Below are 48,590 nucleotides of genomic sequence, written 5' to 3' on the forward strand. Positions count from 1 at the left end.
TTGCGGCGTTGGAGATGAAGGTGGTAAGCAAAACGGCTGATGAGTACTTGCTGCATGTGCCTGCTTACCGTGTAGATGTACAGCGCGATGTAGATGTTATTGAAGATATCCTGCGGATATACGGATATAATAATGTGGAGATAGGTGACGAGCTGAAATCGACTTTGAGCTATGTTTCCAAGCCGGATTCGTCCGCTTTGCAAAAATTAATATCGGAACAACTTACCGCGCAGGGATTTAATGAGATAATGAACAACTCTCTGACCAAAAGCGCTTATTATACAAACCTAAGTTCTTATCCTGAAACAAACTGTGTAAGGTTGATGAATCCGTTAAGCTCCGACCTGAATGTTATGCGTCAGACATTATTGTTTGGAGGGCTTGAGAGCGTTGTACGGAATATAAACCGTAAAAGAAGCGACCTGAAGTTTTATGAGTTTGGCAATGTATATTCATACCATAACGAAAACCGCTCGGATGCCGATGCGCTGTCGGCATATGCTGAGGGATATCATTTGGCACTTTGGCTTACAGGCAATAAGCAGGCGCAATCGTGGGCGGTAGCTGCTGCGAAAACGAGTGTTTTTGAGATGAAAGCATACGTTGAAAACGTACTTCGCCGCTTGGGTATTAATTTACGGAAAGCAGTATATGGAGATTATTCCGACGAATTGCTTAGCGAGGCTATGACTATCTATAGCCGTTCGGGCAAAAAACTGGCTGTTTTCGGGGTAGTTCATCCTAAGTTGTGTAAATATATGGACATTGATACGGAAGTATACTATGCCGATTTTGTGTGGGCTAATTTACTGTCTGAAATAAAAGGGCATAAGGTGCTGTTCAAAGAAATGTCGAAATATCCGGAAGTAAAGCGCGATTTGGCTCTGCTGCTTGATAAAAACGTACAGTTTGCACAAATTGAAAAAATAGCGTACGAAAGTGAACGTAACCTTCTGAAAGACGTTTATTTATTCGATGTATACGAAGGTAAAAATCTGGAAGCGGGTAAGAAATCGTATGCGGTGAGCTTTGTCATGCAGGACGAAAGCAAAACGCTTACCGACAAACAGATTGATATGATAATGAAGAAAATTCAGACTAATCTGGAGAATAAACTTGGTGCTAAATTAAGATAAAGAGATTTATTGTTGTCCGATAAAACTGAAACATGGTATAAAAAAGCATTTGGTTGTTTTTGTCTCTTATCTTTTTGTCAAAAATAAAAAAGCAAGCCCCTTTATTGAGAAAACAGAGTTAAAGTATGGTCTTTTTCTCTGTTTTTTTGTATTGCAAAACCATGTTTTTTTTAATACATCCAAAACTCAGTACCAATATTGTTTTGTTGTTATCTTGATGTATGTGTTTATTGTTTTGCTGTCTAAAATGAATGATGTGGGTAGCTGTTTTTACAAGTATATTTATCTGTTATTCATTTTCTTCCAGCCGGAATATGTCATCTACGCTCTTATTAAAAAATCTTCCGATTTTGAGTGCCAGTAGTGTCGAAGGGGTGTATTTCCCCGATTCTATTGCGTGAATGGTTTGCCGGCTGACGCCTACGGCTTCAGCTAATTGCTGTTGCGTCACTTTTTTTATAGCACGTTCTACTGTAAGGTTATTCTTCATGAGCTCCTGATTTTCTGAAAGAATAAAGTGCAATATTAAACTTGATTATGTACAGAATCAATATCGAGAATAAATTGATGTTCAGTACATACAAAAATGGTATGCCGTAAATAAAGATGATTTCGAGAATCAATATGGTATAGTTTACCAGTAGTGCCCACACCAAAGAGTTGGCTCTGATTTGGTTGATGTATTCGTCCTCGTCTTTCTCTTTGGAGAAAGCTATGAATATCAACGATACAATAAGGCCGATGTATGCAATTTCATCAATAATGTTGTTTCGTAATACATTCAGGCTTTCTGCTCCTCCAAATAGTTTGTCGCTCAATAATGCAAATACGGGAATTTCCAACGTTATTTTATTTTGAAATACCGCCAAAACCAGAAACGGAATAAAAAGTATCCGGCCCGCTTTCTTAAAGTTTACCGGAAAAAGATAGTTTTTCATCATATTCGTTTGAGTTTTAAAATTATCCTCAAATGTAAAGCAAACTTTACTTAAAGTAAAATAAACATTACTTAATTAGCGATTTTTAACTATTTGTTCCTATATAGGTTTTGTTGTTTTATGTATACCTTTTGTCATTTCGGTAAAAATCATTAATTCAAAATTCATTAAAAAAGAAAATGTCTATTTTTGCAGTAGACAAAAACATCAAAAAATATATCGTGTATGAAACGCCATTTTCTTTTTTTTATTTTTTTAGTAATCTCCCAAACTGTATTTTGCAATTTGTTATATGATATTACCGATGGTAGGTTCAGTGCGCGGGGAATCCCGGCTTTGCACTCGATGAGCGATGGCGAGCATTACACTGTACTGATAAATAACGAAGCTATTGTGAAGTACAACTATAAGAGCGGGGAAGTTGTAGATACTGTTTTCAACGTATCAAAGTTGGAAAATGCACCTGTGAAGAAAATATCGGGATACGAGTTTAGCCCGAACGAGGAGTTGATAATGGTGTATAATAATGTGCAATACCGTTATCGCCGTACATTCACAGCCGACTATTATATATATAATATAAAGAAGAACGAACTGAAGCAATTATCGGAATATGGACGGCAGGAGGCTCCGCTCTTTTCGCCCGATAGCCGTTATGTAGCTTTTGCAAGGGATAATAACCTGTTTTTGCGTAAGTTGGATTTTAATACAGAGATTACTGTTACGAAAGATGGTGAGTTTGGAAAGATAATTAATGGTATTCCCGATTGGGTTTATGAAGAAGAATTTGGAGTACGGCGTTATTTTGAATGGAGTCCTGACAGTAAGCTTCTGGCTTTTCTTAAATTTGACGAAACAGAAGTGCCCGAATTTTCTTTCCAACTGTATAATAAAGCACCCGATGCTGATGGAATAACATTATATCCCGATTATCTGAATTTTAAATACCCGAAAGCGGGTGAGAGCAACTCGAAGGTAAAGGTGTTTGTGTACGATGATTATAATAAAACTACCCGTGAAATTAGTGTGGGAGGGGAAGATGAAGATTTTTACGTTCCCCGCATATGCTGGACTAACTCGCCTGAGCAGTTGGCGGTGTTTAAACTTAACCGGAACCAAAATAAGCTGGATATGTACCTGGCAAACCCGAAATCGACAGTAGCAAAATTAGTATTGAGCGAAGAGGATAAGTATTATGTAGATTACGAGCTTGTAGATGATATTTATTTCTTCAAAGACAATAAATCGTTTCTGTATGTTAGCGAGAAAGACGGATATTGCCACGTGTATAAATACCGTATGAACGGTATTTTGGATAAGCAACTTACTTCGGGCGAATGGGATGTTACGCATGTGTATGGATACGATGAAAAGAGCAATGTGTTGTATTATCAATCGGCAGAAACCTCGCCTATGCAACGGAATATATATGCGCTGGACGCTAAGGGGCGTAAAACTATGCTGACTGATGGTAAAGGAACTCATAATGCTACCTTCAATGCTACTTACAGCTATTTTGTGGATAATGCGTCGTCGCTTGAAATGCCTAACAAAATAACCTTGAGAACTAATAAGGGTGCGGAGGTTCGGGTAATGAAAGAAAACTCTGCGGTAGAAAATGATTTCAAATCGCTGAATATGGCTGAAAAAGAGTTTTTTAAATTCAAAACGTCTGAGAGTGTAGAGCTGAATGGCTGGATTCTGAAGCCGAAAAACTTAGAGGCTTCAAAAGAATATCCGCTCTTGATGGTGCAATATAGTGGTCCCGGTTCGCAACAGGTAGTAGACAGGTGGGGCATAGGCTGGGAGTATTATCTGGCAGAAATGGGCTATGTGGTAGCATGTGTTGATGGCAGAGGTACAGGAGCAAGAGGGGCGGAGTTCCGCAAGTGTACTTACCAGCAGTTGGGTGTCTTGGAGACAAAAGACCAGATAGAAGCAGCTAAGTATTTGGGGGCGAAAGAATATATCGATGCGTCGCGCATTGGTATCTGGGGATGGAGCTTTGGTGGCTTTATGACGCTATCGACAATGAGTGCGGATGAGAGCGTATTTAAAGTAGGTATTTCCGTTGCTCCCGTTACCGACTGGCGACTATATAATACGGCTTATACTGAGAGGTTTATGCGCCGCCCTCAGGAAAACTTCAAGGGTTATGATGAAACTTCGCCATTGGTGAAGGCCGACAAGCTGAATGGTAAGCTGCTGATTATTCACGGCACGGCCGATGATAATGTGCATGTGCAAAATACAATGCTTTATATTCAACGCTTGGTAGAAGCCGATAAACAGTTCGAAATGCAGCTTTATACCGATAAAAACCATAGCATATTAGGAAAACAAACCCGCAGGCATCTTTATAAGCGGAAATGTGATTTTTTATTCAAAAACCTGTAGTGAAGGAGCAAAATAGAGTAAAAGAACAAGGTGGAACAAATCGGACTTTAATCTTAGTTCTTATTTATCAATTTATTTTTGTCATGTATTCAGAAGAATAACTATAAAAAATTATACAATAATGAAATTTAGTAATGTAAGATTATTAGTCAAGGATTTTGCTAAATGTTTTAAGTTTTACTCTGAGCAGCTTGGATTAGAACCTGCTTGGGGTGATGAAAACAGTGGATATGCCAGTTTTAAAGTGGCAGAGGGGATAGAAGGATTCGCACTTTTTGTATCCGACTGGATGGCTCCCTCGGTAGGTAATGCAGATAAAGAATTACCCGTGGGATTTCGGGAGAAGTCGCTTGTGTCATTCAGCGTAGATAATGTTGACCAGGCTTATGAAAATTTGAAAAAAAAGGGTGTGACATTCGTTAATGAGCCTACTGATATGCCCGGTTGGGGAATGCGCACAGTACATCTGCGCGATCCGGAAGATAATTTGATAGAGCTTTTTTCGCCATTGGCTTTGGAGCAATGTAGTGAAGAGCTAATAGAAGAAGGTAAGAAATACGAGTAATTCGTGTTCAGAAAAAATGTTTTTTTATTACGAAGGATTTACGCGATATCGAGGGTCAATTCAATGCAAAATAAGATTCGTTATGTCCAAAAAATGTTAATCTAAGGCAGGTTTACTTTGTTTTGTTTTGAACGTAAATAAAAAAGCATTATATTTGTATTAACGAACCACATTGTTCTGAGATTGGAAAACTCAACGCTAGATTTCTACCGAGGAAAGTCTGGTTTTCAATGGCGGGCTGCGCCTTCGGGTTGTCTTTACCGACACGGCAGATTACAAAGAAGATCAACACCTCAAATCCTGTTTACAGGAGTTTTCTCAACAACAGCAGTGTGGTTTTGTTTTTTTATAGAACATTCGGCGGCCTGTAATCGAATATAGTTTCTGTTTTTTTGCATTCTCCTTTCTCCTTTTTACTTTCCCCTCATATTTGTTTGGATATTAAAAAGAAATACCATATCTTTGCAGTCCGTTTATTATCCCTATATTAGGATCTGATTATTTACATTGTAATGGATTGGTTTTGTTCCGATTAGCCTCAATCAAAATCAATAGTGTGCATGTAATGAAAGGATGAATTTTAATCAAAAAAAATAATAACAAGTGGATACATTAAGTTATAAAACTATTTCTGCCAACAAGGCAACAGCACAAAAAGAATGGGTGTTGGTAGATGCAACCGATTTGGTTTTGGGACGTATGGCTTCAGAAGTAGCTAAAATTCTGCGTGGAAAGTACAAAGCAAATTTCACTCCCCATGTGGATTGTGGAGATAATGTGATTATTATCAATGCAGAGAAAGTGAAACTGACCGGAAAAAAATGGACAGACCGAGTTTATCTTCGCCACACAGGTTATCCCGGTGGTCAACGCGAGATGACTCCGGAGCAAATGATGAAGAAAAGCCCTGAAAGATTTATCAAGAAAGTGGTAAAAGGCATGTTGCCTAAAAACCGCCTGTCGGATAAAGTAATAGGCAATCTTTATGTTTTTGCAGGTGCAGAACATAATATGCAAGCTCAACAACCAAAACAAATCGAATTAACAAACTTAAATAAATAATATGGAAGTAATAAATGCTTTAGGAAGAAGAAAAGCGGCTGTTGCTCGTGTTTATGTTACCGAAGGAAGCGGAAAAATTACTATTAATAAACGTGATTTGACTAATTATTTTCCATCGCCAATATTGCAATACGTTGTTAAGCAACCATTAAACACACTTGGTGTTGTTGAAAAATATGACATTAAAGTGAACCTGAATGGTGGTGGTTTCAAAGGACAATCGGAAGCATTACGTTTAGCAGTTGCACGTGCTTTGGTAAAAATAAATCCGGAAGACAAATCGGCATTGAAAGCTGAAGGATTCATGACCCGCGATCCTCGCGAAGTGGAACGTAAAAAACCGGGACAACCAAAAGCCCGCAAAAGATTCCAATTCTCAAAACGCTAATACGATTGACCATTTTTTTATTTACCATTTACTATTTAATGTTGCTTAAACTTAATGGTAAATGGTAAATGATGAAATAGTAAATAAAATAGGGTTTAGTATCTAAATTTCCAAGATCCGGTATGGCTACTTGGAGATTGATTTAAAAAGAATGTAAACAATTTTAAAAACAAAAAATGTCAAGAACTAATTTTGAACAACTATTAGAAGCAGGTAGCCACTTTGGTCACTTGAAACGCAAATGGAATCCCGCTATGGCTCCTTATATCTTTATGGAGCGTAACGATATCCATATTATCGACTTACACAAAACAGTAGTAAAAGTAGACGAAGCTGCTGCTGCATTGAAACAGATTGCAAAATCAGGCCGTAAAATTTTGTTTGTAGCTACTAAGAAACAAGCAAAAGATGTGGTAGCAGACAAAGCACAGTCGGTTGGAATGCCATATATTACTGAGCGTTGGGCCGGTGGTATGTTGACCAACTTCCCTACTATCCGTAAGGCGGTGAAAAAGATGACTACTATCGACAAGATGAATTCTGATGGTACGTTCGATAATATATCAAAACGCGAAAAACTTCAAATCACCCGTCAACGCGAAAAACTGGAAAAGAACTTAGGAAGTATTGTTGACTTAACCCGCCTTCCTTCGGCTATCTTTGTTGTCGACGTGATGAAAGAACATATCGCAGTTCGCGAAGCACAACGTTTAGGAATCCCTGTATTTGCTATTGTAGATACAAACTCAAATCCTAATGGAATTGACTTTGTAATTCCTGCAAACGATGACGCGACAAAATCAATCGAAGTTATCTTGAATGCTGTATGCGGAGCAATCCAAGAAGGATTGGACGAGCGTAAAGTAGAAAAAGCAGATGCAGAAGCAGCAGAAGCTCCGGCATCAAAAGAAAGAAAGTCAAGAGTAACTAAAAAAGTAAAAACTAATAAAGACGAAGAAGCTGCCCCTGCTGAAACAGAGGAAGAGGGAGCTGAAGACGCAGAATAATGTCTTTCGACTGAGTTCAAGATTTATTGTAAAATAAAAACTACGAGTTGCGAGTTATTGGACATTGGTCTTGAAATAGCTGGTAACTCGTTTTTTTAATAATGAAATATTAACAACAAATATACTACAACTATGGCAGTACAAATAACAATGGCTGAAATTTCGAAATTGCGTGCAATGACAGGCGCAGGTATGATGGATTGCAAAAATGCTTTGACAGAAGCAGAAGGCGATTTCGATAAAGCAATTGAAATCATACGTAAAAAAGGACAGGCTGTAGCTGCAAAACGTAGCGACCGTGAAGCATCAGAAGGTTGTGTTCTTGCAGCAGCCAATGGAGCTTATGCAGCAGTTTTGGCATTGAAGTGCGAAACAGACTTCGTTGCAAAAAATGCAGACTTTATAGCACTTACCCAATCTATTTTAGATAAAGCAATGGCCGAAAAACCGGCTAATCTGGATGCGTTGAAAGCATTGGTTGTTGACGGACGTTCTATCGCTGAATTGGTGGTTGACCGCTCGGGTGTTACAGGTGAGAAAATGGAACTTGACTACTTCGAGTTTGTTGAAGGAGGTTCTACAGTAGCATATATTCATCCGGGAAACAAATTGGCAACTATCGTTGCTTTTGCCGAAGCAGGCGTTGATAACCAAGTAATGCGTGATGTAGCTATGCAGGTAGCTGCAATGAATCCGGTTTCGTTGGACCGTACTTCAGTTCCTGAAAAAGTTATCAATACAGAGCTTGAAATTGGCCGTGAAAAAGCGCGCGAAGAAGGAAAACCGGAAAACATGCTTGACAAAATTGCTCAAGGCCGTTTAAATAAATTTTTCCAAGAATCTACATTGTTGGAACAAGCATTTATCAAAGATGGTAAAATGAGTGTGGCTGATTATCTGAAAGCTAATAAAGCTACAGCTACTTCATTCAAACGTGTTACTCTGAATCAAGAATAATATCTGAATTAAATATCTGAAGAAAGCCGCTTCTGCAACGAAGTGGCTTTCTTTTTTTGTAGAGTTATGGTTTTTCTTCTGATACGGCGATTTGTAGGGGCAACCTTACAGAAAAAATGATTATTTTTGCAAGCATCAAGTAATAACAGATTAAAAAAAGAAATATATTCAATGGAAAAAATAAGAGTCCGCTTTGCTCCAAGTCCTACAGGGGCACTTCATATTGGTGGGGTGAGAACTGCTTTGTATAACTACCTGTTTGCAAAACAGCATGGAGGCGATATGCTGTTGCGTATAGAGGATACAGACTCTAACCGTTTTGTGCCCGGTGCCGAGGATTATATTATTGAGTCGCTGAACTGGCTGGGTATAAAGATAGACGAGGGAGTAGGAGTAGGGGGCGACTGTGCACCTTACCGCCAAAGCGAACGTAAACACATATATCGTCAGTATGTCGACCAGCTATTGGATGCGGGGTTGGCTTATATTGCATTTGACACTCCGGAAGAACTGGAGCAGAAAAGAACGGAAATACAGAATTTTCAGTACGACGCTAAAACCCGGATGCAGATGACCAACTCGCTCACTTTGTCGGCCGAGGAGGTAAATATGCGTATCGAAAGAGGTGATGTGTATGTAGTCCGCATCAAGATAGAACCCGATGAAGATGTAACGGTGGATGACTTGATTCGTGGTGAGGTGATTATTAACTCGTCTGTGTTAGATGATAAAGTGCTATATAAATCGGCTGACAGCTTGCCTACCTACCACTTGGCAAACGTGGTGGACGATTATTTAATGAAAATATCGCATGTAATCCGTGGCGAGGAATGGTTGCCTTCTGCGCCTTTGCATGTGCTGCTATATCGTAGTCTGGGCTGGGAAAAGGAAATGCCTCGTTTTGCCCATTTACCACTGTTGCTGAAGCCCGATGGCAACGGGAAGTTAAGCAAGCGTGATGGCGACAGGCTCGGTTTCCCTATTTTTCCTCTGAATTGGAAAGACCCTAAGAGTGGCGAAACTTCGTCGGGTTATCGTGAGGCAGGTTATTTCCCTGAGGCTGTTGTAAACTTTTTAGCTCTGCTGGGTTGGAATCCGGGTACTGAACAGGAAATTTTCTCCATGCAGGAGTTGATTGATGCTTTTTCACTCGACAGGGTTAGCAAGAGTGGCGCCAAGTTTGATTACGAAAAGGGCAAATGGTTTAACCATAAATACCTGCAGATGAAACCAAATGAGGAAATAGCATCACTTTTTGCCGAGACTTTGAAAGAAAAAGGCTTGGATGCTGATATGCCAACTTTGATAAAAATCGTTTCTCTTGTTAAGGAACGTGTGAACTTTGTAAATGAACTGTGGGAGCAAAGTTATTTCTTTTTCGAAGCACCTGCATCGTACGACGAAAAAACCGTTCAGAAACGTTGGAAAGAAAATACTCCTGCTCAGATGGATGAACTAATTGGCGTATTGGAGGGTATTGATGATTTCTCGGCTGAGAATACCGAAAATGTGGTAAAAGCATGGATTGAGTCTAAGCAGTATAACCTTGGGGGTATAATGAATGCTTTCCGCTTATCGGTGGTTGGTGCTCCTAAAGGGCCGCATATGTTTGATATTACAGCCATTCTGGGCAAAGCGGAAACAATCAGCAGACTTAAAAAAGCAATAGCAACGATAAAGCAATAAACTGTAGAAACATGAAAAAGCTATTTATCATTAACACATTATTTATATTAGCATTTGTAATTATGTCGGAATCGTGTAGTACAAAAAAAGAAGTATTGGAGCCTAAGGTCCGTTTAGAAACGTCTTATGGCGATATTGTAATAAAACTGTATCCGGAAACCCCGTTGCATCGTGATAATTTTATGAAACTGGTGGACGATGGTTTCTACGATGGGGTATTGTTTCACCGTGTGATTGCTGAGTTTATGATTCAGACAGGCGACCCGGATTCGAAAAAGGCAAAGCCCGGACAATCACTCGGCACAGGCGATGTAGGTTATACTATTCCGGCCGAATTTGTTTATCCTAAGTACTACCATAAAAAAGGTGCTTTGGCAGCAGCCCGTCAGGGCGACCAGGTTAATCCGAAAAAGGCTTCGTCAGGATGTCAGTTTTATATTGTAGAAGGCAGGAAGTTTTCAGATGCAGAGCTCGATATGATGGAAAAGAACATGATGCGCCGTGCGGAATCAAACTTATTCAACCAGAAAGTACAGGAAAAACAGGAAGAAGTAAAACGCTACCGTATAGAAAAAAGCCAGGAAAAACTGGATGCCCTGCGCGATTCTATTTTAGTTGAAGTGCATAAAGAGATGGCTGATAGTACGGCTTATAAGTACACGGAACAGCAACGGGCTGATTATACTACTATTGGAGGTACTCCTCATCTGGATGGTGAATATACCGTTTTTGGTGAGGTTATTGAAGGGTTGGATATAGTGGATAAAATATCGAAGGTTAAAACCGGAAGCATGGACAGGCCTGCGGAGGATATAAAGATATTAAAAGCTAAACGGGTAAAATAAATATCTGTGTAAGCATAATAAAAAACAAGCCGGCTTTATCATTGTGGTAAAGCCGGCTTGTTTGTTTTGTCTGTAGGCGAAGTTCAGATTATTTTTTCAAGTTCTTCAATGTTCTTGCAGATTTCCTCTTCGGGAAGTTCGTAATTTTGCAAATCTCCCGCAAGATATTGGTCGTAAGCAGCCATGTCAATCAAACCGTGTCCTGACAGGTTGAAAAGAATAGTTTTTTGTTTTCCTTCTTCTTTTGCTTTCAGTGCTTCGTTGATGGCAGCCGCAATTGCGTGCGACGATTCCGGAGCTGGTACAATGCCTTCTGTTTGAGCAAACAATACGCCTGCTTTGAACGATTCCAGTTGCTTAATATCCACCGCTTCCATATATCCGTCTTTCATAAGCTGGCTCACAATAGTACCGGCACCGTGGTAACGCAATCCGCCTGCGTGAATATGGGCAGGAGCAAAGTTATGACCCAGTGTGTACATAGGTAGCAGAGGAGTATAACCCGCCTCGTCGCCAAAGTCGTATTGGAAAACACCGCGTGTCAGTTTAGGACACGATGCCGGCTCTGCTGCAATAAAGCGTGTTTTCTTTCCATTCAGAATGTTGTGGCGCATAAATGGGAATGATATTCCGCCGAAGTTTGAGCCTCCGCCAAAGCAGCCGATAACAACATCAGGATACTCGCCGGCCATTTCCATTTGTTTTTCAGCTTCTAACCCGATAATTGACTGGTGCAAAGCCACATGGTTCAACACGCTTCCAAGTGTGTATTTGCAATTTGGAACAGTTTGCGCAAGCTCGATGGCTTCAGAAATAGCCGTTCCAAGGCTTCCCTGATAATTAGGATTTTCGGTCAATATCTTCCGTCCGGCTTTTGTCGACATACTTGGCGAAGCTATTACCTGTGCTCCCCATGTTCGCATCAGCGAGCGGCGATAGGGTTTTTGCTCGTAGCTTACTTTTACCATATACACAGCCAGTTCCAACCCGAAAGCCTTTGCTGCAAACGATAATGCAGTTCCCCATTGTCCTGCTCCTGTTTCGGTTGTGATATTGGTTAAGCCCTCTTTTTTGCAATAATAAGCCTGTGCCAAAGCCGAATTTAATTTGTGCGAACCTACCGGGCTTACGCTCTCATTCTTGAAATATATATGTGCCGGAGTATCCAATGCTTTTTCCAGTTCGTAAGCGCGTACAAGGGGTGTAGAACGGTAAATTTTATACATTTCCCTCACTTCTTCGGGTATGTCAATCCATGCATCGGTCATGTTCAGCTCTTGTTTCGACACTTCTTCTGCAAAAATCGGATACAGGTCTTCCGGCTTTAGCGGTTGTTTAGTTCCGGGGTGGAGGATAGGCATCGGTTTGTTTACCATATCGGCCATGATGTTATACCATTGTCTTGGTATTTCATTCTCGCTCAGAAAAAATCTTTTTGTTCTTTCCATAATCTTTCTTGAGATTTTTATATGTTTTATTACTTTATTTTATTCGTTGTTTACCGAAAAAGAAGCGACCTGTCGTTTTCGGTAAACAACAGGTCGCTTTTATATTCTTGTTTATATAATACACATAGCGGACTAAACCTCATTGCTTACCACAACCAGATTTTGCCAACGCCAAGAAAATGTATTATTCAAAAGATTCATTGTTTTTCTTCGTTATATTTTTCCGGTACAAATGTAGAAACATTTTTTGAAAAACGAATTATTTTTTCAATTTTTTTACAGGAATGTAAGTAAACTGCTGAATACGAGCTTTGTTAAACTGTTGTCTTATCTATCAGTGTATTGCTTATCGTAATAATGCTGGTACTCTCCATTAATTATATTATCAAGCCATTCCTGATTTTCGAGATACCAGTCGACGGTTTTTTCCAGTCCTTCTTCAAATTGTAAAGACGGTTTCCAGCCCAGTTCTTCCTGCAATTTGGTGGAATCGATAGCATAGCGCAAATCGTGTCCGGCGCGGTCTTTTACAAATGTGATAAGTTTAGCGGATTCTCCCGCCTCGCGTCCTAATTTCCTGTCCATAATCTCACATAGCTTATGTATCAAGTCAATATTAGTCCATTCGTTGTTTCCGCCTATATTGTAAGTCTCACCCACAACCCCGTTGTGAAAAATAGTATCAATAGCCCGCGCATGGTCGTTTACCCACAGCCAGTCGCGTACATTTTCACCTTTTCCATAAATTGGAATGGGCTTTTTGTTCTTTATATTGTTGATTGATAACGGAATGAGTTTTTCAGGAAAATGGTTTGCCCCATAATTGTTCGAGCAGTTCGACACTACCACAGGTAGTCCGTAAGTATGGTAATAAGCACGGACGAAATGGTCGGAACTGGCTTTTGCGGCGGAATAAGGGCTTCTGGGGTCGTACGGTGTTTCCTCAGTAAAGAATCCTTCTTTTCCAAGCGAGCCATATACCTCGTCGGTCGAAATATGATAAAAACGCTTTCCTTCCATATTCCCTTTCCATGCTTCCTTAGCTGCATTAAGCAGGTTGGCCGTACCAAATACATTGGTGCGTATGAAGGCAAATGGGTCGGTGATTGAACGGTCGACATGCGACTCGGCAGCCAGATGCACTACACCATAGAAATTATATTTTGAGAACAGCTCAGGAATGAATTTTTCGTCGGTAATGTCACCCTTTACAAAAGTGTAATTAGGAGAATCTGCAACGTCTTTCAGATTTTCCAGATTTCCGGCATAGGTTAAAGCGTCTAAGTTGACGATTTGATAGTCAGGATATTTGGTAACAAACAGACGTACTACGTGCGACCCTATAAATCCGGCTCCTCCGGTTATTAAAATAGTTTTTTTCATATTTCGTTTTGTGTAGATAAATTCAATTATATACTAATCAAAGTTAGTGTTTACAAATATAATAGCTTCTGGTGAAAGTAATGGTATTTTTTCGGTTTAAAATTAGCTTTTTTGAATATAACAGGCTACAATTTGTAATGTATGCTTAAATTCAGTCCTAAAGAAAAGAGCCGTGCTTCTATATCAAAGTTATTTAGCGGAGCAAGAGCGTGTTTGTATTCCAATTGTGCCTCTAAAGCCAATCGTTCATCAATATTATAGCTTGCACCTAAACTGATTGTACCTGAAAAATTCAATTTGTTGTATTGTAAGTTTTCGTTGGGGGCAAGAATAATACTTATAGAATTATCATGTATTGTGCCTGGAGTTGGTGGAGATGGAGTCTGGATTTCTCGTATTGTATAATCAATATATTGCGTTGTAATGTCCTTATTATTTAAATAGATTTTCCGGAATAAATATGGGTTAAAAATAACCCCTCCGGATGCGAAAAAACGGATTTTGGATAATCCTAAAAAATAATATTTTATTTTCAGAGGAATATCGAGATAATAATAATTAAAACTATAGTTTTGTTTGTTTGAATATTGAGAACCTTCCCTTGACGTAAAATTTTTATTATACCCCTTGTTCGATAACAATACTCCTGTTTCCAGCGAGAGGTAATTGGTAAAATTGTACTCAGCATTAAATCCTGCAGTAGCTCCAAATTTGGGCTTTTCATTCCCGCTAAGTATGTTTAATACTTCGTCGTTGAGCAAATCGGATTTAACTGTCCGGTACGAAAATTCCGGTGCAAAGGAGAATCCAATAGATAGATTTCTTAGCTTTGCCGGTGACAAATCGTATTGAGCAAAGCATAATATAGGGAAAATAAGGAGAGAGACTAATAATATCTTTTTCATTTTGTTAGTTTATTTAAAACCTGTAATATACACACATATCCAGTCCGAGTGAGTAAAGATGCCTTTTCAGCGCAAGGTCGTTGAGTGGCAAAATAGCGTGTTTATAACCCGCACTTGCTTCCAGCATTATATTCTGGATGATGTTGTAACTTAAACCAAGATTAACCATTCCGGATAAATTTACCTTGTTGAATTTTACGCTTCCATCGGGGTAGTATGTGTTTGTCATATCTTCTCCCGCCACAGTTAGTTTTTTTAATAAAAAGAAGTTTATTGATAAGCCTCCTGATACAAAACAACGGAATTGAGGAAGCTCCCAAAAATAGAATTTGGCTTTCAAAGGGACATCCAGATAATAAAGATTAAAATTTATGTCGCTTTGTTCACCTACTTCATTGGCATTATTTCTCAGCAGGATAGCATCTTTATAGCCTTTGTTGGAAAACAACAGTCCTGTTTCAAATGCGAGGTATTTATTAAAATCATGATTGATACTTAATCCTGTAGTAAATCCGAATTTAGCTTTTTCGCTTTTGCTTAGCTCTTTTTGTACGTCCCCTGCTATGCTTTCGGACTTTACGGTACGGAATGTACGCTCAGGCGAAAATAAAAATCCGATTGAAGTGCTCCCTGTTTTAATAGATAATGAATCGCTTTGGGCAAAACAAAACACAGGAACGGTAATCAGGATAAATAATATGATTTTTTTCATTTTCAAAATTAGTTTATATCTTTTTGCCACATAGCTTCAGTTAGTTTACACATAGGAGCACATGGCTTTTTGTATTTAGCGTTTAGCATTCTGTACTGCGGCTTGAAAGTCAGCTTTACGAGTTTATTCTTTGGTTTCCTTTCTTATTGGGCGAAAAATCTTTCGCACCTACGGCTAGCTATTAACTACTAACTCCTAGCTTATTCAAACTCCACTACCGTTATTCCTGCACCCCCGAACTGTACATGCTCGTCGTGGAAATGCCGTACTCCATATACCGTACTTAGGTATTGCCTTATCATCTGTCGCAATGCCCCTGTTCCTGTGCCATGTAATATCCGTACACTGGCTATGCCTACCATGATAGCGTCGTCGATAAAATAAGTTACCGCTTGCAGGGCTTCGTCTCCACGCATTCCCCGCACATCAATTTCCGATTTGAATGTCAGTTTGCGTTTGCGTACATCCTCACTTACAGGCTGGCTTACCGATTCGTATTTACGCGTTTCTTTTTTAAGCTGGTTGTTGCTTACCTTTTCCAGCTTGTTCAGGCTAACCGTCGATTTTAACTGCCCGAAGGCAACTATCGCCTGTTTGCCTTGCAACTCCATGATAGTGCCCGTTGCTGTCTGTCCTTTCAGGCGTACATTGTCGCCCTCTTTCAACTCTTGCTTATCGTGGGCTTGCGGCTGACTTTTTGGGGCTTTCTGTTTTTTGTTTTTAAGTAATTTTTTCGGTATTACATTTGTTTCATCTTCTTGCAATACCTGTTCTTTGAATTGTTCCAATGTTTTTCTCGCGTTGCGGGTGCGTTCTTTTTCGGCATCGGCTTCTTTTATTTCGCGTATGGTGTTTTCTATTTTCGCGTTAGCTTCTGATAGCAGCGTATGTGCTTCCGATTTCGCTTTGGAGAGTATCTCTTTACGTTGCTTATTAACGTCGTTCAACTCGCTTTCGTATTTATCCAGAGTCTCTTGCAGGCGTTTTTCCTTCACCCGTATTTGTTGCCGCTTGTTTTCCCAATAGCGTTTGTCACGTACAATGTCCTGCAAGTGTTTGTCGTAGTCCATGTGTTCCGTGCCTACTTTTTCGGCGGCTTCTTGTATCAGGTCTTCGGGCAGTCCTATTTTCCGTGCAATCTCTACAGCAAAGGAACTTCCCGGCCTGCCTATTGCCAACTGAAAGAGGGGTTGAAGATGCTGACGGTCGTACAGCATAGCGCCGTTTACAATACCTTCGGCATCTTCGGCATAATGCTTCAGATTGGTATAATGCGTGGTTATTACCCCAAATGCTTTGTTCTGGTTGAAACGTTCGAGGCACGCTTCGGCTATAGCCCCTCCTATTTGCGGCTCGGTTCCGGTTCCAAATTCGTCAATTAAGAGTAATGTCTGTGCATTGCTGTTGCGGATGAAGAACTTCATGTTCAGCAAGTGAGAACTATATGTAGACAGGTCGTTCTCAATAGACTGTTCGTCGCCAATGTCGATAAAGATGCGCTCGAAAACTCCGGTAGAACTGCTGTCGTGAACAGGGATAAGCAGCCCGCATTGCAGCATATATTGCAAGAGCACAACTGTCTTGAGGCACACGGATTTACCTCCCGCATTTGGTCCCGAAATGAGCAAAATACGTTGTTGCCGGTTTAGCGTAATGTTAAGCGGAACTATTTCTTTTCCATGTTTTTTGAGCGATAGGAACAGGATAGGATGTACCGCTTTCACCCAGTCGAGCTGGCATGTGTCTTCTATGCGTGGTTTTATAGCATTAATCTCGATAGCAAACAAGGCTTTGGCTCTCAGGAAGTCGATTTCGGCAAGAAAATGCTGTGATGCAAAAATTTGTTCGGTATAGGGGCGTACAAAGTTGGTGAATTCTGTCAGGATACGGATAATTTCCCGCCGTTCTTCATTCTCAAGTTCGCGTATGCGGTTGTTTGCTTCCACCACTTGCTGAGGCTCTATGTAAACGGTTTTTCCCGTAGCCGATTCGTCGTGTACAATACCGCCTATTTTGCGCTTATACATGGGCGATACGGGAATCACAAGCCTGCCGTCGCGCATGGAGGGGGCTGTGTCTTTATCTACATATCCATCTGCCTGTGCCTGGCGCAGTATAGCGTTCAATGTTTTTGAAACACTGCTTTGTACGTGTATTATATCTTTGCGGATGCGTCCCAGTTCGGGCGAAGCATTGTCTTTTATCTTACCGAATTTATCTAATATCCGGTCTATTTGCTTTATGATATCCGAAAAGTTTTCGAGTCCGGTAATTAGCTCATGTAAAAAAGGATATGTTTCAACCTCGTGTCTTGAAATGAAGCTGACCAGACTACGTACAGCTTCCAGCGAGCGGCGCAGATTAAACACTTCGAGCTCGTCCAGAAACAAGCCTTCTATCCTGATGCGCATAAAAGCTTCGCGTATGTCGAAAAAATCACCTATAGGCAACTCTTCGCTATCGGTAGTGATAATACGCAACATTTCATCTGTTTGGCCTAATAGTTTTTGTATCTCGGCATAATCAGATGAAAACTGTATGGCATCCACCCGTTCTTCTCCCAAACTGTTGATACATTTGTTTTTCAGCAGTTGGCGGATGGTTGTGAAATCTATTTTTTGTTCTATATGTTCGGGGTAAAGCATTGTTGTTTTTGTTGCGATTCATCAGTCCGGCACATACTAAACGCCGTCCTGGTACAAAAGTAGTTATTTTCTGCCATAAATTTATTTCTGCTATGTCCGAACAAGAACAACTGCATCAAAATATGCAGATTTACTATTTCCTTTTTTCGTAGCCGTTGCTAACTATTCTGTCTCGTCTGCTGAGCGTAGGTGCTTCAACAAGGTTAATTTTTTGCTTCCTCTAAGTTTGCCATAATGAATTTTTGAATACCTAAAGTTAGCAATACTTTAGGAAATAGGAAAGGCCGAGCTTGGGAAAGTTCGGCCTTTGCGAATAAAATAAGGAGGGTATGTCCATTTTGACACACCCTGTTTTGTTATTCTTCGCTCAGAATATGGTTGGCGAAGTTATATGAGAGTGCTTTGTATCGGTGGGTCAGTATAATTGCCCGCCGGCGGAAATCTTCGTAATTTTTCATTTCGGTTGGCGTCCATCCTACTTCTGCCAGTGCTGCTATTCGTGGCAAAGCCATATATTGTACGTGTGGGAAGTCTTTTATGTATTCGCGCCAGATGTTTCCTTGTACTCCTATCACGTTGTTGGCTTCGGCGGGATTAAGCCCTTCGACCGGATTTAAGCTATATACTTTTTCTACGCTGACAAATCCTCCTATCGAGAGCGGTTCGTTTTCTCTGTCTTTAGATTGGTAATAGTCCAGATACGCATGGCTATTAGGAGACATAATAACTTTATTGCCAAGTTTGGCAGCTTCGATACCTCCTTTGGTGCCACGCCACGACATAATAGTGGCTGTTTGGGAAATTCCTCCTTCCAGTATTTCATCCCAACCTATAATCTTTCTTCCTTTAGAGTTTATGTATTTCTCCATTCGTTCTACGAAGTAGCTTTGTAGCTCATGTTCGTTTTTCAGGTTTTCTTCTTGTATTCGGTGCTGGCACTTCGGACACTCTTTCCAACGCTTTTTCGGACATTCGTCTCCCCCTACGTGGATGTATTCGGACGGGAATAATTCAATAACCTCGTCGAACACACCTTGCAGAAAAGTAAATGTGTCGTCATTTCCGGCGCAGAAAACATCGTTAAAAACGCCCCATCTGCCTTCAACCTTGTAAGGGCCTCCGGTGCATCCCAGCGACGGGTAAGAGGTCAGTGCAGCCGAAGCATGTCCGGGTAGTTCTATTTCGGGAATAACTGTTATGTAGTTTTCGGCTGCGTACTGAACAATTTCTTTTACATCTTCCTGAGTGAAATAGCCCCCATAAGGAGTGCCGTCGTATTCGCTTGTTTTTTTTATTAGTGTTTCGGCACGCATACTGCCTACCCTTGTCAGTTCGGGATAGCTTTTTATTTCGATACGCCAGCCTTGGTCGTCGGTCAAATGCCAATGAAAACGGTTGAACTTATGGAGCGCGAGCATATCGATGAAGGTTTTTATATCTTCTTTGGAGCTAATATGGCGTACAACATCGAGCATAGCACCCCTGTACGGATAAAGCGGCTTGTCTTTTATCGAGATGTTTTGGATTTCGATATTTGCCAGATGTTCGCCGTTTTCTACATTTAGTGGCATCAACTGCCGTAGTGATTGGAATGCATAGAATACACCTTGTGAGCTTCCGGCTGTTATATTGATGGTTTTTTTGGTTACGTCGAGGTAGTATTCTTCTTTTTCCAATGAAGGATTGACGGAAATATTGACTGCATTTTTTCTGTTTGTGCCTTGTTTTACACTTAATGGGTTGCCAAATGTGTTTGTCATTAGTTTGTTAAAGAAATTGCAGGCATAATGCAGGTCGTCTTCTCCATTTACTATGTTAATAACGGTTTTGGGAGATAACGTGAAATACCCCTTTGCTATTTCGGCCTCTACAGGGCGGGGAATGATGGTGATTTCCGTTGAAGTTGCGTAAGAATCAAAAAACATGAAACACGCAGCCAGAATGATTAATAATCGGATGTTTTTCATAATAGATTTGAATTTAAAATATGATTGTCAACAAAAATAGTGAAAAATACTTGAAGTGCCGTCTCTGCAATTAAAGTTGCCATTAGGTTTCGTTTTATAAATAGTGATTTGCTAACAACAACAAATACATATTTCATAAACAAAAGGGTTTTAATCTAAAAAAATATTATATCTTTGCGCTGAAAAAGCGTTCATGATATTTTTATGATAAATCGGGTATTATTACGGATTAAGGTTATACAAATCTTATATTCTCATTACAAAGGTAGTGGTAAGTCATTACCATCAGCTGAAAAAGAGTTGTTTTATAGTTTAGAAAAAACTTACGATTTATATTTTCATCTGTTGCAATTGTCTCTTGAACTTACGAGATATGCTTCAGATAAGATTGATGCCCGTAAAAATAAATTGCGTCCTACCGAAGAAGATTTAAACCCTAATACTCGTTTTGTTGAAAATAAGTTTATTGCTCAATTATCTGAGAATGAACAGTTGAATGAGTATCTGACAAAACGCAAACTCTCGTGGGTTAACTATCCGGAATTGGTGAAAAACTTGTATGAACAGATTGTAAAGTCTGATTTTTATCTGGACTATATGAGTGCTCCTACCACCGACTATGCTGCCGATAAAGATTTGTGGCGGAAGATATATAAGAAGATTCTGCTTCAGGACGAAGAGCTTGATGAATCGTTGGAAGAGCAAAGCATATTTTGGGTAGATGATGTTGAAATCGTTATCAGCTTTGTAATAAAGACGATTAAGAAGTTTGAGAAAGAAAATGGAGCAGAACAAGAACTGCTTCCTATGTTCAGGGATGAGGAAGACAGTGAGTTTGGAAAAAAATTGCTGGGAATGACCATTCAGAATGAGACTGAATATCAGAATGTCATTAATGAGCATACCCGTAACTGGGATTTAGACCGGATTGCATTCATGGATATTCTGATAATGCAAACTGCACTAGCCGAACTATTTAATTTTCCGACAATTCCTGTTAATGTAACATTGAATGAGTATATTGAAATCTCGAAAAATTACAGCACTGAAAAAAGTGGTACTTTTATCAATGGGGTGCTTGATAATATCGTGAATGAGTTGAAGGCTGAAAATAAACTGGTAAAAGTAGTGATGTTTTCAAAATAAGCTGATGTCGGGCTTGAAACTCAACTCGAAAGTGTGTGTATTATAAATCAGAAGAGTATTATATATTTATATAAATCATTAAAAACAATAAAAGTATGAATTTACTAAGCATTTTACTGCAAGCTACAGCCGAAGGAGCAGAGGAAGCTGCTCAAGGAGGACTTTCATCGTATTCGGGTCTGATAATGATGTTGTTGATTTTTGTAGTTTTTTATTTCTTCATGATTCGCCCACAGTCGAAACGTCAGAAAGAAATAAAAAAACAACGCGATGCAATGAAGCCGGGTGACAAAGTAGTGACCTCGGGGGGAATTTACGGAAAAATAAAAGATGTAAAAGACAATGCAGTTGTAATAGAAATTGCAGAAAATGTGAGAATTAAAGTTGACAAAAACTCAGTTTTTGTTACAGCTGAAGATATCCAAACCGAAGCGAAATAATATAAAAACGTAGGTATGTCAGAAAACAGAGGCATACAGGTGCTTAAGGATATATTACGATGGTTTAAGGCATTTCTTTTTTCAAAAGATGCCTTAAGCTTTTTATTTTTTCTGTTGTTATCAGCCGGGTTCTGGTTTGTAAATGCAGTGAACAAAGACCGTGATGCCAATATTACGGTTCCGCTTCGTTATAGCGGATTGCCTCAAGGATTGACCATATCCAACCACCCTCCTGAGGAAATAAAAATAGGAGTAAGAGACGAAGGCCTCAATCTGTTCTCTTATTCGAGAAAAAAATTACAGCCATTAAATATAGATTTATCACAGGCGGACACGACAAAGAGCAGCGGGATAATGAAAATTTCCTCTGAAAAGTTGGTGTCCCGTTTTTCAGGTTATCTCCAGCCTACCACCACCATAACTAATTTCCCGTCGGATACTATTTTTGTGCAATATGAGAAGCAGGATGCTGTGGTTTTACCTGTGAGGCTGAATGCAGATATTGAACTTGCACAACAATATATACTTAGCGACAGTATTCAGGTAACACCCGGTTATATTACGGCGTATGGCACAAAAGAAGTGCTTGCCAAGTTGAAAGAAGTGCAAACTGAGCCTCTTGACCTAAAGCAGTTGAAAGATTCCGTTTTACGTTCGTGCAGGTTGCTGCCTGTTGAGTTTGTCAGTTTTTCAGTGAACGAAGTTACGGTAAAAATAAACGTAGAAATGTTTACTGAAAAAAAAGTGGAAATACCTGTGAAAATCATAAATGCTCCGGAAGATATTCAGATAAAATCTTTTCCTGCTTTAGTAAATGTTACGTATAATATAGGTCTGAGCCATTATAATACGGTTTATGATGACGTAGAAGTGATTCTTGATTATAATGACATAAAACGTAATAATCAAGGCAAGCAAAAAATAAAGATAAAAAACAACTCCTCTAAGATATTTAATATCAGGGTAATGCCTGACGAGGTTGAATTTATATTGAAAGAGGATATTGATTAATTAACATGATTTTAGCTTACGTCTGCCTGCAAGGTGTTTTCAGTGAGCTAATTACAAAAACTATGGTGATGAAAGAAATTCAAATGGTTGACTTACAGAGTCAATATGAAAAAATAAAAAATCAGGTAAATGCAGGTATTCAGGAAGTGATTGATTCTGCCGCTTTTATTAAAGGTGGAAAAGTGATTGATTTCCAAAAAGATTTGGAAAAATACTTAGATGTAAAGCACGTTATTCCGGTAGGTAATGGTACCGATGCGCTTCAGATTGCTCTGATGGCTTTAGGTTTGAAACCCGGCGACGAAGTTATCACTCCTACCTTTACATTTATAGCTACGGCTGAGGTGGTTGCTCTGCTGGGGTTGACCCCTGTTGTTGTCGACGTAGATTATGATACATTCAATATCTCTATCGAGTCGGTAAAAAAGGCCATAACTCCACGCACTAAAGCTATTGTTCCTGTACACCTTTTTGGGCAAAATGCAGATATGGAAGCCCTGCTTGCTTTAGCAAAGGAGCATAACTTATATGTTATCGAAGATGCCTGTCAGTCGATAGGTTCTGTTTATACGTTTTCTGATGGCCGCAAAGTTCAATCCGGTTGTATGGGCGACATTGGTTGTACCTCATTTTTCCCTTCTAAAAACCTGGGATGTTTCGGTGACGGAGGTGCTATTTTTACCAACAATGATGAGTTAGCCACAAAAATACGGGCTATTGCAAATCATGGTATGACTGTACGTTATTATCATGATGTAGTAGGTGTCAATTCCCGCCTTGATAGTATACAGGCTGCTGTATTACAGGTGAAATTGCAATACTTGGATGATTATATCGCCGCACGCCAGAAAGCTGCCGACTATTATGATAAGGCTTTTGGTAATAATGAAAAATTAACTATACCTGCCCGTGCCGAAAAATCTTCCCATGTTTTTCATCAGTACACTTTAAAATTGAATGGAGTAGACCGTGCAGCCTTACAAAAATCTCTGAGCGAAAAAGGGATTCCGGCAATGGTATATTATCCGGTTCCTTTGCATTTGCAAAAGGCTTATCAGGATTCGCGTTATAAAGCAGGAGATTTTCCGGTTGCCGAAAAACTATCGGCTTGTGTACTTTCGCTGCCAATGCACACCGAACTTTCAGATGAGCAGTTGGAGTACATCACAAAATCGGTATTAGAATCAGTAAGATAGTTGCAGTTTTTTTAAAGGTAGAGAAAATATGAAAGATTATTTTGCACATGAAACAGCCGTTGTTGACGAGAATGTTTCGATAGGAAATGGGACTAAGATTTGGCATTTCTCGCATATTATGTCAGGATGTGTAATAGGAGATGCTTGTAATATAGGGCAAAATGTGGTCGTATCGCCTGGCGTTGTACTGGGGCGTAATGTAAAAATACAAAATAATGTATCCGTTTACACCGGAGTGGTTTGTGAAGACGATGTGTTTTTAGGTCCCTCTATGGTTTTTACTAATGTAATAAACCCGCGGAGCCACGTTAACAGGAAAAGTGAATATGCGCAAACCTTAGTACGAAAAGGCGCAAGCATAGGAGCAAATGCTACTGTGGTGTGTGGAAACGAAATAGGGGAGTATGCCTTAATTGGCGCAGGTGCTGTAATCACAAAACCGGTAAAAGCCTATGCATTGGTTGTAGGAAATCCGGCACGCCAAATCGGTTGGGTAAGCGAATATGGACATCGTTTGAATTTTGATGAAAGCGGAAAGGCTGTTTGTCCCGAAACAGGCGATGAATATAGTCTTGAAAATGGAGAGGTAACCAAAATTATTAATTAAACATATATAGAGATGATAAAATTTGCTGTGATAGGACAGGGACATATCGGAAAGCGGCATGCCGAGATGATACGTCGTAATAAAGATTCGAAACTGGTAGCTGTATGCGATATTTTGCCTAAAGAAGAATTAGGACTTGAAAATATTGAAGAGGCATTTTTTTCTAATATAGATGACCTTTTGGCTGCCGATTTGGATATTGATGTTGTTAATATTTGTACTCCCAATGGTTTTCATGCCGAATATGCTAAAAAAGCATTGAATGCAAAAAAACATGTGGTATTGGAGAAACCTATTGCGCTGACTAAACGCGATGCGGAGAAAATTGTATTTAAATCGTTAGAGGTTTCGAGACACGTGTTCTGTGTTATGCAAAATCGTTATTCACCCCCTTCGGTATGGTTGAAAGAGATAATGGACAACCGTACGCTGGGCGATATATACATGGTGAAGCTGGATTGCTATTGGAATCGCGATAACCGTTACTATAAAAAAGGAAATTGGCATGGTGATGCAAAATTAGATGGAGGAACTTTGTTTACCCAGTTTTCGCACTTTATTGATATAATGTATTGGCTTTTTGGCGATATCAAGAATATTCAAGGAAACTTTGCCGACTTTAACCACCAGGACTTAACTGATTTTGAAGATAGCGGCGTTGTTACTTTCGATTTTATTAATGGAGGAATGGGAAGCCTGAATTATTCAACCTCGGTTTGGGATACCAACCTCGAAAGCAGTATCACTATAATTGGAGCTAAAGGTACGATAAAGGTAGCAGGGCAATATATGAATGAAGTTGCTTATTGTCATGTGAAAGATTACGAAATGCCTGAACTGGCACCTTCTAATCCGCCTAACGACTATGGTGCATACAAAGGTTCGGCTCAAAACCATCATTATGTGATTGAAAACGTAGTGGAAAAACTATTGGATAAGGGCACGATAACAACCAATGTGCTTGAGGGGCTGAAAGTGATTGATATGATTGAGCGCATTTACGAAGTGCGTGATAAACAGTGGAAGAAAAAGAAATAAGAAATATCGGAAACTAATACTTAGATTATTAATAGAAGATGATACAACGAATACAGACAGTTTATTTTTTGGTGATTGCAATATTATCATGCTTCACTTTCTTTGTGCCGGTAGCTAATTTGTATGATGCGTCGAATACGTTTTTTTATACGCTTAATTATCAGGGGTTGAAGTTAGTTGAAGGAGGTGAAACTATTATTCTGAACAATATGAATACATGGGGATTGAAGATTATATCGGCATTAATTCCTGTCCTTGCACTTGTTATTATATTTATGTATAAGAAGCGTATATTGCAGATTCGCCTTTCTTTTATCAATATGATATTGATGTTGGGTTATTATGCAATTTTATTTATTTGTATAATACAGAGTGGTAAACAGTTGGACGCAGAATGGAGCCTGAATATACCTGCGGCATTTCCGCTTGTTTGCGTCATCTTAAACTGGCTGGCTATACGTGCTATAGGGAAAGACGAAGCACTGGTGAAGTCGTTGAATCGGTTAAGGTAAAACTTATAAAAACAAAGGGGCTTCCCCCTGATAGAGATAATCAAATCGCCCTCGTTACAACAGTTGTAGCGGGGGTAATTTTTTGGCTCATCCGTAAAAAACTTGTTTCGTTTCTGTTGCGTTAAAAAAGTAAAAACAGCAAAATAATTGTTTTATCTTGCTGTTTTTTTAATGTTTTATAAATACTAGTGCGCAGGATGAGACTCGAACTCACACGCCGTTGCCGGCACTACCCCCTCAAAGTAGCGTGTATACCAATTTCACCACCTGCGCAATATGTAAAAGTGAGAAAGTACCCAAAACAGGACTCGAACCTGCACAGCCTTGCGGCCACTAGTCCCTGAAACTAGCGTGTCTACCAATTCCACCATTTGGGCGAATAGTGTACTGAATTTTTTCAGATTAAAAAAGCGAAACGCGCTTGTTTCGCCTTGTTTTTTTGCTGAGCGAAAGACGGGATTCGAACCCGCGACCCTAACCTTGGCAAGGTTATGCTCTACCAACTGAGCTACTTTCGCAATAAATGTGTCAAAAACTGCAATTTTTCGGAATTGCTCGGCAAAGATAGTCTCTTTTTTGTTATTCTGCAAAATATTTTTTCAAAAATCTTAGTAAAACATTTATTTATAAAATGGGCATTTGTTGTATTTTTGCATGTTCAAAATTTCGGGGAATGATGTACAATGCAAAGAGAAAAGACAGAGTATAAGATAATCAACGACATACAAAGCCGCTTTAACAAAGCTATCCGCGACTATGGGCTGATTGATGATGGCGACCATCTACTTGTAGGCCTTTCGGGAGGCAAGGATTCTCTTGCTTTGACCGAATTGCTGGGTGAACGGATGAAAGTCTTTTCTCCTAAATTTAAGGTGTCGGCAGTGCATGTTTCGGTAGAGAACATCCCTTATAAATCGGATTTGGATTTTTTGAGGTCGTATTCCGAAGGGTTTAATATACCCTTTGTGCATCGTGTTACGAGGTATGACGAGAGTACTGATACACGGAAATCAAATTGTTTTTTGTGCTCGTGGAATCGCCGCAAAGTGTTGTTTGATACTGCTAAGGAATTGGGTTGCAATAAGATTGTCTTGGGGCATCATCTGGATGATATGGTGGAAACGCTGTTGCTGAATATGTTTTTTCAGGGGGCGATGGGTACGATGCCTCCCAAGTTGAAGATGACAAAGTTCGACATGACTATCATACGGCCTATGGCTTTGATTCCTGAAAGTGGGGTAAGCGAGCTTGCAAGAATACGGAATTACCCGAAGCAAATAAAAAACTGTCCGTTCGAGAAGGAATCGTCACGTACAAAAATAAAAGAATTGATTAAACAGGTAGAACAATGGCATCCGTCGGTACGGCAAAGCATTGCCGCCGCTATGGAGAATATACAAACCGAATACCTTCCTCTGAAAATAAATAAGTAATAATATCGTTTTATGAAAGCATTACTGACTATAGGACTTTTAATCATATCCAACGTTTTTATGACCTTTGCGTGGTATGGGCATTTGAAGTTAAAGGAGTTTAAATGGTTTGAATCCCTACCGTTAATACTGATAATTCTTATGAGCTGGGGGATAGCGTTTTTCGAATATGTGTTTCAGGTTCCGGCCAACCGTATCGGATTTCGTGAAAACGGTGGCCCTTTCACCCTTTTGCAGTTGAAAGTTATTCAGGAGGTTATTACCTTAGTGGTGTTTACTATTTTCTCGCTTACTGTTTTTAAGACCGAAACCTTTAAATGGAATCATCTGGTGGGTTTTGTGTTTTTAGTGTTGGCGGTTTATTTTATTTTCAAAAAATAGATTTTATAATCCTTGATTACATAAAATTTAGCATAAGGGTTGAATAAATAAATCCGGTTTTGAAAAATCAAAACCGGATTTATATTTATGACAAAAGATAGTGTTATTTATACATTTTTTCCTGAATAGCTTTGATGTCTTCAGATGTCAGGTAGTCGTCGTAGTCCATTTGTTTGTCGATAATTCCGTTCGGAGTAAGCTCTATAATACGGTTACAAACTGTTTGGATAAACTCACGGTCGTGCGATGCCATCAGGATATTTCCTTTGAAGTTTATCAAAGTATTGTTGAATGCCTGAATTGATTCCAAATCGAGGTGGTTTGTAGGCGAATCAAGTATCATCAAGTTGGCATTTTCAAGCATCATGCGTGCTATCATGCAGCGCATTTTTTCGCCCCCTGACAGTATGTTCGATTTTTTGTACACTTCTTCGCCTGAGAATAACATCTTGCCTAAGTAGCTGCGGAGATTGGATTCGAGCGTGTCATTCGTATATTGTGCCAGCCAATCCAGCAGATTCAGATTGTTGTCGAAAAAAGCTGAGTTATCAAGTGGCAGGTAAGCGGTGGTAATGGTTTGCCCCCAGTTGAAACTACCTTTGAAATTTGTGTCTTTTCCATTAATAATCTCGAAAAATGCAGTCATAGCACGTGGGTCGCGCGAAACAAAGACAACTTTGTCATTTTTTTCCACATTGAAATTCACATCGTTGAAAAGTACTGTGCCATCTTCGGCAGTTTTGCTTAAGCCTGATATTTCCAGTACCATATTTCCCGGCTCGCGCTCAGGGGTAAAAATGATTCCCGGATAACGGCGGGTAGATGGCTGAATTTCATCTACGTTCAGTTTGTCCAGCATCTTACGGCGGCTGGTTGCCTGTTTGGATTTAGCTACGTTGGCACTGAAACGACGGATAAACTCTTCCAGTTCTTTCCGTTTTTCTTCGGCTTTCTTATTTTGGTTTTGCTGTTGACGCAGGGCTAACTGGCTCGACTCGTACCAAAAGGTATAGTTGCCTGCAAATTGCTTGATTTTTCCATAGTCGATGTCTACGGTGTTGGTACTTACGGCATCGAGGAAATGGCGGTCGTGCGAAACAACCAAAACTGTATTCTCATAATTTGCCAGGTAGTTTTCAAGCCACATCACGGTTTCCAGGTCGAGGTCGTTGGTTGGCTCGTCAAGCAACAGATTGTCTGGGTTGCCAAAGAGCGCCCGTGCCAATAGTATTTTTACTTTCTCGTTTCCGCTAAGTTCTTTCATTAACTGGTAGTGCAGGGCTTCTTTTATTCCCAGTCCGCTCAGCAGTGCGGCAGCATCGCTTTCAGCATTCCAACCGTTCATTTCGGCAAATTTTTCTTCCAGTTCCGATGCACGTATGCCGTCGGCATCCGAAAAATCTTCTTTCAGGTAGATAGCGTCTTTTTCTTCTTTTACTTTCCACAGTTCTTCGTATCCCATCATTACCGTGTCGATAACGGTTAGTTCGTCAAATTCAAAGTGGTCTTGTTTCAGTACCGAGAGGCGTTCGCCGGGACCTATTTGGATACTTCCCCGTGTCGGGTCAAGTTCTCCACTTAGTATGCGGATAAGGGTTGATTTTCCGGCTCCGTTGGCCCCAATGATTCCATAACAGTTTCCGGCTGTAAATTTCATGTTCACATCGGAAAACAAAACACGTTTACCAAACTGAATGGCTAAGTTAGAAAGTGTAATCATAATAACGCTAATCCCCCTGCAAGGGATTTCTTTTATTTTGTAATTTAAATTCGTATTAACAAGGAAAGAATAGAACTGGTTCCGCTTTTTTGGAAGAACCTATTCTATTCTTTATTGGGTCAGAAACTGTACGCTTCTTAATTTTTCTTCAAGAGAGAGATTGAAGCTATATCGCTTATTCTATAATCCCTAATTCTCTTGCTGCTTTTGTTATTTTTTCTACCGATTCGTCTATCTGTTCGAATGTGTGCGTTGCCATCAGCGAGTAACGAATCAGGGTGTCTTCGGACGGAACGGCAGGCGCAACAACCGGATTTACAAACACTCCATCGTCCATAAGCATACGTGTCAGCTTGAATGTTTTGATGTTATCTCTTACATATAGCGGAATGATTGGGGTTTCGGTTGGCCCTATTTCGAATCCTGCTTTAATGAATCCTTCTTTAGCACGTTTGGTATTAGCCCATAGTGCGTCTTTTCTCCATGTCTCTTCTTCCATCACATCTAATGCAGCCAGTACGCACCCTGTGGATGCGGGAGTGATAGATGCGCTGAAAATAAGAGTTCTGGAATTGTGTTTCAGGAAGTTAATGATGTTTTTGTCGGCAGCAATAAAGCCTCCGATAGTTCCCAGCGATTTGCTGAAAGTCCCCATAATGAGGTCTACATCGCTTGTCAGGCCAAAGTGCTCACATACTCCTGCTCCTGTTTTTCCAAACACGCCAAGCGAGTGGGCTTCGTCTACCATAACCGAGGCATTGTATTTTTTTGAAAGTTCTATTATTTCAGGCAATTTTGTAACATCGCCCTCCATGCTGAACACTCCATCTACAACGATTAGTTTAACACGTTCCGGCTCGCAGCGTTTCAGTACTTTTTCCAGCGACTCCATATCGTTGTGGCGGAATTTCAGTTGCTTCGAGAAGGAAAGGCGTTTGCCTTCGATGATGGAAGCGTGATCCAGCTCGTCGAAAATCAGATAATCTTCGCGTCCGGTAAGGCATGGCACTACGCCCGAATTTGCAGTAAAGCCTGTGGCATATACCAATGCTTCATCCTTGCCTACCAACTTTGCCAGTTTCTCTTCCAATTGAATGTGGATGTCTAAAGTCCCGTTTAAGAAACGTGATCCGGCACAACCGGTTCCATATTTTTCTATGGCTTTTATAGCTCCTTCTTTTAGCCGTGGATGGTTAGTCAATCCAAGATAGCTGTTTGAACCAAACATCAGTACTGGTTTTCCATTAATGGTAACTACTGTATCCTGATCCGATTCGATAGGACGGAAATAAGGATACACGCCCATTTCTTTTGTTTTCTGGGGGGTATCGTAACGTCCTAATATATCGCTTAATAGACTCATTGTTTTTTTGTTTAAAAATAAATGGCTGCAAAGATAAGTATTTTTTGTTAATTGATAATGGTTTTATAGTTTACTGTCAAAATAGATGTGTTCATGTCAGGTTCTTTCTTGTTTAATACTGGCATTTAAGGCTTGTTAGCAATTTGTAGTTGATAACTGAAAATATGCAAGAAAATTTGTTTTCCTGATTAAATTATTTTATTTTCGTTGCATAATAGGAGTAAGTTTATGATAGATGAATTTTTGGAATATTTACAGTACGAAAAAAATTACTCACCCCATACTGTCTTGTCATACAGAAATGATTTGCTCCAGTTTTGCGAGTTCCTGAAAGCGCCTGATGGAAAGATTGTACCCCAAAAAGTTACCGCTACAGATATTCAGCAATGGGTATTGTCATTAATGGAGAGTGAAACTTCGGCACGTACGCTATCCCGAAAATTATCGACCCTGAAGTCTTTTTGGCGTTTCCTGCTATATTATGGTCATGTTGATAAAAATCCTACAACAAAAATAATTCTTCCGAAAACAAAAAAGCCCCTTCCGGCGTTTTTTAAACAGAAGGAAATGGAAAGTGTGTTGGATGATACGTTTCTGCCTGACGACTTTGAGAGGGTACGCGACCATCTTATTATCAAAATGTTTTATATGACCGGAATACGCCTTTCGGAGCTTATTAATATTAAGGATAAAGACGTGGATGTGGATGCCGGAAAACTAAAGGTGTTGGGTAAACGCAATAAGGAACGTATTATTCCGCTGTCGTTGGATTTTTGTAAAGAGATAGAAAATTATATCCGGATACGGAACGAAAGCATAGAGTTGCTTGATGATAATTTATTCCTTCGTAAAAATGGTAAAAAATTATATCCGAAACTTGTATATAATATGGTACACAATATGATGTCGGATTTTAGTAGCTTGCAAAAGCGCAGTCCACACGTGTTGCGTCATAGCTTTGCTACATCGATGTTGAATAATGGTGCAGATATTAATGCGGTGAAAGAGCTTTTGGGGCATAGCAGTTTGGCAGCCACGCAGGTTTACACGCATACAAGTTTCGAGGAGTTATACAATATATACAAACAGGCCCATCCCCGGGCTAAATAAAAAAAGGAGGTTTTTATGAAACTAAGGATTCAATCCATCAATTTTGATGCAACATCGCAGCTTGAAGCGTACATTAACAAAAAGGTATCGAAGCTTGAGAAATTTTTTGAAGAAGTGGAGGCTGTTGATGTGTATTTGAAAGTAGTGAAGCCCGAAACGGTAGCTAATAAGGAGGTAGGAGTTAAAATACTGATTCCTAATGATGAGTTTTTTGCATCTAAAACATGTGATTCGTTCGAAGAAGCTACAGACTTAGCCGTTGAAGCATTGGAGAAGCAAATACGTAAACACAAGGAAAAACTAACCAAAAAATAAAATATTGTAGAAATAATTTTGTAGTAAAAATAATTTTCGTACATTTGCAAGCCGTTTGGATAACCCTATTCCGAACGGCTTTTTAAACGTGAAAAGTTTAAGAATAACGCCTCTTTAGCTCAGTTGGCCAGAGCACGTGATTTGTAATCTCGGGGTCGTTGGTTCGAATCCGACAAGAGGCTCAGGAAAAAAGAGTTCTTTTAAATGTTTTTATTGGGCAGTTACCAGAGTGGACAAATGGGGCTGACTGTAACTCAGCTGGCTACGCCTTCGGTGGTTCGAATCCATCACTGCCCACNTTGCGGAAGTAGCTCAGTTGATAGAGCATTAGCCTTCCAAGCTGAGGGTCGCGGGTTTGAGCCCCGTCTTCCGCTCTTTTGCTGTTGTAGCTCAGGGGTAGAGCACTTCCTTGGTAAGGAAGAGGTCGCGGGTTCAAATCCCATCAACAGCTCTTACTTACAGTAAACGAGTTGGCAGGTAAAAAAGTTGACAAGTTGAAGTAAAAAGTTTGAGATTTGAAATCTGTGATGTGTTCAGGCTGAATTTGTGTAGTGTGTGACATGATTTTCTGAATTTCAAATTTTCAGACGCAAATACAAAGCTTTTATATACATTAAATTACTAATTTTTTAAAAAATAATCTTTGAGTTATGGCAAAAGAAAAATTTGACAGGTCGAAACCCCACGTAAACGTTGGTACAATCGGCCACGTTGACCATGGTAAGACTACTTTGACCGCTGCAATTACTACGGTTCTTGCGAAAAGAGGTCTTTCGGAATTGCGTTCATTCGATTCAATTGATAACGCTCCTGAAGAAAAAGAGCGTGGTATTACTATTAATACTTCACACGTAGAATATCAAACAGCTAACCGTCACTATGCACACGTAGACTGTCCGGGTCACGCCGACTACGTAAAGAACATGGTAACTGGTGCTGCTCAGATGGACGGTGCTATCATCGTAGTAGCTGCTACTGATGGTCCTATGCCTCAAACACGTGAGCACATCCTGTTGGCTCGTCAGGTAAACGTACCTCGTATCGTTGTTTTCATGAACAAATGTGACATGGTTGACGATGCTGAAATGTTGGAATTGGTTGAAATGGAAATGCGTGAATTGCTTTCATTCTACGATTTCGACGGCGACAACACTCCTGTAATCCGTGGCTCGGCTCTTGGAGCATTGAACGGTGTTACTGAGTGGGAAGACAAAGTAATGGAATTGATGGATGCTGTTGACAACTGGATTGAATTGCCAGAACGTGCAGTAGACAAACCATTCTTGATGCCGGTTGAAGACGTGTTCTCTATCACAGGTCGTGGTACAGTAGCTACAGGTCGTATCGAAACAGGTATCATCCACACTGGCGACGAAGTTCAAATCATCGGTTTAGGAGCAGAAGCTAAAAAATCAGTTGTTACAGGAGTTGAAATGTTCCGTAAAATTCTTGACGAAGGTCAAGCTGGTGACAATGTAGGTCTGTTGCTTCGTGGTATCGACAAAGACGAAATCAAACGCGGTATGGTTATCACTCACCCGGGTAAAGTAACTCCTCACTCTAAATTCAAGGCAGCTGTGTATATCTTGAAGAAAGAAGAAGGTGGACGTCACACTCCATTCCACAATAAATATCGTCCTCAGTTCTACATCCGTACATTGGACGTAACTGGTGAAATCACACTTCCGGAAGGAACTGAAATGGTAATGCCAGGTGACAACTTGGAAATCACGGTTACTCTTATCTATCCGGTAGCTTGTAACGTAGGTCTTCGTTTCGCTATCCGTGAAGGTGGACGTACAGTAGGTTCTGGTCAGATTACAGAATTGTTAGACTAAGAAAATAGTAAACGAGTAGTAAGTAAACGAGTAAACGCCTTGTTTACTTGTTTACTTCTCCACTCGTAAACTAAAATACACGGGCGTAGCTCAGTTGGTAGAGCACTGGTCTCCAAAACCAGGTGTCGGGAGTTCGAGCCTCTCTGCCCGTGCAAATATTTTTTAATATGAAAATAATTAACTATTTCAAAGAGTCTTACACAGAACTTGTTCATAAGGTTTCTTGGCCTTCAAGGTCTGAATTGATGAATAGTGCTGCTATAGTTTTGATAGCTTCCATCATACTAGCACTAATCATTTGGCTTATGGACTTAGGTTTTGAGTCTATTATGACGTTTATCTACAACGCGCTGGGAAAGCTTTTTTAATTATTTAAAATTAGGAGGTCAATAAAGTGTCCGAAACAAATTTCAAATGGTACGTTCTGCGTGCTATTAGTGGAAAAGAAAGTAAGGTAAAGGAATATGTAGATGCCGAACGTCAGAATACTGATTTGGGGCAATATGTAAACCAAGTTTTGATCCCTACCGAAAAAGTTTACCAGATTCGTAACGGCAAAAAAATTACGAAAGAACGTAGTTGTATGCCGGGGTATGTCTTAGTAGAAGCCAACCTGGTTGGCGAAGTTCAACATCGTTTACGTAACACTCCGAATGTACTTGGGTTTTTAGGTGAAAAAAACAATGTACCTACCCCTATACGTCCGTCCGAAGTAAACCGAATATTGGGTACTATGGACGAGATGCAGGAAATAGGCGAAGAAATGCTTACTCCTTACTTTGTAGGTGAGAATGTAAAAGTAGTTTTTGGCCCATTTTCCGGCTTTAGCGGTGTGATTGAGGAGGTGAACGAAGAGAAGAAAAAGCTCAAAGTTATGGTTATGATATTCGGACGGAAATCTCCGCTCGAATTATCTTTCACTCAAGTAGAAAAGGAATAATTCTGTTCTTGTTACAAACAGATTATATCATTCCTGTTTAAAATTCAAATTTTAAAAATTATGGCTAAAGAGATTGCTGGACTTATTAAATTACAGATTAAAGGAGGTGCGGCAAACCCATCTCCACCGGTAGGACCTGCATTGGGTTCTAAAGGGATCAATATTATGGAGTTTTGCAAACAATTTAATGCCAGAACCCAAGACAAGGCAGGTAAAGTATTGCCTGTTGTCATCACTTATTATTCAGACAAATCATTCGACTTTATTGTAAAAACTCCACCGGTAGCTATCCAGTTGATGGAAGTTTCCAAATTGAAAAGTGGATCTGCTGAGCCTAACCGTAAAAAGGTGGCCGAAGTTACTTGGGAACAGGTAAAACAAATAGCAGAAGACAAAATGGCCGATTTGAATTGCTTTGAAATAAGCTCAGCCATGAGAATGGTTGCAGGTACGGCACGAAGCATGGGTATAACTGTAAAGGGTGATTTCCCTAATAATAACTAATTTAACACTTCACTTAAGATGGGTAAATTGACAAAAAATCAAAAATTGGCTTTGGAAAAAGTTGATACAAACAAAGCCTACACATTGAAAGAAGCAGCTGGATTAGTAAAGGAAATTACCAATACTAAGTTTGATGCTTCTGTTGATATTGATGTACGCTTAGGTGTTGATCCACGTAAAGCTAACCAAATGGTACGCGGCGTTGTATCGTTGCCAAATGGTACTGGTAAACAAATAAGGGTTCTTGCATTATGTACTCCAGATCAGGAAGCGGCAGCAAAAGAAGCAGGCGCAGATTATGTTGGTCTTGATGAATATATAGAAAAAATAAAAGGCGGTTGGACTGATATTGACGTTATCATTACTATGCCGGCTATCATGGGTAAATTAGGTGCTTTAGGACGTGTTTTAGGCCCTCGTGGTTTAATGCCGAACCCTAAGAGCGGTACTGTAACCCAAGATGTGGCTAAAGCAGTAAAAGAAGTCAAACAAGGTAAGATTGATTTTAAAGTAGATAAATTCGGTATTGTTCACACTTCAATCGGTAAAGTTTCATTTACCGAAGATAAGATTGTGGAAAATGCGAAAGAGTTTATGTCTACTTTGATGAAATTGAAACCTACAGCTGCCAAAGGTACTTATGTAAAGAGCATTTATCTTTCGAGCACAATGAGCATGGGTGTTAAAATCGACCCGAAATCAATTGACGAATAAAAATTAAGGTTTATGAAAAAGGAAGATAAAAGCATCGTAATTGAACAACTGAAGTCTACATTAGCAGCATATCCTCACGTTTATCTGGCTGATATAGGTGGCTTGAATGCCGCTCAAACCAGCGATTTGCGTAAGACTTGCTTCAAAGAAAACATCAAGCTTGTTGTAGTAAAGAATACTTTGCTGCAAAAAGCTATGGAAAGCTCAGATGTAGATTACAGTCAACTATATGACGTACTGAAAGGTGAAACTTCACTTATGCTTTCGGAAACAGGTAACGCGCCTGCTAAACTTATCAAAAGTTTCAGCAAAGGTAACAAAAGCGGAAAGCCTGAATTGAAAGCAGCTTATGTTGAAGAGTCATTTTACATTGGTGCAAGTCATTTGGAAGATCTTGTTAATATCAAGAGTAAAAACGAACTTATCGGCGAAATCATCACATTGTTACAATCGCCTGCTAAGAACGTTGTGTCAGCACTCCAATCAGGAGGTACTACTATTCACGGCGTGTTAAAAACGTTAGCTGAAAGATAAAAAGATTTACAGTTTATCCGTTGATAGATTGTAATACAATAAAAACAAATTTTTAGAATAAAAACAAAACAAAATAAAATCGACTAAAATGGCAGATTTGAAAGCTTTTGCAGAACAATTAGTTAACTTAACAGTAAAAGAAGTTAATGAATTAGCTCAAATTTTGAAAGACGAATATGGTATCGAACCAGCTGCTGCAGCTGTTGCAGTTGCTGCTGGTCCTGCTGCAGGTGGTGGCGCTGAAGCTGCTGAAGAAAAATCATCATTCGACGTAGTATTAAAAGCAGCCGGTGCTAACAAATTGGCTATCGTGAAATTAGTGAAAGAATTAACCGGACTTGGTTTGAAAGAAGCTAAAGACATGGTAGATGCTGCACCTTCAGTAATTAAAGAAGGAGCTGCTAAAGACGAAGCTGAAGCCTTGAAAAAACAATTGGAAGAAGGCGGAGCTGAAGTTGAACTTAAATAATTATTGCCTGTAAATCAGGTATTTGGTTTAGATTCCTTCATGCCCGAAGGATTCTAAACCTTTTTCTGCTATAGAAAAAACAGGTTTTTACGGACAAGAAATTATTTGGTATAAAATTTGAGGCATACAACGGCCTTTTGAATTTTCTCGGAAGTATAAATTATCACTTATTATCTTGCTAACCTATGCTGGTTTTTTTTCAAACGCCTCTTGGCTAAGGATGAGAAACTTGTAGCCTCCGTAAACGCAAAATAAGTTCACTGCAAAAAATTATAACCACTTTGAAAATGTCTTCATCAACAACAAAACAAAGGATTAGTTTTGCTTCAATCAAAAATCAGCTTGAATATCCTGATTTTTTGGAAGTACAGTTAAAATCTTTTCTTGAATTTTTTCAATTAGACACACCTCCCGAAAAAAGAAAATCGGAGGGATTATACAAAGTATTTTCAGAAAACTTCCCTATTTCTGATGCCCGTAATAACTTTGTCCTTGAATTCCTCGATTACTATATTGATCCTCCACGTTATACCATTGATGAATGTATCGAACGCGGGTTGACGTATAGCGTACCGTTGAAAGCAAAATTAAAATTATATTGTACCGACCCTGATCACGAAGATTTCGATACGGTTATCCAAGATGTTTATTTAGGGCCTGTGCCTTATATGACAGCTAAAGGTACATTTGTTATCAATGGTGCCGAACGTGTTATTGTGTCACAATTACACCGTTCGCCGGGTGTGTTTTTCGGGCAAAGCATTCACGCCAACGGAACGAAGCTATATTCGGCTCGTATCATCCCATTCCGTGGTTCGTGGATCGAATTCGCTACCGACATTAACAATGTGATGTATGCATATATCGACCGTAAGAAAAAATTACCGGTTACTACATTGCTGCGTGCCATCGGTTTCGAGAGCGATAAAGATATTTTAGAGATTTTCAATCTGGCAGAAGAACTGAAAGTAAATAAAACCAACCTGAAAAAAGCCGTAGGCCGTAAACTGGCTGCAAGGGTTTTGAAAACTTGGGTTGAAGACTTTGTAGATGAAGATACCGGTGAGGTAGTAACTATTGAGCGTAACGAAGTGATTATTGACCGTGAAACTGTGATTGAAAACAGCCATGTGGATGATATAATCGAATCGGGCGCGCAAACTATCCTGTTGCACCGCGAAGATACAAATCAGGCAGATTATGCCATTATATATAATACGCTTCAGAAAGACCCGAGCAACTCGGAAAAAGAAGCGGTACTTTACATCTATCGTCAGTTGCGTAATGCTGAACCTGCCGATGACTCTACTGCACGCGAAGTTATTACAAACCTTTTCTTCTCCGAAAAGCGTTATGACTTGGGCGAGGTAGGACGTTTCCGTATCAACCGGAAATTGAACCTGTCTACCAGCAGCGATGTAAAGGTATTGACAAAAGAAGACATTATCGAAATCATTAAATATCTGATTGAATTAACCAATTTGAAAGCAGATGTGGATGATATCGACCACTTGAGTAACCGTCGTGTGCGTACTGTAGGCGAGCAGCTTTACAACCAGTTTGGTGTAGGGTTGGCACGTATGGCACGTACTATCCGCGAGCGTATGAACGTTCGCGACAACGAGGTGTTTACTCCAATCGACCTGATTAATGCCAAAAGCATTTCGTCGGTTATCAATTCATTCTTCGGAACGAATGCCTTGTCTCAGTTTATGGACCAACAGAATCCTTTGGCTGAGATTACACACAAACGCCGTATGTCGGCTTTAGGACCTGGTGGTCTTTCGCGCGAGCGTGCCGGTTTCGAGGTACGCGACGTGCATTATACTCACTATGGTCGTCTTTGTCCGATTGAAACGCCTGAAGGTCCAAACATCGGTTTGATATCTTCGTTGTGTATTTATGCTAAAATCAATGAATTAGGATTTATTTCGACTCCTTACCGTAAGGTACAAAACTCGGTAGTCGACCTTTCGTCAAATGGTATTCACTATTATACTGCCGAAGAGGAAGAAGACTTGGTAGTAGCACAGGGTAACGCTCCTCTTACTGACGATGGACATTTTATCCGTCCGAAAGTAAAATCGCGTTTGGAAGCTGATTTCCCCGTGGTAGACCCAAGCGAGGTGAATCTGATGGACGTAGCTCCTTCGCAAATTGCTTCGATAGCAGCAGCGTTGATTCCGTTCCTTGAGCATGATGATGCTAACCGTGCGTTGATGGGATCGAACATGATGCGCCAGGCAGTTCCTTTATTGCGTTGCGAAGCTCCTGTTGTTGGAACCGGAATTGAAGCTCAGTTGATACGCGACTCGCGTACTCAGATAGTAGCCGAAGGAAAAGGTGTGGTAGAATATGTTGACGCTAATATAATCAAAATCCGTTACGACCGTACTCAAGACGAAGAATTCGTTAGCTTCGATTCGGGCGTAAAAGAATATTTGTTGCCTAAATTCCAAAAAACAAACCAAAATACAACTATCGACTTACGTCCGGTTGTACGTGTAGGGGAGAAGGTTGAAGCAGGGCAAATCCTGACCGAAGGTTATTCTACCGAAAATGGTGAGTTGGCTATTGGTAAAAACCTGAAAGTAGCGTTCATGCCTTGGAAAGGGTATAACTTCGAGGATGCTATCGTTATCAACGAACGTTTGGTACGTGATGATGTATTTACATCAATTCACGTGGTGGAACAACTGCTCGAAGTACGTGAAACAAAACGTGGTATAGAAGAATTTACAGCCGATATACCTAACGTTAGCGAGGAAGCTACAAAAGACTTGGACGAAAACGGTATAATCCGCATCGGGGCACGTGTTGAGCCGGGCGATATTATCATTGGTAAGATTACTCCTAAAGGGGAATCAGATCCTTCGCCTGAAGAAAAACTGCTTCGTGCTATCTTCGGTGACAAAGCCGGTGATGTAAAAGACGCTTCGCTGAAAGCCAGTCCTTCATTGTCAGGGGTGGTTATCGGAAAACGTTTGTTCTCGAAAGCTCAGAAGAACAGAAAAGCTAAATTGGCAGATAAGGCACTGTTGCCTAAACTGGATGAGGAGTTTGAAACTCAGGCAGATGAACTGAAAGAGACTTTGGTTGAAAAACTTGTACAGCTTATTGGAGATAAAACATCGGCAGGCGTGAAAGATTTCATGGGAACCGATATTGTTTCTAAAAACAGTAAGTTCACTACGGAACGTTTGCGCGAGATAGATTATTCGTCGGTATTGCTGAATAAATGGACTACTGATAATCATAAAAATGAGTTGGTAAAACAACTTATACTGAATTATCTGAAAAAATATAAAGAACTGGATGCTAAACTGAAACGTCAGAAGTTCAATATCACAATTGGTGATGAGCTTCCAAACGGAATTGTACAGATGGCTAAGGTTTATATCGCTAAGAAACGTAAAATCCGTGTAGGTGATAAGATGGCGGGACGTCACGGTAACAAGGGTATTGTGTCGCGTGTAGTACGTCAGGAAGATATGCCTTTCTTGGCCGATGGAAGTCCGGTAGATATCGTATTGAATCCGCTTGGTGTGCCTTCGCGTATGAACCTTGGACAGATATTCGAGACAGTTCTTGGATGGGCAGGAAAAGAGTTGGGTGTAAATTTTGCGACTCCTATTTTTGACGGTGCATCTCTTGACGACCTGAACCAATGGACTGACAAAGCCGGAATTCCACGTTATGGTAAAACATACCTGTACGATGGTGGAACAGGCGAACAATTTGACCAGCCTGCTACAGTAGGTGTAATCTACATGCTGAAACTGGGTCACATGGTTGAAGATAAGATGCACGCGCGTTCTATCGGGCCATACTCACTTATTACTCAACAGCCACTTGGAGGTAAAGCTCAGTTTGGTGGTCAGCGTTTCGGAGAAATGGAGGTTTGGGCGCTCGAGGCATTTGGTGCTGCTCATATTTTGCAGGAAATACTTACTGTGAAGTCTGACGATGTGAATGGACGTGCCCGCACATACGAAGCTATTGTAAAAGGTGACCCAATGCCTACACCGGGTATTCCGGAATCGCTGAACGTGTTACTGCACGAGCTTCGTGGTCTGGGATTAAGTATCAATTTGGATTAACTTCCCTGAATCTCCTGAGAGGGAGGCTTTCGGGATTGTTTAGCACCAATAGTAAATTGTAAATGATTAAATAGTAAATCAAAATATGGCTTTTAAAAACGATAATAAAGCAAAAAGCAGTAGTTTTAATAAAATCTCAATTGGACTTGCTTCACCTGAAGAAATATTAAAACTATCGCATGGCGAGGTACTTAAACCGGAAACCATTAACTATCGTACTTACAAACCTGAGCGTGACGGGCTTTTCTGCGAACGTATTTTTGGTCCTACCAAAGACTTTGAATGTCATTGCGGAAAATATAAGCGTATTCGTTACAAAGGTATTGTCTGCGACCGTTGTGGTGTGGAAGTTACTGAAAAGAAAGTACGTCGTGAGCGTACAGGACACATTCAGTTGGTTGTTCCGGTAGCGCATATATGGTATTTCCGTTCGTTACCAAACAAAATTGGTTATCTGCTGGGAATGCCTACCAAGAAACTTGATGCTATTATCTATTACGAAAAATTTGTAATCATTCAGGCAGGTATTGCCGAGAATGATGAAAATATAGTTAATGGCGAATTATTGACCGAAGAAGAATACCTGGATATATTGGATAATCTTCCTCGCGAAAACCAAATGCTTGATGACTCTGACCCTAATAAGTTTATTGCTAAAATGGGGGCAGAGGCAGTATATGATTTATTAAGCCGTTTGGATTTGGACGCATTGTCGTACGAGTTGCGTCACAAAGCAAATACAGATACATCGCAACAACGTAAAACAGAGGCATTGAAACGTTTACAGATAGTAGAATCGTTCCGTGCTTCCAAGTCGCGTAACAAACCGGAGTGGATGATTGTAAAAATCGTTCCTGTTATTCCGCCCGAATTGCGCCCGTTGGTTCCGCTTGATGGAGGACGTTTTGCTACTTCTGACTTGAATGATTTATACCGTCGTGTTATCATCCGTAACAACCGTTTGAAACGTTTGATAGAGATTAAAGCTCCTGAAATCATTTTGCGTAACGAAAAACGTATGCTTCAGGAAGCGGTTGACTCGTTGTTCGACAACTCGCGCAAATCGAGTGCGGTAAAAACTGATGCTAATCGTCCGTTGAAATCGCTTTCGGACAGCTTGAAAGGTAAACAAGGACGTTTCCGTCAGAACCTGCTTGGTAAACGTGTTGACTATTCGGCACGTTCGGTAATCGTTGTAGGTCCTGAACTGAAAATGCACGAGTGCGGTCTGCCTAAAGAGATGGCAGCCGAACTGTTCAAGCCGTTTATTATCCGTAAACTTATCGAAAGAGGGGTAGTAAAAACGGTAAAATCGGCTAAAAAAGTCATCGACCGTAAAGATCCTGTTATTTGGGATATATTAGAGTACGTGATGAAAGGACATCCCGTATTACTAAACCGTGCCCCGACTCTTCACCGTTTGGGTATTCAGGCTTTCCAGCCAAAAATGATTGAAGGAAAAGCTATTCAGCTTCACCCGCTTTCGTGTACTGCGTTCAACGCCGACTTCGACGGTGACCAGATGGCTGTTCACTTGCCACTTGGAAACGAGGCAGTGCTCGAAGCTCAAATGTTGATGTTAGGTTCGCATAACATCTTGAACCCTGCCAATGGAGCGCCTATTACGGTACCTTCGCAAGACATGGTTTTAGGATTGTACTATATTACCAAACCACGTGAAGGCGCTAAAGGCGAAGGCTTGATTTTTTATTCGGCGGAAGAAGCTGAAATTGCATATAACGAAGGAAAAGTTGCTTTACACTCGTTGATTAAAGTGCGTTTGAACGTGAAAGGCGAGGAGCGTTTGATTGATACAACTGTGGGACGTATTATGTTTAACCAACATGTGCCCGAAGAAGTTGGATATATCAACGAACTGCTTTCTAAAAAATCGCTTCGTGATATTATCGGTAACGTAATCGAAGTATGCGGTGTTGCCCGTACAGCACAATTCCTTGATGATATTAAGGATTTGGGTTACCGTATGGCATTCAGGGGTGGATTGTCGTTCAACCTGAACGATGTGATTATCCCTGCCGAAAAAGAAGAACTTATAAAAGAAGGTAATGCTGAGGTTGAAGAAATTATGAATAACTACAACATGGGATTCATAACTAACAACGAGCGTTACAATCAGATTATTGATACTTGGACTCATATCAACTCTAAGCTTTCTAACATCTTGTTGAAACAACTTTCGACAGACAATCAGGGTTTCAACTCTGTTTACATGATGTTGGATTCAGGAGCTCGGGGTTCTAAGGAACAGATTCGCCAGTTGTCCGGTATGCGGGGTTTGATGGCAAAACCGCAAAAATCGGGAGCTGAGGGTGGACAAATTATTGAAAACCCTATCTTGTCGAACTTTAAGGAAGGACTTTCGGTACTTGAGTACTTTATTTCTACTCACGGTGCCCGTAAAGGTCTTGCGGATACGGCGTTGAAAACGGCTGACGCGGGTTACCTCACACGTCGTTTGGTTGACGTATCGCAAGATGTGGTTATTGCTGAGGAAGATTGTGGTACATTACGCGGATTGATTGCTACTGAAGTGAAAAATAACGAAGATGTTGTTTCGTCACTTTACGAGCGTATCTTAGGACGTGTGTCAGTGCATGATATTCACCATCCGCTTACAGGCGAATTGCTTGTTCAATCGGGTGAGCAAATTACCGAGCCTTTGGCAAAAGCTATTGAGGATTCGCCGATAGAACGTGTTGAAATCCGTTCGGTATTGACTTGCGAATCGAAAAAAGGCGTTTGTGCTAAATGTTATGGACGTAACCTGGCAACAGGAAAAATGGTTCATTTAGGTGAAGCTGTGGGCGTTATCGCGGCACAGTCAATCGGTGAGCCGGGTACACAGTTGACACTGCGTACGTTTCACGTTGGGGGTATCGCTTCGAACATTGCTGCCGAATCTAAAATTGTGCTGCGTTACGATGGCCGTTTAGAATTTGACGAGCTTCGTACTGTAGATGCAACCGATGAAAACGGAAAACCATATGGTGTAGTAGTAAGCCGTTTGGCCGAAATGCGTGTTGTAGATGTGAATACTAATATCGCACTTACAACTCAGAATATACCTTATGGTTCAAAGCTATACGTGAAAGATGGCGATATGGGCTCGAAAGGGCAGTTGATTTGTGAGTGGGACCCATTTAACGCTGTTATTATCTCGGAAACCGAAGGTAAAATCAAGTTTGAAGATGTGGTAGAAGGTGCTACTTTCAAGACAGAGACAGACGAGGCTACTGGTTTGCGTGAAAAAATTATGGTTGAGTCGAAAGACCGTACTAAAGTTCCAAGTGCTCATATTGTTGACTCAAAAGGAACGGTTTTACGTACATATAACTTACCTGTGGGTGCTCACCTTGTACTTGAGGATGGGGATAAGATTAAAGCAGGTCAGATGCTTGTAAAAATTCCACGTGCTGTAGGCAAAGCTGGTGACATCACCGGAGGTCTTCCACGTGTAACGGAATTGTTCGAGGCACGTAACCCTTCTAATCCTGCTGTTGTAGCTGAGATTGATGGTGAAGTAAGTTTCGGTAAAATCAAACGTGGTAACCGTGAATTGTCGGTAACTTCGAAAACGGGAGAAATGAAAAAATATCTTATTCCGCTTTCAAAACAGATATTGGTGCAAGAAAACGACTTTGTGCGTGCAGGTACTCCGCTTTCTGACGGGGCAACTACTCCGGCCGACATTCTTGCTATCAAGGGGCCTACTGCCGTTCAGGATTATATTGTAAACGAAGTACAGGACGTATATCGCCTGCAAGGTGTGAAAATTAACGACAAGCACTTCGAGGTTATCGTACGTCAGATGATGCGTAAGGTCGAAATCGTAGAGCAGGGTGATACCCGCTTCCTTGAAAAACAAATCGTTGATAAAAACGAGTTCATGGAAGAAAACGACCGTATCTGGGGTAAAAAAGTAATTCTAGATCCGGGAGATTCGGAAACGCTGAAAGCCGGACAGATTATCACTACCCGCAAGCTGCGTGATGAGAACAGTATATTGAAACGTCGCGACCTTCGCTTGGTCGAAACGCGTGATGCTATACCTGCAACTTCGAACCAGATATTACAAGGTATCACACGTGCAGCGTTACAAACTACAAGTTTCATGTCGGCAGCAGCCTTCCAAGAAACAACAAAAGTGTTGAACGACGCTGCTATCAACGGAAAGGTTGATAAGTTGGAAGGATTGAAAGAAAACATTATCTGTGGACACTTGATTCCTGCGGGAACAGGACAACGTCCTTTTGATAAGTTGATTGTTTATTCGCGCGACGAGTATGAAAAGAAAATGGACGCACGTAAAAATGTGTTGGATATTGTAGATACCGACGACGAAATGTTAGACGAAGAATAAAATCTATTTTGATAGAAAAAAGCCGGATTCAGAAATGAATTCCGGCTTTTTTTGTAGTGTATGGGTAGAGGTTATTCATCGCTGCTGTGCGACGAATCTTTCGCGTGGTAAGGTGTGTCGATAAAACAAGAGAGGACATCTTTTTAGGTGTCCTCTCTTGCATTATCTGAACTTTTTCAATTCAAATAAATTTCGCTAAACCGGTTGTTTGTTATTTCCTCAGTTCTGTAAGTTGCTGCAAATTGCAAAATTTTTTTTAGGGTTTCTTTCTTCGGTTGCAGGCTGTTTGTTGTTTGTTGTTTTTTTAATGAAATTGAATCCGGTTCAGACTTTTTTGATAATGTAGAATTTTTTGGCATAGGCATTTCATATTTTACTTTGAATATAAAACGCACTACTCTACAAAATAGTATGTATCGGTATGAAATTATTTTAATTCCAGATGCACATCGCTTTCAGTGGCCATACGCCGCATGTTTAGCAAAGCGTAGCGCATACGCCCTAAAGCAGTGTTGATACTTACGTCAGTCTTTTCAGCTATTTCTTTGAAGCTCAGCCCTTCGAAAAATCGCATACGCACCACAGCTTGTTGGCTCGACGGTAAGTAGTCAACCAGTTGCACCACATCGCGCAAAACCTGTTCGTTCGACAGTATGTCTTCGATGCTTTTTTCGCTTAGCTTGGTGTCGTTTATTATATCGTATTCTACACCGTCGGCCGAAAAGGTGTTTTCGTTTTTCTCGCGACGGAAATGGTCGATAATAAGATTGTGGGCTATCCGGTTGATCCATGCCAAAAACTTACCTGATTCAACATATTTGCCTTGTTGAATAGTAGCAATGGCTTTGATGAATGTGTCCTGAAAAATATCTTCGGTAAGCTCGCGGTTGCGGACAAAGAGGAATATATAAGAGAAAACCTTCGACTTATATCTTAATAACAACACTTCAAATGCCTTACTATTGCCAGCCTCAAACAACCTTACCAATTTTTCATCGGTCAGTTGATGTAAATTCATGTATTACTCCTTTTTTAGTTAAATGTAGTAATTGTGGGCAATAGGCAATAATCGTTTATTATTAAATGTTTGAAGTGTTAATTGTTATTTATTAATGCAAATATAGTGAAAGCCGAACGTAAAGTCAAACTTGTTTGAAACTTTGCTAAGGCTCATCCTATATTATGCAAATATAATAAATGTCTTTTAAATAAAAAATATTTTAGCAGGGAAATTATTTGCTTTGAAATACAGATAGTTAAAAAGAAAATAGCAATAAGCCGGAATTTAAATTCATAAATACCGGCTCATTATTGTTTAAAAAAAGTAATACTTATAATGTGTTGATACAATAAGGATTACAATTCCGCTATACACCGTACGCTTAAGCCGTTCGCTCGGCAGCTAATATCCGCAGGGTACACGAGACTATTACTGAAGGCCAAGTGGTACGAGTACACGTTGTTAAAGCTACCAATCCAATAGTGGCCTCCAGAGCCTACATTATGGAGTTCGGCAGTATTGTAGGCACGGTAGCCGGCAGCAGGTAAAAATAAAGTAGTAGTCTCACCATCAGGTTTAATCTCGTAACCGGCAGTACCGTTAGCAGCGTCGTGCCATGTCCAAGTATTAGCCACAGCAGCACTCGAAGCACCGGAAGTTGAACCGCCACGGAAGATATCACTCCACTCGCCCTGAGCAGGTACACGCCAACCGACAGGACATGGGTCGTAAGTACTGTTTTTGGGGTTACGCCAGTTTAAATCGGCAGTAGCCACCATTGCTACATCAACCCAGTTATATGGGTGAAGCGAAACTTTAATGAAAGATCCGGAAATACCGTCGGGAACTGTAGCATCGTTGTTATCAGATAATGTTGTTGTTATAGTACTGTTGCGCTTCTCGTGACCATCAGTTATACGTCCCCATTGGTATAAGTCGCCGTAAACAACTGAGTTATTATCTCTTGTATTAGGATAAGAAAACACAGGACTGCTATATGTCTTTTGGGCTTCTATACTCTGATCTGTAGCACCCAGATTATAGCACATAAACGTACTCCATCCTCCCGCTACTGTTTTAGTCCCACAGCCTACTGCCACTTCGGCTATATCACTGTTTACACTATTGCTGTTAGCATCGGTAACTTGGCAGTAATAACGGCGCATGCCCAATGCTGATAAGTCGGGAGTAAAAGTTGCTGCTGTTTCACCAGTTATAGGGGCAGGAGCGGCGTTGGTGTTAGCTGTCACTTCGTACCATTGGTAAGTAAGAGGAGCAATACCTGTAGCTGTCACGCTGATAGTAGCCGCATCAGTACCAACACCTAACAGAGTACCTTCACCTACGGTTTCTTTCCAGTTGAATTTACGAGGCTGAGTTACAATAGTAAGGTTGCTATTACCGCCACTACAGTCGGACACCCAAACAGTACCGTTCCATGTGTCGGTACAGTTAGTGGTAGTGTTGTAAATGGTTAGCCCCTTAGCCAAATCCTTACCACTTACCGATAAGGCATTACGCTGGTCGGTAGTAAGCTGAGGCAAGCGCAAACCTCCCGTAGTACTTACTACCTCTAATGCCGAGAATGTTTCGGGTGCTTTGTCAGCACCGATAGTTACCTGTGCATTTGCACTAAAAATGAAAAACGAAAATTGAAAAAGACAGAACAAAATAAGGGTCTGTCGTAATGATTGTTTTCTGTTCATGATTGTAATAATAAGCCCCCCTGAATCCCCCCACAAGGGGGGACTTTGGAGAGTGCAGTTAATAATATAGTTGATTCATAATTTTTATTTT

At 40.3% G+C, this 48,590-nt stretch carries 41 protein-coding genes and 8 tRNA genes (1 of these 49 only partly in view); 34 read left to right on the plus strand and 15 right to left on the minus strand.

Annotated elements, in window-relative coordinates; translation table 11 throughout:
* Nucleotides 1–1,136, plus strand: partial view of a phenylalanine--tRNA ligase subunit beta gene (gene pheT / locus D0T49_RS02575; protein ID WP_163629028.1) — the end only. The gene continues 1,324 nt to the left of window position 1, outside the view; only the last 1,136 of its 2,460 coding nucleotides appear in the window; its start codon lies beyond the left edge, outside the window; its stop codon occupies nt 1,134–1,136.
* 289 nt (nt 1,137–1,425) lie between these two features.
* Here the strand turns inward: pheT and D0T49_RS02580 are convergent, their stop codons facing one another.
* Nucleotides 1,426–1,626: a helix-turn-helix transcriptional regulator gene (locus tag D0T49_RS02580; protein ID WP_163629029.1), complete on the minus strand. Its 201-nt coding sequence runs from the start codon at nt 1,624–1,626 to the stop codon at nt 1,426–1,428.
* On the minus strand, nt 1,616–2,077 hold the full coding sequence (locus D0T49_RS02585; RefSeq protein ID WP_163629030.1) for a hypothetical protein: 462 nt from the start codon (nt 2,075–2,077) through the stop codon (nt 1,616–1,618). Before D0T49_RS02585 ends, D0T49_RS02580 begins: the two co-directional genes overlap by 11 nt.
* A 222-nt stretch (nt 2,078–2,299) precedes the next feature.
* Here D0T49_RS02585 and D0T49_RS02590 point away from each other — a divergent pair, with 222 nt between their 5' ends.
* The 8 genes from D0T49_RS02590 to D0T49_RS02625 all read left to right on the plus strand — a co-directional run bounded on the left by D0T49_RS02590 (nt 2,300) and on the right by D0T49_RS02625 (nt 10,981).
* The gene (locus tag D0T49_RS02590; protein WP_163629031.1) at nt 2,300–4,471 is read left to right on the plus strand and encodes a S9 family peptidase; all 2,172 of its coding nucleotides are present in this window, start codon (nt 2,300–2,302) and stop codon (nt 4,469–4,471) included.
* 121 nt (nt 4,472–4,592) lie between these two features.
* Nucleotides 4,593–5,036 carry a VOC family protein gene (locus D0T49_RS02595; RefSeq protein ID WP_163629032.1) on the plus strand — a complete coding sequence of 148 codons (444 nt, stop codon included), beginning with the start codon at nt 4,593–4,595 and terminating at the stop codon, nt 5,034–5,036.
* Between the two features lie 603 nt (nt 5,037–5,639).
* Nucleotides 5,640–6,098, plus strand: coding sequence for a 50S ribosomal protein L13 (gene rplM / locus D0T49_RS02600; RefSeq protein WP_163629033.1), 459 nt, complete (start codon nt 5,640–5,642; stop codon nt 6,096–6,098).
* 1 nt (nt 6,099) lies between these two features.
* Complete coding sequence (rpsI, locus tag D0T49_RS02605; RefSeq protein WP_163629034.1) at nt 6,100–6,486, plus strand: 30S ribosomal protein S9; 387 nt, start codon at nt 6,100–6,102, stop codon at nt 6,484–6,486.
* A 176-nt stretch (nt 6,487–6,662) separates the two neighbouring features.
* Nucleotides 6,663–7,493, plus strand: coding sequence for a 30S ribosomal protein S2 (rpsB, locus tag D0T49_RS02610; RefSeq protein WP_163629035.1), 831 nt, complete (start codon nt 6,663–6,665; stop codon nt 7,491–7,493).
* 132 nt (nt 7,494–7,625) lie between these two features.
* A complete protein-coding gene (gene tsf / locus D0T49_RS02615) occupies nt 7,626–8,450 on the plus strand; it encodes a translation elongation factor Ts (RefSeq protein WP_163629036.1) in 825 nt (274 codons plus the stop codon).
* Between the two features lie 171 nt (nt 8,451–8,621).
* Nucleotides 8,622–10,136: a glutamate--tRNA ligase gene (gene gltX / locus D0T49_RS02620; protein ID WP_163629037.1), complete on the plus strand. Its 1,515-nt coding sequence runs from the start codon at nt 8,622–8,624 to the stop codon at nt 10,134–10,136.
* A gap of 11 nt (nt 10,137–10,147) precedes the next feature.
* Nucleotides 10,148–10,981 carry a peptidylprolyl isomerase gene (locus D0T49_RS02625; protein WP_163629038.1) on the plus strand — a complete coding sequence of 278 codons (834 nt, stop codon included), beginning with the start codon at nt 10,148–10,150 and terminating at the stop codon, nt 10,979–10,981.
* An 83-nt stretch (nt 10,982–11,064) separates the two neighbouring features.
* Here D0T49_RS02625 and D0T49_RS02630 read toward each other — a convergent pair whose 3' ends face one another.
* The 6 genes from D0T49_RS02630 to D0T49_RS02655 form a co-directional block, all read right to left on the minus strand.
* Entirely contained in the window at nt 11,065–12,432 is a 1,368-nt protein-coding gene (locus D0T49_RS02630) for a TrpB-like pyridoxal phosphate-dependent enzyme (RefSeq protein WP_370519576.1), read from the minus strand.
* Between the two features lie 324 nt (nt 12,433–12,756).
* Nucleotides 12,757–13,812 (minus strand): dTDP-glucose 4,6-dehydratase, encoded by a 1,056-nt coding sequence (gene rfbB, locus D0T49_RS02635; protein WP_163629040.1) that lies wholly within the window; start codon nt 13,810–13,812, stop codon nt 12,757–12,759.
* A gap of 125 nt (nt 13,813–13,937) precedes the next feature.
* Nucleotides 13,938–14,717: a porin family protein gene (locus tag D0T49_RS02640; RefSeq protein WP_163629041.1), complete on the minus strand. Its 780-nt coding sequence runs from the start codon at nt 14,715–14,717 to the stop codon at nt 13,938–13,940.
* A gap of 13 nt (nt 14,718–14,730) precedes the next feature.
* Nucleotides 14,731–15,429, minus strand: coding sequence for a porin family protein (locus D0T49_RS02645; protein ID WP_163629042.1), 699 nt, complete (start codon nt 15,427–15,429; stop codon nt 14,731–14,733).
* A gap of 200 nt (nt 15,430–15,629) precedes the next feature.
* Nucleotides 15,630–18,074, minus strand: a complete 2,445-nt coding sequence (locus tag D0T49_RS02650; protein WP_163629043.1) for an endonuclease MutS2 — start codon at nt 18,072–18,074, stop codon at nt 15,630–15,632.
* Nucleotides 18,075–18,430: 356 nt separating this feature from the next.
* Nucleotides 18,431–20,041 carry a beta-N-acetylhexosaminidase gene (locus D0T49_RS02655; RefSeq protein WP_239056991.1) on the minus strand — a complete coding sequence of 537 codons (1,611 nt, stop codon included), beginning with the start codon at nt 20,039–20,041 and terminating at the stop codon, nt 18,431–18,433.
* A gap of 204 nt (nt 20,042–20,245) precedes the next feature.
* Here D0T49_RS02655 and nusB point away from each other — a divergent pair, with 204 nt between their 5' ends.
* From nusB to D0T49_RS02690, 7 genes are all read left to right on the plus strand, one after another.
* Nucleotides 20,246–21,187 (plus strand): transcription antitermination factor NusB, encoded by a 942-nt coding sequence (gene nusB / locus D0T49_RS02660; RefSeq protein WP_163629044.1) that lies wholly within the window; start codon nt 20,246–20,248, stop codon nt 21,185–21,187.
* A gap of 95 nt (nt 21,188–21,282) precedes the next feature.
* Complete coding sequence (gene yajC / locus D0T49_RS02665; RefSeq protein ID WP_163629045.1) at nt 21,283–21,627, plus strand: preprotein translocase subunit YajC; 345 nt, start codon at nt 21,283–21,285, stop codon at nt 21,625–21,627.
* 15 nt (nt 21,628–21,642) lie between these two features.
* The gene (locus D0T49_RS02670; protein ID WP_163629046.1) at nt 21,643–22,638 is read left to right on the plus strand and encodes a CdaR family protein; all 996 of its coding nucleotides are present in this window, start codon (nt 21,643–21,645) and stop codon (nt 22,636–22,638) included.
* Between the two features lie 62 nt (nt 22,639–22,700).
* Entirely contained in the window at nt 22,701–23,834 is a 1,134-nt protein-coding gene (locus tag D0T49_RS02675) for a DegT/DnrJ/EryC1/StrS aminotransferase family protein (RefSeq protein ID WP_203583409.1), read from the plus strand.
* Nucleotides 23,835–23,862: 28 nt separating this feature from the next.
* Nucleotides 23,863–24,441: an acyltransferase gene (locus D0T49_RS02680; RefSeq protein ID WP_163629048.1), complete on the plus strand. Its 579-nt coding sequence runs from the start codon at nt 23,863–23,865 to the stop codon at nt 24,439–24,441.
* Nucleotides 24,442–24,453: 12 nt separating this feature from the next.
* Nucleotides 24,454–25,479: a Gfo/Idh/MocA family protein gene (locus D0T49_RS02685; RefSeq protein WP_163629049.1), complete on the plus strand. Its 1,026-nt coding sequence runs from the start codon at nt 24,454–24,456 to the stop codon at nt 25,477–25,479.
* A 38-nt stretch (nt 25,480–25,517) separates the two neighbouring features.
* Nucleotides 25,518–25,991, plus strand: a complete 474-nt coding sequence (locus tag D0T49_RS02690) for a DUF4293 domain-containing protein (protein WP_163629050.1) — start codon at nt 25,518–25,520, stop codon at nt 25,989–25,991.
* Between the two features lie 189 nt (nt 25,992–26,180).
* Here the strand turns inward: D0T49_RS02690 and D0T49_RS02695 are convergent.
* From D0T49_RS02695 to D0T49_RS02705, 3 genes are all read right to left on the minus strand, one after another.
* Nucleotides 26,181–26,264 (minus strand) — tRNA-Leu (locus D0T49_RS02695).
* A gap of 20 nt (nt 26,265–26,284) precedes the next feature.
* Nucleotides 26,285–26,368, minus strand: a tRNA-Leu gene (locus tag D0T49_RS02700).
* A 68-nt stretch (nt 26,369–26,436) separates the two neighbouring features.
* Nucleotides 26,437–26,509 (minus strand) — tRNA-Gly (locus D0T49_RS02705).
* Nucleotides 26,510–26,674: 165 nt separating this feature from the next.
* On the opposite strand from D0T49_RS02705, the gene D0T49_RS02710 reads away from it, so the two are divergent.
* Nucleotides 26,675–27,424: an ATP-binding protein gene (locus D0T49_RS02710; protein ID WP_163629051.1), complete on the plus strand. Its 750-nt coding sequence runs from the start codon at nt 26,675–26,677 to the stop codon at nt 27,422–27,424.
* A 12-nt stretch (nt 27,425–27,436) separates the two neighbouring features.
* On the plus strand, nt 27,437–27,805 hold the full coding sequence (locus tag D0T49_RS02715) for a DMT family protein (protein ID WP_163629052.1): 369 nt from the start codon (nt 27,437–27,439) through the stop codon (nt 27,803–27,805).
* A gap of 103 nt (nt 27,806–27,908) precedes the next feature.
* Here D0T49_RS02715 and D0T49_RS02720 read toward each other — a convergent pair whose 3' ends face one another.
* Nucleotides 27,909–29,525 carry an ABC-F family ATP-binding cassette domain-containing protein gene (locus D0T49_RS02720; protein WP_163629053.1) on the minus strand — a complete coding sequence of 539 codons (1,617 nt, stop codon included), beginning with the start codon at nt 29,523–29,525 and terminating at the stop codon, nt 27,909–27,911.
* A 175-nt stretch (nt 29,526–29,700) separates the two neighbouring features.
* Nucleotides 29,701–30,888, minus strand: coding sequence for a pyridoxal phosphate-dependent aminotransferase family protein (locus tag D0T49_RS02725; protein WP_163629054.1), 1,188 nt, complete (start codon nt 30,886–30,888; stop codon nt 29,701–29,703).
* A 228-nt stretch (nt 30,889–31,116) separates the two neighbouring features.
* On the opposite strand from D0T49_RS02725, the gene D0T49_RS02730 reads away from it, so the two are divergent.
* The 16 genes from D0T49_RS02730 (at nt 31,117) to rpoC (ending at nt 45,793) form a co-directional block, all read left to right on the plus strand.
* On the plus strand, nt 31,117–31,998 hold the full coding sequence (locus D0T49_RS02730; protein WP_163629055.1) for a tyrosine-type recombinase/integrase: 882 nt from the start codon (nt 31,117–31,119) through the stop codon (nt 31,996–31,998).
* A gap of 15 nt (nt 31,999–32,013) precedes the next feature.
* Nucleotides 32,014–32,313 (plus strand): ribosome hibernation-promoting factor, HPF/YfiA family, encoded by a 300-nt coding sequence (gene hpf, locus D0T49_RS02735; protein ID WP_163629056.1) that lies wholly within the window; start codon nt 32,014–32,016, stop codon nt 32,311–32,313.
* A gap of 108 nt (nt 32,314–32,421) precedes the next feature.
* A tRNA-Thr gene (locus D0T49_RS02740) sits at nt 32,422–32,495 on the plus strand.
* A 33-nt stretch (nt 32,496–32,528) separates the two neighbouring features.
* A tRNA-Tyr gene (locus tag D0T49_RS02745) sits at nt 32,529–32,610 on the plus strand.
* 4 nt (nt 32,611–32,614) lie between these two features.
* Nucleotides 32,615–32,687 (plus strand) — tRNA-Gly (locus D0T49_RS02750).
* A gap of 5 nt (nt 32,688–32,692) precedes the next feature.
* Nucleotides 32,693–32,764 (plus strand) — tRNA-Thr (locus tag D0T49_RS02755).
* A 199-nt stretch (nt 32,765–32,963) separates the two neighbouring features.
* On the plus strand, nt 32,964–34,151 hold the full coding sequence (tuf, locus tag D0T49_RS02760; protein WP_163629057.1) for an elongation factor Tu: 1,188 nt from the start codon (nt 32,964–32,966) through the stop codon (nt 34,149–34,151).
* Nucleotides 34,152–34,230: 79 nt separating this feature from the next.
* A tRNA-Trp gene (locus D0T49_RS02765) sits at nt 34,231–34,303 on the plus strand.
* Nucleotides 34,304–34,318: 15 nt separating this feature from the next.
* Entirely contained in the window at nt 34,319–34,519 is a 201-nt protein-coding gene (gene secE / locus D0T49_RS02770) for a preprotein translocase subunit SecE (protein WP_163629058.1), read from the plus strand.
* Between the two features lie 26 nt (nt 34,520–34,545).
* Nucleotides 34,546–35,091, plus strand: coding sequence for a transcription termination/antitermination protein NusG (gene nusG / locus D0T49_RS02775; RefSeq protein WP_163629059.1), 546 nt, complete (start codon nt 34,546–34,548; stop codon nt 35,089–35,091).
* Nucleotides 35,092–35,151: 60 nt separating this feature from the next.
* Nucleotides 35,152–35,595: a 50S ribosomal protein L11 gene (gene rplK, locus D0T49_RS02780; RefSeq protein ID WP_163629060.1), complete on the plus strand. Its 444-nt coding sequence runs from the start codon at nt 35,152–35,154 to the stop codon at nt 35,593–35,595.
* Nucleotides 35,596–35,613: 18 nt separating this feature from the next.
* Nucleotides 35,614–36,309: a 50S ribosomal protein L1 gene (gene rplA / locus D0T49_RS02785; RefSeq protein ID WP_163629061.1), complete on the plus strand. Its 696-nt coding sequence runs from the start codon at nt 35,614–35,616 to the stop codon at nt 36,307–36,309.
* Nucleotides 36,310–36,321: 12 nt separating this feature from the next.
* Nucleotides 36,322–36,843 carry a 50S ribosomal protein L10 gene (rplJ, locus tag D0T49_RS02790; RefSeq protein ID WP_163629062.1) on the plus strand — a complete coding sequence of 174 codons (522 nt, stop codon included), beginning with the start codon at nt 36,322–36,324 and terminating at the stop codon, nt 36,841–36,843.
* Nucleotides 36,844–36,931: 88 nt separating this feature from the next.
* Complete coding sequence (gene rplL / locus D0T49_RS02795; RefSeq protein ID WP_163629063.1) at nt 36,932–37,312, plus strand: 50S ribosomal protein L7/L12; 381 nt, start codon at nt 36,932–36,934, stop codon at nt 37,310–37,312.
* A gap of 287 nt (nt 37,313–37,599) precedes the next feature.
* A complete protein-coding gene (gene rpoB / locus D0T49_RS02800; RefSeq protein ID WP_163629064.1) occupies nt 37,600–41,412 on the plus strand; it encodes a DNA-directed RNA polymerase subunit beta in 3,813 nt (1,270 codons plus the stop codon).
* A gap of 85 nt (nt 41,413–41,497) precedes the next feature.
* Complete coding sequence (gene rpoC, locus D0T49_RS02805) at nt 41,498–45,793, plus strand: DNA-directed RNA polymerase subunit beta' (protein ID WP_163629065.1); 4,296 nt, start codon at nt 41,498–41,500, stop codon at nt 45,791–45,793.
* 427 nt (nt 45,794–46,220) lie between these two features.
* On the opposite strand, the gene D0T49_RS02810 is transcribed toward rpoC, so the two are convergent.
* The gene (locus tag D0T49_RS02810) at nt 46,221–46,811 is read right to left on the minus strand and encodes an RNA polymerase sigma factor (protein WP_163629066.1); all 591 of its coding nucleotides are present in this window, start codon (nt 46,809–46,811) and stop codon (nt 46,221–46,223) included.
* Between the two features lie 338 nt (nt 46,812–47,149).
* The gene (locus D0T49_RS02815) at nt 47,150–48,499 is read right to left on the minus strand and encodes an FISUMP domain-containing protein (protein ID WP_163629067.1); all 1,350 of its coding nucleotides are present in this window, start codon (nt 48,497–48,499) and stop codon (nt 47,150–47,152) included.
* Between the last annotated feature and the right edge of the window lie 91 nt (nt 48,500–48,590).

It is taken from the genome of Paludibacter sp. 221, from assembly GCF_010501035.1.
Classification (GTDB): domain Bacteria; phylum Bacteroidota; class Bacteroidia; order Bacteroidales; family Paludibacteraceae; genus QVMH01.

What these genes read in the sequence shown, in the direction of transcription:
- nusB (WP_163629044.1), top strand. Translation starts at nt 20,246, where the DNA reads ATGATAAATCGGGTATTATTACGGATTAAGGTTATACAAATCTTATAT.
- D0T49_RS02645 (WP_163629042.1), bottom strand. Translation starts at nt 15,429, where the DNA reads ATGAAAAAAATCATATTATTTATCCTGATTACCGTTCCTGTGTTTTGT.
- gltX (WP_163629037.1), top strand. Translation starts at nt 8,622, where the DNA reads ATGGAAAAAATAAGAGTCCGCTTTGCTCCAAGTCCTACAGGGGCACTT.
- D0T49_RS02715 (WP_163629052.1), top strand. Translation starts at nt 27,437, where the DNA reads ATGAAAGCATTACTGACTATAGGACTTTTAATCATATCCAACGTTTTT.
- D0T49_RS02710 (WP_163629051.1), top strand. Translation starts at nt 26,675, where the DNA reads ATGCAAAGAGAAAAGACAGAGTATAAGATAATCAACGACATACAAAGC.
- D0T49_RS02595 (WP_163629032.1), top strand. Translation starts at nt 4,593, where the DNA reads ATGAAATTTAGTAATGTAAGATTATTAGTCAAGGATTTTGCTAAATGT.
- D0T49_RS02585 (WP_163629030.1), bottom strand. Translation starts at nt 2,077, where the DNA reads ATGATGAAAAACTATCTTTTTCCGGTAAACTTTAAGAAAGCGGGCCGG.
- D0T49_RS02680 (WP_163629048.1), top strand. Translation starts at nt 23,863, where the DNA reads ATGAAAGATTATTTTGCACATGAAACAGCCGTTGTTGACGAGAATGTT.
- rplK (WP_163629060.1), top strand. Translation starts at nt 35,152, where the DNA reads ATGGCTAAAGAGATTGCTGGACTTATTAAATTACAGATTAAAGGAGGT.
- D0T49_RS02685 (WP_163629049.1), top strand. Translation starts at nt 24,454, where the DNA reads ATGATAAAATTTGCTGTGATAGGACAGGGACATATCGGAAAGCGGCAT.
- D0T49_RS02580 (WP_163629029.1), bottom strand. Translation starts at nt 1,626, where the DNA reads ATGAAGAATAACCTTACAGTAGAACGTGCTATAAAAAAAGTGACGCAA.
- D0T49_RS02640 (WP_163629041.1), bottom strand. Translation starts at nt 14,717, where the DNA reads ATGAAAAAGATATTATTAGTCTCTCTCCTTATTTTCCCTATATTATGC.
- D0T49_RS02810 (WP_163629066.1), bottom strand. Translation starts at nt 46,811, where the DNA reads ATGAATTTACATCAACTGACCGATGAAAAATTGGTAAGGTTGTTTGAG.
- rpoB (WP_163629064.1), top strand. Translation starts at nt 37,600, where the DNA reads ATGTCTTCATCAACAACAAAACAAAGGATTAGTTTTGCTTCAATCAAA.
- D0T49_RS02720 (WP_163629053.1), bottom strand. Translation starts at nt 29,525, where the DNA reads ATGATTACACTTTCTAACTTAGCCATTCAGTTTGGTAAACGTGTTTTG.
- D0T49_RS02815 (WP_163629067.1), bottom strand. Translation starts at nt 48,499, where the DNA reads ATGAACAGAAAACAATCATTACGACAGACCCTTATTTTGTTCTGTCTT.
- rpsI (WP_163629034.1), top strand. Translation starts at nt 6,100, where the DNA reads ATGGAAGTAATAAATGCTTTAGGAAGAAGAAAAGCGGCTGTTGCTCGT.
- rplL (WP_163629063.1), top strand. Translation starts at nt 36,932, where the DNA reads ATGGCAGATTTGAAAGCTTTTGCAGAACAATTAGTTAACTTAACAGTA.
- D0T49_RS02730 (WP_163629055.1), top strand. Translation starts at nt 31,117, where the DNA reads ATGATAGATGAATTTTTGGAATATTTACAGTACGAAAAAAATTACTCA.
- rplA (WP_163629061.1), top strand. Translation starts at nt 35,614, where the DNA reads ATGGGTAAATTGACAAAAAATCAAAAATTGGCTTTGGAAAAAGTTGAT.
- rpsB (WP_163629035.1), top strand. Translation starts at nt 6,663, where the DNA reads ATGTCAAGAACTAATTTTGAACAACTATTAGAAGCAGGTAGCCACTTT.
- rpoC (WP_163629065.1), top strand. Translation starts at nt 41,498, where the DNA reads ATGGCTTTTAAAAACGATAATAAAGCAAAAAGCAGTAGTTTTAATAAA.
- D0T49_RS02590 (WP_163629031.1), top strand. Translation starts at nt 2,300, where the DNA reads ATGAAACGCCATTTTCTTTTTTTTATTTTTTTAGTAATCTCCCAAACT.
- tuf (WP_163629057.1), top strand. Translation starts at nt 32,964, where the DNA reads ATGGCAAAAGAAAAATTTGACAGGTCGAAACCCCACGTAAACGTTGGT.
- hpf (WP_163629056.1), top strand. Translation starts at nt 32,014, where the DNA reads ATGAAACTAAGGATTCAATCCATCAATTTTGATGCAACATCGCAGCTT.
- rplJ (WP_163629062.1), top strand. Translation starts at nt 36,322, where the DNA reads ATGAAAAAGGAAGATAAAAGCATCGTAATTGAACAACTGAAGTCTACA.
- rfbB (WP_163629040.1), bottom strand. Translation starts at nt 13,812, where the DNA reads ATGAAAAAAACTATTTTAATAACCGGAGGAGCCGGATTTATAGGGTCG.
- D0T49_RS02650 (WP_163629043.1), bottom strand. Translation starts at nt 18,074, where the DNA reads ATGCTTTACCCCGAACATATAGAACAAAAAATAGATTTCACAACCATC.
- secE (WP_163629058.1), top strand. Translation starts at nt 34,319, where the DNA reads ATGAAAATAATTAACTATTTCAAAGAGTCTTACACAGAACTTGTTCAT.
- D0T49_RS02675 (WP_203583409.1), top strand. Translation starts at nt 22,701, where the DNA reads ATGGTGATGAAAGAAATTCAAATGGTTGACTTACAGAGTCAATATGAA.
- D0T49_RS02670 (WP_163629046.1), top strand. Translation starts at nt 21,643, where the DNA reads ATGTCAGAAAACAGAGGCATACAGGTGCTTAAGGATATATTACGATGG.
- tsf (WP_163629036.1), top strand. Translation starts at nt 7,626, where the DNA reads ATGGCAGTACAAATAACAATGGCTGAAATTTCGAAATTGCGTGCAATG.
- D0T49_RS02625 (WP_163629038.1), top strand. Translation starts at nt 10,148, where the DNA reads ATGAAAAAGCTATTTATCATTAACACATTATTTATATTAGCATTTGTA.
- D0T49_RS02690 (WP_163629050.1), top strand. Translation starts at nt 25,518, where the DNA reads ATGATACAACGAATACAGACAGTTTATTTTTTGGTGATTGCAATATTA.
- D0T49_RS02725 (WP_163629054.1), bottom strand. Translation starts at nt 30,888, where the DNA reads ATGAGTCTATTAAGCGATATATTAGGACGTTACGATACCCCCCAGAAA.
- D0T49_RS02655 (WP_239056991.1), bottom strand. Translation starts at nt 20,041, where the DNA reads ATGAAAAACATCCGATTATTAATCATTCTGGCTGCGTGTTTCATGTTT.
- yajC (WP_163629045.1), top strand. Translation starts at nt 21,283, where the DNA reads ATGAATTTACTAAGCATTTTACTGCAAGCTACAGCCGAAGGAGCAGAG.